Source organism: Achromobacter sp. GQ309, assembly GCF_059759315.1.
In genome coordinates this window covers 1-55,653 of the sequence record NZ_JCAXDP010000007.1, presented here as the reverse complement: position 1 = coordinate 55,653, position 55,653 = coordinate 1, and the positions used below count along the sequence as shown (strand labels likewise).

The following is a 55,653-nucleotide window of genomic DNA, read 5'->3' as shown; positions in this document are numbered from 1 at the left end:
GCGGATGCGTTGTTCGGACTTGGCGCTGGCCGGCGGGCGGCGCATCGGGACGGCTGGGCTTTTTTCCATGCAGGCTACAGGCGAAAAAGGGGCGGGCGGCCTGTCTGGCTGTCCGCGCGAGGGCCTATTATTGAGCGACGGTCAACTTCGTGGCAAGGCGGGGGGCAACCCGCCGCCGCGGGTCTTTCATGGCAACAACCATAACGATCAAGAGACAACCATGCTGCACAGAGCAGATTCCTACGCGCAAGTCGTGTCCGCATTCCAGTGGCAGGTGCCCGCGGCCTACAACATCGGCGTCGACGTGTGCGACAAATGGGCCGACGGCAGCGGCCGGCTGGCCCTGATCTATGAAAAGAGCGACGGGGCGCAGACGCGCTATACGTTCGATCAGATCAAGGCGCAGTCCAACCAGTTCGCCAACAGCCTGGCTCGCTATGGCATCCGGCGCGGCGACCGCGTCGCCATCTACCTGCCGCAGGCGCCCGAAACCGCCATCGCCCACGTCGCCGCTTACAAGATGGGCGCGGTGGCGGTGCCGCTGTTCACGCTGTTTGGCGTGGACGCCATCCAGTTCCGGCTGGCCAACAGCGGGGCGTCGGCCCTCGTCACGGACGTGGAAGGCTGCCGCAAGCTGCTGGAAATCCGCGACAGCCTGCCCGACCTGAAAGTGATTTATTGCATCGATGGGGACGCGGGGGCCGCGGGGGTTACGGTAGGCGCGCTGCCGTTCCACCAAAGCCTGGCGCTCGAATCCGACGCCTTCGACCCGGTCGCGACCGCCGCCGACGACCCGGCGGTCATCATCTACACCTCCGGCACCACCGGCAAGCCCAAGGGCGCGCTGCATGCGCACCGCGTGCTGCTCGGCCACCTGCCGGGCGTGGAGATGTCGCACGAGTTCTTTCCCGAGAACGCCGTGCTGATGTGGACGCCCGCTGACTGGGCCTGGATCGGCGGGCTGCTGGACGTGCTGCTGCCGTCGTGGCACCACGGTGTGCCGGTGCTGGCGCGGCGGTTCGAAAAATTCGATGGCGCCTCGGCGCTGGAACTGATGGCGCGCCACGGCGTGACGCACACCTTCCTGCCGCCGACCGCGCTGAAGATGATGCGCGGCTGCGACTGGCCGGACCACGCCGGGCCGCGCGCGCTGCGCTCGGTGGCCAGCGGCGGCGAATCGCTTGGGGCCGAACTCATCGACTGGGGCCGCCGCGTGCTGGGCGTGACCATCAACGAGTTCTACGGCCAGACCGAATGCAACATGATCGTGTCCTCGTGCTCGTCGCTGTTCGACCCCTGCATCGGCGCCATCGGCCGCGCCGCGCCCGGGCATCGGGTCGCTATTGTGGATGACAGGGGGGCCGAAGTGGCCGATGGACAGGAGGGCAACATCGGCGTACTGCGCCCGGATCCCGTCATGTTCCTGGGGTACTGGAAAAACCCGGAGGCCACGGCGGAAAAATTTGCCGGCGATTACCTCCTGACCGGCGACATCGGCGTGCGCGATTCGGAAGGTTTCATCCGCTTTGTGGGCCGCAACGACGACGTCATCACCAGCGCCGGCTACCGGATCGGCCCGGGACCCATCGAAGACTGCCTCATCGGTCACCCGGCGGTGCGCATGGCGGCGGTGGTGGGCATGCCGGATGCTGAGCGTACGGAAATCGTGGTGGCGTTCGTGGTGCTGAACGAGGGTGTGGTGGGCGACGAAGCGCTGGTCAAGGCGCTGCAGGCGCATGTCCGCACCCGGCTGGCCGCCCACGAATATCCGCGCGCGATCCGCTTTGTAACCAGTTTGCCCACGACCGCGACCGGCAAGATCATTCGCAGGGACTTGCGTGCCGGATACCCCGCATAAGCGGACTCACCCGGTGACAATCTCGCCCATGTGGATGGGTTGACTGGCTGCCCGGCGCTGCAAGTATGATTGCGCAAACTGGATACGGCCCCTCTCAATTGGGGCCGTATCACCTTTAGCCAAAGTATGGAGATAGCCCCAATGAATAAGCCTTTGGACGGGGGATTGGCAGCCTTGAACGTGCCCGCGTACGTCAAGCATCGCGGACTGATCGACTGGGTCGCCAGTTTCGTCGCGCTGGCCAAGCCTGATCGCGTGGTGTGGTGCGATGGCTCGCAGGAAGAGTACGACCGCCTGTGCGAGCAGATGGTCCAGGCCGGCACCATGCGCCGGCTCAACCCCGCCAAGCGCCCCAATTCCTATCTCGCGTGGTCCGACCCGTCCGACGTGGCCCGGGTTGAAGACCGCACCTTCATCTGTTCCGACCGCGCCGAAGACGCCGGCCCCACCAACAACTGGGCCGATCCCGCTGAAATGCGCGACACGCTCAACGGTCTGTTCGACGGCGCCATGCGCGGCCGCACGCTGTACGTGGTGCCGTTCTCGATGGGCCCGCTAGGTTCGGACATCGCCCACATCGGCGTCGAACTGTCCGACAGCCCGTACGTGGCCGTGAACATGCGCATCATGACGCGCATGGGCAAGCAGGTCTATGACGTGCTGGGCACCGACGGCGACTTCGTGCCGTGCCTGCACTCGGTCGGCAAGCCGCTGGCCGATGGCGAAGCCGACGTGGCCTGGCCGTGCAACCCCACCAAGTACATCGTCCACTTCCCCAAGACCCGCGAAATCTGGAGCTACGGCTCGGGCTACGGCGGCAACGCGCTGCTGGGCAAGAAGTGCTTCGCGCTGCGCATCGCGTCCACCATGGGCCGCGACCAGGGCTGGCTGGCCGAACACATGCTGATCCTGGGCGTCACCTCGCCCAAGGGCCGCAAGTACCACGTCGCCGCCGCCTTCCCGTCGGCCTGCGGCAAGACCAACTTTGCCATGCTGATCCCGCCTCAAGGCATGGACGGCTGGAAGGTCACCACCATCGGCGACGACATCGCCTGGATCAAGCCCGGCCCCGACGGCCGACTGCACGCCATCAACCCCGAAGCCGGCTATTTCGGCGTGGCTCCGGGCACCAGCGAGCAGACCAACTTCAACGCCATGGCCACGCTCAAGGCCAACGTCATCTTCACCAACGTCGCGCTGACCGACGACGGCGACGTCTGGTGGGAGGGCATGACCAGCACGCCGCCGGCGCACTTGGTGGACTGGCAGGGCAAGGACTGGACGCCTGAAATCGCGCGCGAAACCGGCCGCAAGGCCGCGCACCCGAACGCGCGCTTCACCGCGCCGGCCGCGCAGTGCCCGTCCATCGATCCCGAATGGGAAAACCCCAAGGGCGTGGTCATCGACGCCTTCATCTTCGGCGGCCGCCGCTCCACCACCGTGCCGCTCGTCACCGAAGCGCGCAACTGGGTCGAAGGCGTCTACATGGCCGCCACGATGGGCTCGGAAACCACCGCCGCGGCCGCCGGCCAGCAAGGCGTGGTGCGCCGCGACCCGTTCGCCATGCTGCCGTTCTGCGGCTACAACATGAGCGACTACTTCGGCCACTGGTTGAAGCTGGGCAAGCAGCTCGAAGCCGCCGGCGCGACCCTGCCGCGCATCTACTGCGTGAACTGGTTCCGCAAGGGTCCGGACGGCAAGTTCGTCTGGCCCGGCTTTGGCGACAACATGCGCGTGCTGCGCTGGATGCTGGGCCGCATCGACGGTCAATCCAAGGGCGTGGATCAGGTGTTTGGCGTGTCCCCCAGCTACCAGGACATCGACTGGACCGGCCTGGAATTCAGCCCGGACAAGTTCGAGCAGGTCATGTCGGTCGACGAGAACGCCTGGCGCGAGGAATTGGCGCTGCACCATGAGCTTTTCGGTCAGCTGTCGCAAGGCCTGCCCGACGAACTGCGCACCACCAAGACCGAGATCGAGGGCCGTCTGGCGGCTTGATGCTGCTGGGGTCTGCCGGTTGATCGAACCCGCCTGCATTGACGCAGGCGGGTTTTTTATTGCCGCCGGCTTGAGTGCGCAGGCGCGTCCGGCGTTCAGGTTGTTCAGGCCGGGGCTTACACCGTCTTGCTCGCCGCGATGCCGTCCAGCGCCTTGGCCACGTCGTCCGGCAACTGCAGCGACGCCGCGGCCAGGTTTTCCTTCAGATGTTTCTGCGAAGACGTGCCGGGTATCAACAGGATGTTCGGCGAGCGGCGCAGCAGCCAAGCCAGCGCGGTCTGCATCGGTGTCGCGCCGATCCGCGCAGCCGCGTCGTTCAGGATGGACGACTGCAACGGGCTGAACCCGCCCAGCGGAAAGAACGGCACGTAGGCGATCCCTTCGCGGGCCAGGTCGTCGATCAGGGCATCGTCGGCCCGATGGGCGACGTTGTACTGGTTCTGCACGCAGACGATGTCGCAGATGCCGCGGCCCTCTTTCACCTGCGTGGCCGTCACGTTGCTCAACCCGATGTGGCGGATCAGCCCTTGCTGCTGCAGGCCGGCCAGCACGGACAGCGGCTCTTCGATGGACCCTTCCGCCGGGCCATGGACGTCGAACATGGCGCGCAGGTTGACCACGTCCAGCACGTCGCGGCCCAGGTTGCGCAGGTTGTCGTGCACCGCCCGGGTCAACTGCTCGGCAGAGAACGCGGGATTCCACGAGGCATCGTCGCCGCGCACTGCGCCCACCTTCGTCACGATCACCAGATCGTCGGAATAGGGGGCCAGCGCTTCCCGGATCAATTGGTTGGTGATGTGCGGGCCGTAGAAATCGCTGGTGTCGATGTGGTTCACGCCGGCGGCAACCGCGTCGCGCAGCACGGCAAGCGCGGCATCACGGTCCTTCGGCGGACCAAAGACGCCCGGGCCGGCGAGCTGCATGGCGCCATAGCCAAGCCGATAGACCTGGCGTGCGCCGAGGGTGTAGGTGCCGCTGTCTGCGAGTTGGGTCATGTTGGGTTCCTTGTTTCAGTGAAGGAGTGGGGATGGGCAAACGATAGAGCTTTCGCCACTGGCTGATAAGCCAATACAATCCGCACGGCTTGTACGGAAAAATGCACAATGGCGACTGACCTCGATCACCTCCATGCCTTCGTCGCCGTCGCGCGCGCGCGAGGATTTCGCGAAGCGGCCCGGACGGCGGGCACCAGCGCGTCGCGCCTGAGCGACACCGTGCGCCGCCTGGAGGCGCAGCTTGGCGTGCGGCTTTTCAACCGAACGACGCGCTCCGTGGCGTTGACCCAGGCCGGCCAGGAACTGCTGGCCCGGCTGGCGCCCGCGCTGACCGAGGTCGAGGCGGCGCTGGACGCCGTCAACGGGTTCCGCGACAAGCCGGCGGGCACGCTGCGGCTCAACGTGCCGCTAAGCGCGGCCAAGCTGGTGCTGCCGTCCATCGTCCCCGACTTTCTGGCGGCCTATCCCGATATCCGACTGGAGGTCGTTGCCGAGGAAAGCTTTGTCGACGTGCTGGCTGCCGGATGCGACGCAGGCATCCGCTACGACGACCGGCTGGAGCAGGACATGATCGCCGTGCCGATCGGCCCGCGCGTGCAGCGCTTTGCAGCCGGCGCCTCGCCCGACTACCTGAACCGGCGCGGGCGGCCCGCGCATCCCGAAGACCTGATGCAGCACGCCTGCCTGCGCGGCCGCTTTCCCAGCGGGGCGATGCCGGCGTGGGATTTCGAGCGGGGCGGAGAGACCGTGCGTATCGATGCATCCGGACCGTTGGTCGTGCAGATTGGGAGCGCGGTCGATCTCGCTGTCGACGTCGCCATCGCGGGGGCGGGCGTCATGTATCTGTTCGAAGACTGGCTGCGGCCGCACTTTGAAAGCGGGGCGCTGGAGCCCGTGCTGGAGCCGTGGTGGCCGCAGTTTTCGGGTCCATTTCTGTACTACTCGGGCCGCCGCCTGGTGCCATCGCCGCTGAAGGCGCTGATCGACTTCATCAAGGGGCGGCCGTTTCCTTGAGCGGCGCGCACCGCCTCGCCGCCCCGCGCCCTTTGATGCACAATCGCCTGATGCACCTGGATCCCGAAGACCTCGCCAAGATCACGTCCCTGACGCTCGCCCATTACGAAGAGAACGCTGATTCCTTCCAGGCCGGCACGCGGGACCACGACGTCAGCCAGAACATCGCCGCCTTGCTGCGGCACATCGACGGTGAACCGCCGTTCGACATCCTCGATCTGGGTTGCGGGCCGGGGCGCGACCTGAAGACTTTCCTCGCGATGGGACACCGGCCCGTGGGCCTGGACGGCACGCCGCGTTTCGTGGAAATGGCGCGTGCGGCAAGCGGGTGCGAGGTCTGGGAGCAGGATTTCCTGCGGCTCCAACTGCCTGCGGCGCGCTTTGACGGCATCTTCGCCAACGCCGTGCTTTTTCATGTGCCGGGGCAGGAACTGCCGCGCGTGCTTAAGGAACTGCGGGCAACGCTGCGGCCAGGCGGCGTGTTGTTCAGTTCCAATCCCCGGGGCGGCAACCAGGAAGGCTGGAATCGCGGGCGCTACGGGGCGTACCACGATCTCGACGGCTGGCGCGCACTGATGGAGGCCGCCGGATTCGACGAGCTTGAGCACTACTACCGGCCCGACGGACTGCCGCGCGAGCAGCAGCCGTGGCTGGCCAGTGTGTGGCGCCGGCGGGATTAGCGGGGCGGAACTGAAAGGCGTCGATGAGCGGCGATCCCGTGGCCAGGCAATCGGGGGCAGACGGCAGAGCGGCCGCCTCCCTCGCGTCGCTTCATTCAGGTGGCCGGTTCAAAACTCGCTCGTAGTGACTCAGGTCAGCGTCCGAAAAGCAGCAGAAGATAACCTCTTGAATTGACGAATCCCTCGACAGGCTTACACGGACGGTATCGACCGCAATCTGCGCCGCCAAATCAATGGGATAGCCATAGATGCCGGTACTGATGCTGGGAAACGCAATCGAAGCTACGCCTTTTTCCTCCGCCAGCGCAATGCAGCGTTGATAGCATCTTGCCAGGAGTGCCGGCTCCCCGTTATTCCCCCCGCGCCAAACCGGGCCCACCGTGTGAATGATGAAGCGCGCGGGCAGCCGATATCCGCCGGTCACCTTCGCATCGCCCGTCTTGCATCCGCCAAGCAGCCGGCACTCGTGCACCAGATCCGGACCCGCGGCACGATGAATCGCGCCATCCACGCCGCCGCCGCCCAGCAATGAGGAATTGGCGGCGTTGACGATCGCGTCCACGTGAAGCTTGGTGATGTCTGAGCGGATGGCCCGCAGTGTGGTGGGCATGTGAATTCTCCTCGTGACGGGATGCAGCGGCATTATCCCCGCGTCATTCAACTGGTCAACCGCCGGCTCATCTGCCGCATCGACGTGTCGGACGGCCACTTTATCGCCAGTTCCGAGCGTGTCTGACGGCTGCTTTATCGCCGATTCCGAGCGTGTTTGATGGCTACTTTATCGCCATTTCCAGGCGCCCTCGGCCGAACTCCTGGGATCAATACCGGCCGACTACAATGAGCGCCGCCCACGCAGGTCGCTGGGTGTCCATCGCTGACCACCGCCCAGTGGCGCCGGCGCAGGAAATCCGCTTTCCCTCTCGACGTCCCTCCCATGGTTGCCTCCACGCTCGTTGGCATGCTGTGCGCACACCTGCTGTGCTTTTCCGGCATGTTCCTGCTTATCAGCCGTCGCCTGCCAGAAAACAGGATGGGGATGGACGTCTTCGCCGTCGGCAATCTGCTGCTCGCGGCGGCCTACATCCTGCAACTGGTCGAAGGCGGTCCCGCCTGGAGCGTGATGAGCGTCGTCAATCACTGCCTGACGCTGGCTGCGCCAATCGCGTACCTGCTTGGCGCCATGCGATTCTTTGGGCGTCAGGTGCGCTTGTGGTTGCCGTTGGCGGTGTTTTGCCTGGTGTATGGGTTACTGCAGTGGCTGGTGCAATCGCAAATCGGACCGGAAGCGCGCTACGCCATGCTGGCCGCGTCAGCGACGCTTCTCTTCTTCGCAATGACCGTCACGGTGCTGTGCGGCACGCGCACCTTCGCCAAGGATTTGCGCGCAGAGATGTTCTTCTTCGCGTGCCTGATCGGCGGAATCTGCGTGCTGAATGCGTTGAAGTTCCTGAAGATCACCGAAGGCGGCCTGGACGCGCTGCACATGGACAGCCGGTTTCAGATGATTTTCTACATCTATATGTCGACGCTTGCCACCATCGTGCCGCCTTCCATTGTCTGGCTGGTGTTGCGCCGGCTGACGGATAGTTTGCGCAATATGGCGGCGCGCGATCCGATGACGGATCTGCTTAATCGAAGGGGATTGTCAGACGCACTGACCCAGTATTTCAACGGCCGGAATGCGGTCCCCGCCTATTTGCTGATGGTGGACGTCGACCATTTCAAACGGATCAATGACAGCTACGGCCATCAAGCGGGCGATGAGGTGATCTGCCATGTGGCGGGGCTGCTTCGTGCCGGTGTACGGCGAGGAGATCTGACCGGCCGCACCGGCGGAGAGGAGTTCGTCGCCGTGCTTCTTGAATCGGAAGTGGCGGATGTGATGGTTCTTGCGGAGCGGCTGCGCGCCAGCATCGAAAGCCAGCCAATCCACGTCACCGGCCGCGATGGGCCGCTGCGCTGCACGGTCACGATTGGCGTGTCAGCGCGCTTTCATGGAGCGGATGGTTTGGAGGAGGCGCTCCGAGAGGCGGATGGGGCGCTTTATCGGGGGAAGGCTGGGGGGCGGAATCGGGTGGAAGTGGGCGGTGGTGACGGCGAAAGGGCGATTGCCGGAGTCACGCTGCCTCCCACAATGCCGCTGTCAGACCCAGCAACAGCAGTATCGCCGACGAGATAAACCATCGCACGGTTTTCCGGTATTCATCCTCGGCTTCATCTTCCAAACGCAAGGCGCGGCAAAGCGCAATTATCTGCAGCAGGATCGCGACCAATAAGAACACGCCCGGCAGCACGGATAGCACGCTCCAATCGCCCGGCGCGTCGAAGCCCCAGAAACGCAGGAAACCCAGCGAAAAGCCCAGCAATACGGTGATGGCCGTAATCAATCCAGCCCGAAAGCCCTGGGGCAGGTCGCGTGACCTGTGGCTGCGGGGCCGTACCAAATCCTCGTCTGGCGTTTCCGGTGTCATCATCGAGATACTCCGCACTGAGTACGCTACGGCCCACCCGCTACCGGTTCATGTGGGGGCGAAAGCGGAACTCCTGCCTTCGCGCGGGGCGAGGTTGAACGGATTATGGCTGATAACGCAGTGCACAGGGGCTGTTGACCTCGCCGTGTCGCAGCCCTGTGCCTTGCTTGCAGTTGCCCACGCTCGCCAGCCACCCCGGCCACGGCCGCCAACATCATCCTTCGCACTGAACATCAACGGCAAGGATCTCTTCTCTGCGGTCTAGGGCGAGGGGAAGCTGAGCGACTCCAGCATTCTTCGCCCGACGCGCTCAGCCGGCCGGTACAAGCCTTCTCGAACCGCCATAAAGCGCCAGCTTCCCAACCCAGCAGCCCAGCACCAGCAGCGCTGCATACACCACGAGCATCACGACCGCCACCAAGTTGGAATCCGCTGCGCGTATCAATTGGTCCCATGTCATCGCCCGAATCGCGAGAAAGCCCAGGCCAACCCCCAGCACCTGTGCCAGCCAGAAGGCGAGCGTGCCCAGGGCGACAGCTCGCCCTTGACGCGCAGCGCCGATCGGGCGCGGCAGGATTCTCAGGCAGACGACCGTGCAAAGCACCAGAAGCAGGGCGGGCAGGATCAGGAAACCCAGCGCGTATTGCAGCCGGCCGACGGTGAGCGATTGCGCGTTCAGGTAGCTGCCCATGGCGATGCACACGCTCAGTTGCCAGCCCAGGATCATCAAACCGGCACTCCAGGCCGCGTGGCGTTGTTCATACGCCGGACCACCGGCTTGGTCCGCAGGCTGCACGGTTCGCGCGGCGATGCGCACGGCGAGATATGCGCCCAGGACTTCCAAGGCAACGGCCAGGGCACCGAGGAACAGGCCTAGCGTCAAGAATTTGTTGGCCGTGCCAGCGTGTTGCGCGGCGTACAGGACCAGCACGCTTTGCAGATAGATCATGAGGGCCGACACGGCCAGCGAGAACACCAGCGTCAAGATGATGACGATGCCGAAAAGCTTTCCCGGCGCGTTCACGGCGTGCGTACTTTGTTGCCGCAGCCAGCGATGCGTGGTGCTCCATACGGTCAAACCGACAAAGATGGACGAGGCCGCGATGTTTGCCAGAAATGGCACCAGGTACTGCGGAAGGCTGAACGTCTCGCGCAGTTGCGCGGATTCGGGCAATCCGATCAACGTGTGGCCTTGCAGCAGCGCGGCGTAGGCCACGCGCACGATGACGACTGTCAATGCCAGACGCAAAGCAAGAGAGCAGGGGGAACGGGCGGGAGCGGTCATCGACGTTGTGCGGAAGTAGCCGGAGACAGCGGCGGAAGAATTAGGGATCGACCATAGCACGGCGCTGCCGCAGAACGTCATACCGCGCCGCGACGCGCCGCCTCATGATCTGCATGGTCCCCAAACGCGACCGCGCCCGCATGCCGGTAACTGGCATGCGGGCGCGGGGTCACTGGCGGAGCGTTCGCCTCAATGCATCTGCCCGTACTTCCCAGCGTTGAAGTCCTGGATCGCCTCGACGATTTCCGCTTGCGAGTTCATCACAAAGGGCCCGTAGCCAACGACCGGCTCATCGATCGGCTCGCCGCTCAGGATCAGGAACACGGCGTCGTTATTCGCTTCGACCGTGATGTCCTCCCCCTCTTGCGAGAACAGCGCCAACTGCGCATCCCGCGCAACGGCTTCGCCGTTCACCAGGACCGTACCGCGCAGCATGACGAGCATGCTGTTGCGGCCCGCCGGAATCGGGAAGGTCGCCGTCTTACCCGCCGCCAGCTTCACATCCCAGACGTCCATCGGCGTAAACGTCCGCGCCGGACCCGTCTGGCCTCCGTAGCTGCCCGCGATCACGCGCAGCGAACCCGCGTCATCCGGCAGCGCCACGACCGGGATGTCCGCATTGAGAATGCCCTGATAGCCGGCCGGCGCCTTCTTGTCCTTGGCGGGCAGGTTGACCCAGAGCTGCACCATCTCCAGTTTTCCGCCCGTGCGGGTGAAGGCGTGGGAATGGAATTCCTCGTGCAGGATGCCGGAAGCCGCCGTCATCCACTGGACGTCGCCGGGGCCGATGACGCCGCCGTTGCCGGTGGAGTCGCGGTGTTCGACTTCGCCGCTGTAGACGATGGTCACGGTTTCGAAGCCGCGATGCGGGTGCTGGCCGACGCCGCGGGGCTGGCTGGCAGGGCCGAATTCGGCGGGGCCGGCGTAGTCCAGCAGCAGGAACGGGCTGGTGTCGCGGCCCTTGTCGTTGTACGAGAACATGGAGCGCACCGGAAATCCGTCGCCCACCCAGTGGGGACGGGGGCTGGCGTGCACGCCGAGGATCTTCTTCATGGTGAGGTTTCCTGTTGCGCGGCCCCTTCGGGGCCGTTCGTCATAGGCAAGAAGATAAGGGCGGAATGCCGATATCGGTAGTGCCCGTGGCTGATAAGCACTGTTCCATGCGGCGAACGATCATCACGGGGCGGCAGGGCACGCCCGCGCCGGGCGGGTATCCTTCCGGGCATGGACAAGATCAGGGACGAAACCGCGGCGGCGCGGTTTGAGACGGTGGTGACGGGATTTGCCCCGGTCGTGGGGGAGGGTGCGCGCGTGCTGGTGCTGGGCTCCATGCCCGGCGTGGCCTCGCTGCGGCAGGTGCAGTACTACGCGCATCCGCGCAATGCGTTCTGGCCCCTGGCAGCGCGGATCTTCGGGTTTGATTCGGGCCTGGCCTACGACGAGCGCTTGCGTGCGTTGCAGGCTAACGGCGTGGCGCTGTGGGATGTGTTGCGGGCCTGCGAGCGGCCGGGCAGTCTGGATGCCGACATCCGGGGCGATACGTTGGTGCCGAACGATTTCCAGGCATTCCTGACCCGCCATCCGTCCATCGTGCGCATCTGCTTCAACGGCGCGAAGGCCGCGGCAATGTTCCGGCGGCATGTGCTGCCGACGTTGCAGGCGCCCGGGCTCGACATTTACGAGCTGCCCTCGACCAGTCCCGCCCATGCGGCGGCCAGTTTCGAACAGAAACTGACGGCGTGGGCGCCGGCATTGAAACTCCCGACGCGCTGAATCAGCAAGCCACGGTCAGGCGGCATAACCCCGACTATTCGCTGCGCAGCCCTTCCGCAAGCCGCGCCTGCGCAACCCCCACCGCCGCCTCAACTCCGTCCCCCAATTGACAGATATCAAGGCTCTATATAACTACAGGTGATAAGTTAATTTCCGTAACACTTAAACGTTTCGGAGTTTAACGATGCGCACCCCCCACAGCCCCCCGGAAACGCCGCTCCCGGGCAAACGCGGTTTCCTGAAAGGGCTCCTAGGCCTGGGCGCCGCCGCCTCGGTCATTCCCATCCACGCCGAGGCCGCGCCGGGTCTCAATGGCCAACCGCCGCGCCGGCCTGGCATGGCCGGCAAGCGCTACGGCATGGTCGTCGACATGCGCAAGTGCATCGGCTGCCAGTCCTGTACGGTGAGCTGTTCGCTGGAAAACGTACCGCCCATCGGACAGTTCCGCACCACCGTCCTGCAGTACGAAGTCACGCCCGATACCGGCGGCCCCTGTTCGATGGTCATGCTGCCGCGCCTGTGCAACCACTGCGACAAGCCGCCCTGTGTGCCGGTCTGTCCGGTGCAGGCCACGTTTCAGCGCGAGGACGGCATCGTGCTGGTCGATAACGCGCGCTGCGTGGGTTGCGGCTATTGCGTGCAGGCCTGTCCCTATGACGCCCGCTTCATCAATCACGAGACCCAGACTGCGGACAAATGCACGTTCTGCGAGCACCGGCTGGAAGCCGGACTGCTGCCGGCATGCGTGGAAAGCTGTGTGGGCGGCGCGCGCGTGATCGGGGACATGAACGATCCGGACAGCGCGATATCCCGGCTGCTGGCCGAACACAAGGCCGACATCAAGGTGCTCAAGCCCGAGATGAAGACCGATCCCCACGTCTTTTACATCGGCCTGCCCGATGCGTTCGTGCACCAGGTCGACGGCCAGGCCGGCGTGCGCCTGGCGGGTGGTCACTGACACGGAAGGGGAGACTCTCATGCGAATTTCTGAATTGCTCACGCCGGTATACGACGCTGCCTGGTTGCCCTGGGCCGTGCAGTATTTCTTTCTGATCGGCATCAGCGCGACCACCGCGCTGACCGCCGCCTTTGCGACGTTCGGGCGGGCGGATTCCGCCCCGCGCCGCTTGCTGCCGGCGGCGGTGACGGTGCTGCTGGTCAGCGCCATCGCCGCGCCGGTGTCGTTGCTGGCCGACCTGCATCAGCCCGGCCGTTTCTGGCACTTCTATGCGGACATCACGCCGTGGTCGTGGATGTGGCTGGGGGCGTTGCTGCTGCCGGTCTTTGTGACGCTGGCGCTGCTGTTCTGCGCGGCGTGGTGGTGGGGGCGGATCGGGTGGCTGCGGGGGGTGGCGGCGGCGCTGGCGCTGTCGGCGCTGTCCATCCTGGTCTACACCGGGGCCGAGGTGATGGTGCTGCGCTCGCGGCCGTTGTGGCACACCGTGTTTCTGCCCGTGAACTTTGCGCTGACGGCCTGGCTGGGCGCGCTGGGCGCGATGTTCCTGGTGGGCCGCTGGCTGCCCGGCGGACTGCGCGCGTTGCCGGTGGAGATGCTGCGCCGGCTCAGCGTGACCGCGGTCGTGCTGATGGCGCTGGGCGCGGGGGCGTGGGTGCTGCTGGGCCTGCTGGGGCTGGATCCGTCCTTCGACGCTGCACTGCGGCTGTTTGCGGACTTTCCGATCTGGCGACTGAGCCTGGCGGGCGCCGTGATTACGGCCTTCTGCATCGTCGCACTGTTGCAACGGCCGGCGCGCACGCTGGCGTCGCCGCTGCCGTCCGCCGCGCTGGCGCTGACGATGCTGGGCGCGGCGTGGATTTTCCGCTGGGTGGTTTTCATGAGCGTGCAGGGCGTGCCCAAGTACGGCGCAGGACTCTACCTGTACGACATGCCGTGGGGCAGCGACGGGCTGCTCGGCATGGTGGGCGTGTTGGGGCTGTGCGTGGCGCTGATCACCGCCGTCACCTGGGCCCTGGACATCTTCCCCGCGCGCGCACGCGCCGTGGCCGCCTGAGCGCGCGCCGACACGACAGCACATGGAAAAGAAAGCAATGGACAAGCAACACGAAGGCGGCAAGCAACACGAAAGCGACAAGCGCCGCGAAGACGACACCCGCCGCAGCGCGGACGATGGCCCGGACCAGCCGCGCGACGAGGCACGGCGCAAGCTGATGATGCGCGGCGGCATGGTGGCCGGCGGCATGGCAGCGTTTGCGGCGGGCTATGGCGACACGGTCGTCAAGGCGGTGAAGGGCCTGGCGCAGGGCACCGCGGGCGTGCCGACGACGCACGCCGTGCGTGGCAATTCGCTGACGCCGGAGTTCCGCATCGATCCGCTGACCGGTGCGCTGAGCGCCCAGCCGGGCCAGATTGTCAGCCCGTCGAGCTGCCTGGGCTGCTGGACGCAATGCGGTGTGCGGCTGCGCGTGGATACCGCTGAGAACCGCATCCTGCGCGTGGCCGGCAACCCGTACCACCCGCTGGCCACGACGCGGCCTGCCGCGATGGACACGCCCGTGCGCGATGTCTATGCGCAACTGGGCGGCGACAGCGGGCTGGAAGGGCGCGCCACCTCGTGTGCGCGCGGTTCGGCCATGCTGGAACAGATGGACAGCCCGTACCGCGTGTTGCAGCCGATGAAGCGAGTGGGCAAGCGCGGCGACGGCAAATGGCAGACGATCAGCTTCGAGCACCTGGTGCAGGAAGTCTGTGAAGGCGGCGACCTGTTCGGCGAAGGCCACGTGGACGGCCTGCGCGCGATCTACGACCGCGAGACGCCGCTGGACCCGGCCAATCCGGAGTACGGCGCAAAGGTCAACCAGTTCCTCTTTACCGACGCATCCAACGAAGGGCGCACGCCGCTGATCCAGCGCTTCGCCGGCCAGTCGTTTGGCACGGTCAACTTCAGCAATCACGGCTCGTACTGCGGGCAGAGCTTCCGGGTGGGCGCGGGCGCGGCGCTGGGCGATCTGAAGGGCATGCCGCACGGCAAGCCGGACTGGGACAACGCGCGCTTTGGTCTGTTCATCGGCGCGGCGCCCGCGCAGGCCGGTAACCCCTTCCAGCGCCAGGCCCGCCAACTGGCCGAGGCGCGGGTGCGGCCTGGCGAATCGGCTTTCAACTATGTGGTCGTGTCGCCCGTGCTGCCTGCCTCGTCCAGCCTGTCGGCGGGATCGGGCAATGAATGGGTGCCGGTCAATCCGGCCAGCGATCTGGCGCTGGCGATGGGCCTGATCCGCTGGATTCTGGACAACGAACGTTTCGACGCGCGCATGCTGTCGCAACCCGGCCCGAACGCCATGAAGGCGGCGGGCGAGGCGGCGTGGACCAACGCGACGCATCTGGTGGTGGCCGAACCTGACCATCCTCGCCTGGGCGCGTTTCTGCGTGGCGCCGACATGGGCTGGGCGCGCCCGGCCGATGCGGACGAGAAATGGGAGGACGTGTATGTCGTGCGTCTGGCCGACGGCACGCTGGCGCCGCACACGACGGCGTCATCGGCCGAACTGTTTGTGGACGACACCATCGCCGCGCCCGGCATGGCAGGTAGCCCGGAGGCGCTGCGGGTGCGGACCTCGCTGTCCCTGCTGCGCGAGGAGTCGCGCCGCAAGACCCTGGACGAGTACGCCGCGCTTTGCGGGGTGCCGGCGGCCAAGATCGCGTCGCTGGCCGAACGCTTCACCAGCCACGGCAAGCGCGCCGTGGCCGATGCGCACGGCGGTACGATGAGCGGGTCGGGCTTCTACACCGCCTACGCCATCGCCATGCTGAACACGCTGGTAGGCAACCTGAACGTCGAGGGCGGACTGGTGCTGGATGCCGGGCCATTTCCGCCTTACGGCGCGGGGCCGCGCTACAACATCGCCGGCTTTGCCAACAAGGCCTCGCCCAAAGGCGTGTCGCTGTCGCGAAACCGCTTTCCGTACGAGAAGTCCAGCGAGTTCAAGCGCAAGAAGGCCGCGGGCCAGCCGGCGTACCCGGCGGCGGCGCCCTGGTATCCGGCTACCGGCGGACTCAGTTCGGAGATGCTGGCGTCGGCGCTGGCGGGCTATCCGTATCGCGCCAAGGTCTGGTTCAACCACATGAGCAACCCGGTGTACGGCATTGCCGGGTTCCGCCACGTGGCGCTGGAAAAGCTGAAGGACCCGCGCGTCCTGCCGCTGGCGGTGTCGATCAACCCGTTCATCAACGAGACCAACGCGCTGGCCGACTACATCGTGCCGGACACCGTCACGTACGAAAGCTGGGGCGTGTCGGCGCCGTGGGCCGACGTGGTGGCCAAGGCCTCGACCGTGCGCTGGCCTGCGGTGCAGCCGCGCGTGTCGCGCACCGCCACGAACGAGCCGGTGTGCCTGGAGACCTTCCTGATCGCGTGCGCCAAGCGCCTGGGCATGCCGGGGTTTGGCGAGGGCGCCATCTCGGACAAGGACGGCGGCAAGTACGCGCTGGACACGCCCGAGGATTTCTTCCTGCGCGGCATGGCCAACATCGCGTTTGCGGCGGGACGTCCCGTGCCGGAGGCCAGCGACGACGACATGGCGCTGACCGGCGTCGACCGCTACCGCGACCTGTTGCAGACCAAGCTCAAGCCGGGCGAATGGCGGCAGGTTGCGATGCTGATGAGCCGTGGCGGGCGCTTCGACCGGATGGAAGACGCGTGGACGCAAGCCGGCGAACAGCCGCGCCGCACGCGCGTGGCCTACGCCAAGCCGCTGCATGTCTGGAGCGAGGAATTGGCGGGGTTCCGCCACGCGATGACGGGCGAGCGCTATAGCGGCTGTCCCACCTGGTACCCGACGCGCCTGGCAGACGGGCGCGATATGCGGGATGAATACCCGCGTGAGGACTGGCCCTTCCTGCTGAGCTCGTTCAAGTCCAACCTGATGAGCTCGCTGTCGATCGGCGTGAACCGTCTGCGGCAGGTGCGCCCCCACAATCCCGTGTCGATCAGCCGGCAGGACGGCGAACGGCTGGGCATCCGCAACGGCGATACGGTCCGCATCGTGACGCCGGGCGGGGCGGTGACGGGGTTGGCCCTGCTGCGCGATGGGGTTCAGCCGGGCGCGGTGGGCATCGAGCACGGTTATGGGCATACCGAGCTGGGCGCGCGCGCGCATGTCGTCGACGGCAAGCCGATGCCGCACGATCCGGCGCTGGCGGCCGGGGTCAATCTGAACGATCTGGGCTTTGGGGACGCGACGCGCGGCCAGCACGCCAACGTCTGGATCGATTGGGTATCGGGCGCGGCGGTGCGGCAGGGCTTGCCGGCGCGGATCGAGCGGGTTTGAACGGGTGTGAGCCGAAAGCGCTGACGGCGGAAGCGGTCAGCGCACGACGGTGTCAGCCACCAGTTCCAGCCCGTCGGCGCGCGGCCCTACGTCCGTCAGCACGCCGCTCAGGTCGCCGGCCTGGGCGGCAGCATTGCCCGAGCGGCTGACGCGGATCTCCACGCGAACCTTGCCGGCTTTGGACAGCGTGGCATCCGGCGACATGGACGTGCTGTCGTCCAGCACGAACGCCCGCGGCAGGTCCGCAACCTGCATCTTCAGGATGGCGACCGGCATGCGGGATCCCTCCATGGGGCGCGCCAGGATGAAGACGGTGTCGTTTGGCGCGACCTGGCCGCGCAGCGTGTCGGCGATGCGGGCCTGACCGGTGAGGCGGGCGGGCGCGGAGGGCGTGGCGGCCGGAGCGGCGGGCGTTGCGGAAGCAGCCGGCGTCGACCCCGCCACCGCAGGCGATGCGGACGAGTTACCCGACGCAGCCGCCACCGACGCTCCCCCAGCCCCACCCGTCGCCATGGCGCGCGCCTGCGCGATATTCGTCTGGATCTGCCGTGCCGCCTCCGACTCTGCCGGCAGCAGCTTTTGCAACCGTTCCCAGTGCGTCAGCGCCTCGGCGGCGTCGCCGCGGCGCAGCGCCATCATGCCGGCCAGCGCCAACGCCTTGGGCTGATCCGGCTCGGCCTGCAGCGCCTGCGCGACGGCCGCGATGGAGTCTTCGTCGGGCTGGCCCTGCCGCGCCGACAGCAGCGCGTCGGCCAGATCGGCCAGCACCACGGGCTGGCCGGGCACCAGCCGCAGCACCTCCCGATACGCGGCAATGGCGTCGTTGTAGCGGCCCAGCGTTTCGTAGGATCGGCCCAGCATGTACCAGCCATCGGCATCATCGGGCGAGGCGCGCAGGCGCTGGGCCAGCGCGTTGATCGCCAGCGCCATGTCGTTGTCCGCCTCCTGCGCATGGGGTTCAGGCGTTTGCGCCATGGCGATCGTGGCCGCCGCGCGCGGATTGCCCAACTGCCCGTACAACAGCACGGCGGCCACCGGGACGGCCACCGTCAGCACGCACGCCGCGGCAATGCTGGCGGGCTGTCCGCCCAGCCGTGCGCGGGGATCACGGCGCATTGCCAGGTCCTGCAGCAGATCGCGTTGCAGCTCTTCGTCGGCGCGGGCGTGCGCTTGCGGGCTGAGCGCGCCGTTAGCCAGATCGCGCCGCAGTTGCTCCCGCTGCGCCAGATAGAAGGCGCGCACGCTGGCGTCCGACGCGGTCTCCGCGGCCGGCGTGCGGCGCAGCAGCGGCGGCACGAGGCAAAGCAGGGTGGCCAGCAGCAGGGCCAGGACGATGAGCCAGAGCGTGGTCATGAGCCGGAATCCAGGAAGCGAGCGGCGCGGGCGCGTTCGTCCGCGGTCAGCGGCGCGCGCGTGCCGGCGCGCCGTTTCAGCGTGCGCACCAGCACCAGGAAGCCCACGGCCAGCAGCGCGAAGGGGCCCACCCACAGCAGCCAGGTAATCGGCTTGAAGGGCGGGTCGTAGCGCACGAAGTCGCCGTAGCGGTCTTCAAAGAAGCGCATGATTTCCGTGTCGGTCTTGCCTTCGGCAAGTTGGCCGCGGATGAGCTTGCGCATGTCCAGGGCGAGGGGCGCGTTGGATTCGGCCAGGGTCTGGTTCTGGCAGACGAGGCAGCGCAGGCCGTGCGCGAGCTTGTCGGCGCGCTGTTCCTGTTCGGGTGACAGCACGGGTGAGGGAGCCGGCGCGGCGCGAAGGGGCGTCGGGGTCAGGAATGTGACCAGCAGGCCGGTCACCAGGACGGCCTGCATGGCGACCTGCATGGCGACCGTCAGCAGCTTGCGGGGCAGCCGATGCCACGGCGTCAACGGACGGCGTTGCTCACGCCGGGCCCTCATTGCAGCGCCTCGATGACCGGCTGCAAGCGGGTACGCCATAGCTCCGGCGTGATCAGCCCCAAATGCTTGTACCGGATGCGGCCGTCGCCGTCGATCACGAACGTCTCGGGCACGCCATACACGCCGTATTCGATGCCAACGCGCCCGTCGACGTCGCTGGCCGACGCCAGGTAGGGATTGCCGTTGCGCGCCAGCCACTGCCGCGCCTCGTCGGGTTTGTCCTTGTAGTTCAGCCCATACAGCGCGATGCCATGGCGCTGCGCGGCCTCGCGCAATACGGGCAGCTCGTCTTTGCACGGCCCGCACCAAGACGCCCACACATTCAGCAGCCAGACCTTGCCCCGCTGCGATTCCACGTCCAGTGTCTTGCCGGGTTCCAGCAGATCCGGCAGACCGATGGCGGGCGCGGGCTTGTCGATCATGGCCGACGGCACCGCGCGCGGATCGCGCGACAGTCCCTTCGCCAGGAACACGGCCATGGCCAGGAATACGGCAAGCGGCAGCAGATAGCGCAGCATCAATAGCCCTCCCGCGCCGCGCCCGCGGTCTCGGGCAGGGCGGCGTGCGCGTCCTTGCGCGCCTGCGCCTCGCGCGCGCGGCGGTAACGTCCGTCGCCCGCGGCCAGCAGCCCGCCCAGCGCCATCAGGATGCAGCCGGTCCAGATCCACGTCATGAAGGGCTTGACCTGGATGCGCACGGTCCAGGCGTTATCGGCCACGGGTTCGCCCAACGCCACAAACAGGTCGCGGGTAAAGCCGCTGTCGATGTCAGCCTGGCTGAGCGCCATGTCCTGCACGGTGTAGTGGCGCTTTTCCGGATACAGCGTGACCACAGGTTTGCCATCGCGCACCACTTGGAAAACGGCGCGCTGCGCGGTGTAGTTGGGGCCGGTGGCCGGGCCGATGCCGGCAAACGTGAACTGGTAGCCGCCGGCTTCCTGCGTCGTGCCCACGTCGACACGCAGCTCGCGTTTGACCTCGTAGCCGTTGGCCAGCGTGACGCCCGCGATGAAGACGCCAATGCCCGCGTGCGCCAACAGCATCCCGTACCACGAGCGCGGCTGGCGGGTCAGCCGCCGCAGCAACTCGCCATCGCCGTCCGTCAGGCGTTGCCACGCGTGCGCTCCGGCGCTGGCGACCGACCAGGCGGCCAGCCACAGGCCCAGCACGATCATCGGGGAACCAAAGCGCGAAGCGCCGGGCATCGCCAGCGGCACGAGCACCGCCGTCAGCACGCTGACCGCAAAGGCCACGCGCAGGCGCTTGCCCAGGTCGGGAAGCTCTGCCTGCTTCCAGCGGGCGACCGGCCCTACGCCCATCAGGAAAATCGCAGGCGTCATCAGCGGTACAAACACGGCTTCGAAGTAGGGCGGGCCGATGGAGATCTTGCCCCACTCCAGCACGTCCAACACGACCGGATACAACGTGCCCAGCAGCACGGAGCCCGCCGCGACCGTCAGCACGACGTTGTTGGACAGCAGCAGCGATTCGCGCGACAGCAGCGAAAAGCCGCCGCCCAGCCCGACCGTGGGGGCCCGCCAGGCGTACAGGGCAAGCGAACCGCCCACGATCACCGTCATGAAGGCAAGGATGTACAAGCCGCGGCCGGGATCCACGGCGAAGGCGTGGACGGAGGTCAGCACGCCCGAGCGGACCAGGAACGTGCCCAGGATGCTGAGCGAAAAGGTGCAGATGGCCAGCAGCACCGTCCAGCTGCGGAAGGCGCCGCGCCGCTCGGTGACGATCAGCGAATGAATCAGCGCGGTGCCTGCCAGCCACGGCATGAAGGAGGCGTTCTCGACCGGATCCCAGAACCACCAGCCGCCCCAGCCCAGCACGTAGTACGCCCATGCGCTGCCCAGCAGGATGCCGATGGTCAGGAACGTCCACGCGGCCAGCGTCCACGGCCGCACCCAGCGCGCCCACATCGCGTCCAGCTCGCCCGACAGCAGCGCCCCGATGGCAAAGGCGAACGCCACCGAAAAGCCGACGTAACCCATGTACAGCATGGGCGGATGCACGATCATGCCGGGGTCCTGCAACAGCGGGTTCAGGTCGCGGCCGGCCATCGCGGCCGGAATCAGGCGCTCGAACGGATTGGACAGGAACAGCATGAACAGCAGCAGGCCGACGCTGATCCAGCCCATCACCGCCAGCACGCGGCCCACGAAATCCAAGGGCAGCCGCTTGCTGCACAGCGCCACGGCCAGCGTCCACGCCGTCAGCAGCAGCTGCCACAGCAGCAGCGACCCTTCATGCCCGCCCCAGACCGCCGCGAAGCGGTAGCCGGCCGGCAGGTCGGCGTGGGAATTCGCGGCCACGTACAGGACCGAAAAGTCGTTGTGCACGAAGGCCCACGCCAGACAGGCGAAGGCGAGCGTCGTCAGGCCGAACTGCCCGAGGGCCGCAGGCCGCGCCACGCGCAGTCCCGCTTGCCAGCCGGTGGCAGCGCCGATGAGCGGCAGGATGCCCTGCGCCAGCGCCACCAGCAGCGCAAGGATGAGGGCGAAAAGGCCGATTTCCGGGATCATTTTGCCTCCGCCTGCAGGGTGGAGGCGGCTCGTTGCTCCGCCTTCTTGATCGCGTCGGCGGCTTCGGGCGGCATGTAGTTTTCGTCGTGCTTGGCCAGCACTTCGGTGGCGCGGAACACGCCGTCCGCTCCCATCTTGCCGGCCACCACCACGCCCTTGCCCTCGCGGAACAGGTCTGGCAGCAAGCCCTGATAGGTGACGGGCACGGCGTGGGCGGTGTCGGTCACGGCAAAGCGCAGCGTCAGGCCGTCGGCCTCCCGTTGCAGCGAGCCTTGTTCGACCAGGCCCCCGACGCGATAGCTGCCGCTGGCGGGCGCCTCGTGCGCGATGACCTGCGTCGGGCTGAAGAAGAACACCAGATTCGATTGCAGGGCGTTGAGCACCAGCGCGGTGGCCAGGCCCAGGAGGGTAAGGCCGCCCACGATGGCGAACGCGCGGCGTTTGCGCGGGCTCATCGGCGCGTCCTTCCTGCGTCACGGGCGGGGCTGCCAACCGCCTCCTGCCGCCGGCCGCTTCGACGCGCGCGCCGCCACAGCGCCAGCACTTCCCACGCCATCACCGCGAACGTGACGCCGTAGGCGCCCAGGATGTACGGCCCATGGCCTTGTAGCGAAAATAGGGTGTCCCAGCTCATGGCGCCTCCGTCCGGGCGCCGCTTGCCGATGCGCCCGGCTGTCCGGCGCCCATCTGTCCGGCGATCTTCTGAATGGCGCCCGGCTCGCGCGCTGCAATGATCCCGCGCACGCGCGCCAGCGCGACCGCTGCGCTGTACAGCCAGAACGCCGCCACCATCAGCAGCATTGCGGTCACCATGATGCGCGCCATGCTCGGGGCGGTTGTCAGGTTGATCGACGCGCCCTGATGCAGCGTGCTCCACCATTGCACCGAGAAATAGATGATCGGCACGTTGACCACGCCCGCCAGCAGCAGGATCGCGCCGCCCCGGTCCGCGCGCTGCGTATCGTCGGTGGCGGCCTGCAGCGCCATGAAGCCCAGGTACAGGAACAGCAGGATCAGCTCGGACGTGAGCCGCGCGTCCCAGACCCACCACGTGCCCCACGTCGGCTTGCCCCACAGCGCGCCCGTCCACAGCGTCAGGAACGTGAAGATCGCGCCGGTGGGCGCCAGCGCGCGCATCATCATGAACGACAGGCGGGTGTTGAAGATCAGACCCAGCGCGGCATAGCCCGCCATCACCAGGTACAGGAACATCGACATCCAGGCCGCGGCCACGTGGATGAACAGGATGCGATAGACCTCGCCCTGCTGGCTGTCGACAGGCGCGACCACCAGGCCGGTATACAGCCCGGCCGCCGCCAGCAGCGCGGCGCCCACGGCGAAAAATGGAATCATGCGCCCGGCCAGCGGGTAGAACAGCGCCGGCGACGCGTAGCGCATCCAGCTGGATCGCGCGGGGGCGGCGCGAGGGGAGTCGAAGGTGGAGGGATTGTGCATGGATACCTCAGTCCAGCGCCACGCGCAGCGCCGCCGACGCGCTCCAGGGGCAAAGCAGGATCGCCAGGCACAGGCCGGCGCCCAGCAGCGAAAGCTGTGGCCCCGCGCCCAGGCCGGCATGCGTGGCCGACACGGCGCCCGCGCCGAAGATCAGCACCGGCACGTACAGCGGCAGCACCACCAGCGGCAGCAGCGCGCCGCCGCGCAGGCCCAGCGTCAGCGCCGCGCCCAGGCCGCCCACCAGCGCCAGCGTCGGCGTGCCCAGCAGCAGGGACAGCACCAGGATGCCGATGGCGTGTGGCGACAGGCCAAACTGCAACGCCAGCACCGGGCTGGCGAGAATCAGCGGTACGCAGGTGCTGAACCAGTGCGCGCCCAGCTTCACGCCCACCAGCAGCGGCAGCGGATGCGGCGACACCAGCAGCTGCTCCAGCGCGCCGTTGTCGTAATCCTGCGCGAAGGGACGATGCAGACTCAGCAAAATGCCGAGCAGGGCGCAGACCCACAAGACCCCCGGCCCGATCGCCAGCAGCAGCACGGGATCGGGACCCACCGCCAGCGGAAACAGCGAACCCGTGACGATGAAGAACAGCGTCGCGCCCAGCGTGTCCGCCGGTCGACGCCAGGCCAGCCGGACTTCACGCAATGCCAACTGAGACAGCGTTGCCAGCATCCGCGTAGTCATCCATGTTCAGGGTTTGGGTGTGATGGGCAGGCGTGCCGGGGGCGCGGTGCGAGGCGACGACGGCGGCGCCGCCTGCGGCCAGATGCGCGCCAAGCGCCTGGGCCAGTTGCTCGAGGCTGGCCGCGTCCAGGCCGGCGTCGGGTTCGTCCAGCAGCCACAGCGGCTTGGCGCCCAGCACCACGGCGGCCAGCGCCAGCCGGCGGCCCTGGCCCTGCGACAGGCGCGCGGCGGGCGTGTGCAGGCAGGCGCCCAGGCGCCAGTCGTCAAGGCAGGCGGCGATCGCGTCGTCGCGCCGCGGCGTGCCGGCCACATGCAGGCTGCACCGCAGGTTTTCCAGCGCGGTCAGGTCGCCCGACAGGCCGTTGCCGTGCCCCAGATACGCGGTGCGCGCAAAGTGCGCCGACGGATCACGGCGGATGTCGCCGTCCGGGTCGAAGATGCCGCCGTCCAACGGACGCAGCAGGCCGGCCAGCATGCGCAAGAGGCTGGTCTTGCCGCTGCCGTTGGCGCCTTGCACGTTCAATAGCTGCCCGGCGTGCAGATCAAAATCCAGCGCGCCGGGGCCGCCGCGCCGGCTGACCAGTCCGCGCGCGCTCAGCACCGGCAGCGGCGCGTCAGCGGGCTGCATTGGCCACCTCGTTGGACGCCCTGGCCGGCGGCGTCGCTTCGGAGGTCTGGCCAGGCGGAATGTGCGGCAGCGTGTGAGCGATGCCCTTGTGGCAGTCGATGCAGGTTTTGGACCGGTCCGCGAGATAGGTCGAGTGCATGTTCTGCGCCCGCACGCTCTGGCGGGTGAAGTCCATGTATTCGTAGTTGTGGCAGTTGCGGCATTCCAGCGAGTCGTTCGCCTTGAAGCGCGCCCATTCGTGCTGCGCCAGTTCCAATCGCTTGTCCACGAACTTCTCGCGCGTGTCGATGGTGCCGAAGATCTTGCCCCAGACCTCCTTGGACGCCTGCATCTTGCGGGCGATCTTGTCGGTCCAGTTGTGCGGCACGTGGCAGTCCGAGCACAGTGCCCGCACACCTGAGCGGTTGGTGAAGTGGATCGTGCCCTTCAGTTCCGAGTACACGTTGTCGCGCATTTCATGGCAGCCGGTGCAGAACTTCTCGGTGTTCGTCAGTTCCATGGCGGTGTTGAACGCGCCCCAGAACAGGATGCCGCCGATGAACCCGCCCACCGTCAGAAAGCCCAGGCTGAAGTGCACGCTGGGCCGGCGGATGATGTTCCAGTAACGCTTGATGAGCTTGACCATGACGGGCTCCTGTCCCTTACTTCTTGTCGGGCGCCGGAGCAGAGAGGCGCTTGAGGATCACGTCGATGTCCTGGAAATTGTTCGGGACCAGCGGCTTGGCCTCCGTTTGCGGCACGTGGCATTGCAGACAGAAGTACCGGCGGGGGGACACTTCGGCCAGCACGTTGCTGTCGCGGTCCATGTAGTGCGTCACGCTCAGCGGCACCGCCTGCGTCTGCTCGGTGTTCACGCGGGCGTGACAGGCCAGGCAGCGGTTGAAGTTCTTGTCGATCTGGTAGCCGTCGATCTTGTGCGGAATGGTGGGCGGCTGCATCGAGTACGTGCGCATGCGCCGCACGTCGCGGTTTTCCACCGGGGGCATCAGCGGCGGCGTGGCCGACTCGGTCAGCGGCGTCGGGCCCCGCATGGGATCGATCATCGGATCGGTCGGCGCGGCCCAGGCGTTGGCGCCGATCAGAAAGACCAGGGCGATCGAAGTGGCGCGAATGTTCATGAGCGTCTCCGTCGGGCCGTCAAGCCTTGGTGATCTTGACCGCGCACTTCTTGAAGTCGGTCTGGAACGAGATCGGATCGGTGGCGTCGAGCGTGACCTTGTTGATCAGTTGGCCGGCATCGAACCAAGGCACGAACACCAGGCCGCGCGGCGGCTTGTTGCGTCCGCGCGTTTCCAGCCGGGTCTGCATCTTGCCGCGCCGCGACGCAATCTCCACCAGTACGCCGCGCCGCAGGCCCATGGCCTGCGCGTCGTCCGGGTGCATGAAGCACACCGCATCGGGAAAGGCGCGGTACAGCTCGGGCACACGCCGCGTCATCGACCCCGAATGCCAATGCTCCAGCACGCGGCCGGTCGACAGCCAGAAGGGGTATTCCTCGTCCGGCACCTCGGGGGGAGGCTCATAGGGCAGGGCATAGATGTTGGCCTTGCCGTCGGGGTTGCCATAGAAGTTGAAGCCGGAGCCCACCTTCACGTAGGGATCCGCCTTCTCGCGATAGCGCCAGCGCGTCTCGACTCCGTCCACCACGGGCCAGCGCAGGCCGCGCACTTGGTGATAGGTGTCAAACGGCGCCAGGTCGTGGCCATGACCGCGGCCGAATTCCGCATATTCCTCGAACAGGCCCTTCTGCACGTAGAAGCCGAACGCCTTGGCCTCATCGTTGGCGTATTCCGGATCCAGTTCCGTGTTCGGAAACTTGTTGACCTTGCCGTTTTCGTACAGCACCTGAAAGAGCGTCTTGCCCCGCAGCTCGGGCTTCTTGGCCAGCAGGTCCGCCGGCCAGACTTCGTCCGTGGTGAAGCGCTTGGAAAACTCCATCAACTGCCACAGGTCCGACCGCGCGCCGCTGGGCGCGTTGACCAACTGGTGCCAGAACTGCGTGCGGCGCTCGGCGTTGCCGTAGGCGCCTTCCTTTTCCACCCACATGGCGGTGGGCAGCACCAGGTCGGCCGAGATCGTGGTCACGGTCGGGTAGGCGTCGGACACCACGATAAAGTTCGCCGGATTGCGGTAGCCGGGATAGCCCTCGTTCAACATGTTGGCCGCGGCCTGCATGTTGTTGTTGACCATCACCCAGTAAGCGTTGATGGTGCCGTCCTTCAGCATGCGATTCTGCAAGACCGCGTGCGCGCCCACCTTTTCAGGGATGGTGCCGTCCGGCAGCCCCCAGACCTCCTCGGCGCGCGCCCGGTGCTTCGGATTGGTCACGACCAGGTCCGCGGGCAGGCGATGCGAGAACGTGCCTACTTCGCGCGCGGTGCCGCAGGCGGACGGCTGGCCCGTCAACGAGAACGGGCTGTTGCCCGGTGTGGAAATCTTGCCCGTCAGCAGATGGATGTTGTAGACCAGATTGTTCGCCCACACGCCGCGCGTGTGCTGGTTGAACCCCATGGTCCAGAACGACATGACGCGGATCTTCGGATCAGCGTACAGCTCGGCCAGCGCTTCCAGATTCCGCTTGGGCACGCCGGTCAGCTTGGCGGTGTAGTCCAGGTCGTACTTGGAGACGAACTTCGCGTATTCGTCGTAAGTGATCGGGCGCGAGCCGCCGGCGTTGTTGGCGTTCTTGGCGGCCTTTTGGAGCGGATGCTCGGGACGCAGGCCGTAGCCGATGTCGGTGTTGCCTTCCAGGAACCGGGTGTGTTCGTCGATGAATTCCCGGTTGACGCGCTTGGTCTTGATGATGTGGTTGGCGATGTAGTTCAGGATCGCCAAGTCGGTTTGCGGCGTGAAGGTCAGCGAGATGTCGGCCAGTTCATACGACCGGTTCTCGAACGTGGACAGCACCACCACCTTGGTATTGGGCTTGCTCAACCGCCTGTCGGTCACCCGCGTCCACAGGATGGGGTGCATTTCCGCCATGTTCGCGCCCCACAGCACGAAGGCGTCGGCGTTCTCGATGTCGTCATAGCAGCCCATGGGCTCGTCGGCGCCAAAGGTGCGGATGAAGCCCACCGCCGCCGACGCCATGCAGTGGCGCGCGTTCGGATCGAGGTTGTTGGTCCGGAACCCCGCCTTCATCAGCTTGAGCGCGGCGTAGCCTTCCCAGATGGTCCACTGGCCCGAGCCGAACATGCCGACGGCTTCCGGGCCCTTGTCCTTGAGCACGCGCTTGAACTGTTCGGCCATGACGTCGAACGCCTGGTCCCACGACACCGGCGCCAGCTCGCCATCCTTGGCGTACTTGCCGTCCTTCATGCGCAGCAGCGGCGTCGTGAGCCGGTCGTTGCCGTACATGATCTTGGACAGGAAATAGCCCTTGACGCAGTTCAGGCCGCGGTTGACCTCGGCGTTGAAGTCGCCGTGCGTCGCCACGACCTGGTTGTCCTTCACCGCGACGTTCACGCCGCAGCCGGTCCCGCAGAACCTACAGGGCGCCTTGGACCACTTCAGCTTGGCCGCTTCCGATTCCGTCACGATGTTCTGCGTGTAGCCCACGATAGGGATGCCGGCTACCGTGGCGGCAGCGGCGGCGGCAGATTGCTTGATGAACTCTCTACGAGCCATGGACATCGTCAATCTCCTCATTCATCGCGGCAAGCGTGTCGGAATGCTGATAGACCAGCGCCGACGCCAGCACGCCGTCCAGCCGCTGGATCTGCGCTATCTGCGCAAGCATGTCTTCGGTAGAGGGGGCTTCCAGGGTGACGACCAGCTTGCCGGTCTCGGAAGCGCCGTGGATTTCCGCGCCGCCGATCGCGAGGATCGCGCCGCGCACGTCCGCCAGCCGGCGCGGGGCGGCATGCACCACCATGCTGGCGATGTGCAGCTCGGGCGCCGCGCTACAGGGCGCGGAGGCGGGCTGATGGGGGGGAATGGGGGGGCGGAGGCTTTGCATCAGCTTCCCGGGGGGCCTGCGAACATCTGGTAGATCCAGACCGCAAAACCGTACCCGGCCACGATGATCACTGCCAACACCGGGGCCATGACTGCCGTCAGGAATAGGAAACTTCGCAGTTCCTGGGCTTTTGTGTAGCCATCGGATTCGTCTTGCACACACCACCTCGCAGCAGAAACTTGTGGGGGTATTGCGTTAAACGTACAGATGCGAAAGTTTGTAGCAGATGCGCTTGCGCGGCGTCAATGTTGCAACACAGCGAAATAATGTCGGAGAGATTACAGAGCGGGGGAAAGGGGGCGCGTGCGATCACCGGCAGGGGGCGATCGAAAGCGGGGTATCCGGCGGCCCCAGTCGACTGTGCGGATAAGCTGACAACGGTTAAATCCGCAGCCAGTTGACCGGCAGCCGGAATAACCGGTTGCGGATTAGCCGGCTGCGATTTGCTTGCACCGCGTCAATCGTTAGCGCATCAACCGATCGCGCCGTAGATACGCCGCGCGTCCGCCGCCGTCGCCAGAGGCCGGCCCAGCGCCCGCGCGCCTTGCGCGGCCTGTGCGACCAGCGCCGCGTTGTCCGGCGCCACCGACCCGTCGCGCAGCTTCAGATTGTTTTCAAACCCGACTCGCATATGGCCGCCAAAGGCCGCCGCGGTCGTAACGCAGGCGTTTTCCTCGGGGCCGAAGGCGCAGATCGCCCAGGGCAACGAATGGTCGTAAGCGGCCAGGAACGGCAGCAGGTCGTAAGCCGACGACGTCTGTCCCGCGCTGTAGCGGCCCAGCACGAACAGCACCGACCATGCGCCCGGCGGCACCAGGCCGCGCGCGCGCAGCGACAGCCAGCGGCGCACGTCGGCGTCGTCGTACAGGATGATCTGCGTCATGACGCGTCGGTCGGCCAGCCACGCCAGGAAGGCGGCCAGCTCCGCTTCCGGAATGCCGGGCACGGCGATTTCGCGCAGGCCGATGGAGACGGCTTCGGGCTGCAATTCGCGCACCATCGCGATCTGTTCGGCGGCCTGATAGACGCCCGCCGCCTCGCTCGTCACCTGCACCAGCAGTTCGTCGCCGACGGCGCGCTGCACCGCCGCGAGCGCGTCGCGATAGGCCTGCGCATCCAGCAGATGGCTGCCGTCGGGCTTTCGGACGTGCATGTGCATCATCGCGGCGCCGGCGTCCAGGCATGCCCGGGCCTCGGCGGCCAGCGCGTCTGCGGTCAGCGGCACGGCGGGGTGGTCGGCAGCCTTCTTGTACGCGCCGTTGGGCGCGACGGTGATGATGACGGGCGAGTCGGCCAACGCGGCGCGGGGGAGGGCCGGAGCCGTGGCTGACGCAGAGGTGGCCATGGAAGCGGGTGCGCAAGCAGGCACGGAGTGGGTTGCAGGCGAATTCAAGGCTTGATCTCCGGCAGTTCGGGAGCGATCAGGTCCAGGCCGGCGCGCAGCAGCCGGTCGTAGCGGGCGCGCTCTGCGGCAATGGTCTCGGGCGTCCAGGCATAAAAACCTTCGCCTGCCTTCATGCCATGCCGGCCGTCGGCGGCGCGTTCGGTCAGGCAGCGCGCCGGATGGTCGGCGTTGCAGAATGTCGGATACATCGTCGCGCCGGCCGCCGCGTGCACGTCGATGCCCGCGTGATCGCGCTGCATCACGGGACCCGCCGCCAGGAACCGGAACCCAAATCCAAACCGCACGGCGGCGTCCACGTCCTCGGGCGACGCGATGCCGCGGTCGATAAGGTCGAAGGCTTCGCGCGACAGCGCGTGCTGCAGGCGGTTCGCCAGAAAGCCCGGCAGATCCTGCTTCACCTTGACCGGCACGCTGCCGCAGCGCCGCATGAAGTCGATCAGCGAATCCGCGCAGGCCTCGTCGCTGGCTTCGCCCAGCACCACTTCCACGAGCGGCACGAGGTGCGCCGGCATGAAGAAGTGCAGGCCCAGCATGCGGCCGCGCGTGTCCAGCCCCTGGCTGATCGCGCTGATCGGGAAGCTGGAACTGTTGCTGGCCAGGATGGCCTCGGGCCGCGTGCGCCGCGCCAAGTCCGCAAAGAGCGCCTGCTTGATGTCCAGGCGCTCGGGAATGCACTCGATCACCAGATCCACCGTGGACCAGTCCACCTCGTCCAGCGACGGCGCGGTGGCCAGCAGCGCGGCGTTTGACTCGCGCCCGATGGTCTTCAGGTTTTCCGCCACGCGCGCCGGCAGACCGGCCGCGCGCTCGGCATTCGATTCGATCACCGTCGTGCGGCACGCCGCGCGCGTCAACACGACGGCGACATCCGCACCCATCGTGCCGCCGCCCACCACTACCGCATGCGCCGCGCCCGGATTGGGCAGCGCGTTCGTGTCTTTCTGCATGCTGTTCTCCTGATTCTGAAATCACGCTTTGGCGCGAGTGTAGAGAAGGGCGGTTGATTGATGAATCAGAATTTTTGAATAGAATGATCGGTCAATCAGATCAATAGGCCGGGGACAAAACATGCAGATCAACCTGTCGATGCGGGATATCGACACCACGCTGGTGCTGGGCCGAACGCTCAACTTCCGCCAGGCCGCGGGGCAGCTGCATCTGTCGCAATCCGCGCTGTCCACCCAGATCCAGCGCATCGAGGACGCGCTCGGCGTGCGCCTGTTCGACCGCACCACGCGCACGGTTCGGCTGACGGCGGCGGGCGAGGTCTTCTTGCAACAGGCAGCGACCCTGCAGGCGGCATTCCGCGACGCCATCGCCGCGGTCGGCAGCATCTCCAGCGCGGAACAGGGGCAGGTGTCGGTGGCGGCGTTGCCATCGCTGGCAGCACGGCTGCTGCCGCGCGTGCTGATGACGTACCGCCAGGCGCACCCAAATGTGGCGCTCAAGGTTCGCGACACGCTCTCCGGTCCTGCCTTCGACCTGGTGCGCGCGGGCGAGGTGGACTTTGCGCTGACCGCCGCCGACCCGCAGCACGCCGACCTGCACTACGTGCCGCTGATGTCCGACAGCTTCATCTTGCTGATTCCGGAGGCACATCCGTTGGCGCGGGCCAAAGGGCCGCTGCGCTGGGCCGATACGGCTGGGGCGGAACATGTGTCGATGGTGCATCCGAGCAGCGTGCGCCAATACACGGAATGGGCCTTTCTGCAGAACCGCATCCGCTTCGCACCCGCATTCGAGGCCGAGCACCTGACCACCATCGTGGCGATGGTCGAATGCGGGTTTGGCGTTGCGGCGTTGCCGGAGATCGCCGCAGGCGCGGTGGCGCAGACCGGCATCGTGCAGCGGCGGCTGACGGCGCCGGTGGCCGAGCGCTCGATCGGGTTGGTGACGGCGCGCAACCGGAGTTTGTCGCCCGCTGCGGTGGCGCTGGTGCAGACGCTGCGGGAATATGTGGCGGCGCAGCCGCGGCAATAAAAAAGCCGGCCTCATGGCTGAGGCCGGCTCTGCGGCATGAAGGCGATTCGCGGCGTCGGCCGTGAACCGCGGCAGGCCCGTTGGATCAGAAGTCGATCTGCGCCGACAACAAGAACGTACGCGGCGCAGCAACCGTCGCGTACGAGCCGCTGGCCAGCCAGAAGTCCTTATTGAACAGATTCTCGATGTTCGCGCGGAACACCACGGAGCGGCCCAGGATCTCGGTGTTGTACCGCGCGCCGATGTCGTAGCGCGTCCACGAGGGCAGGGTCAGCGTGTTGGCCGCGTTGAAGTACATCGACGACGTGTGGATCACGCGGGCGTTCAGGCTCAGGCCGCGGACCCACGGCGTGTCCCAGTCCACCCCCAGGTTGAAGGTGTTCTTCGGCACGCCGTTGGCGTCGTTGCCGTCGTTCACGCCGCCTGCGGTCTGCTTGAGCGTGGCGTCGTAGAACGTGGCGCTGGCCATCATGCGCAGGCCCGGCATGGCTTCGCCGAAGGCGGCCAGTTCCAGGCCGCGGTTGCGCTGTTCGCCGTCGAAACTGTAGATGCGCGTGTCGGGATCGGTCATCGAGTTCGGGCGCGTGATCTGGAACACCGAGGCGCTGGTGATGATCTTGCCCCAGTCGACCTTCACGCCCGCTTCATACTGCTTGGACTTGTACGGTGCGAAGACCTGGCCGGCGTTGGCGGCGGTGGCGGGCGCGATGCCGCCGCGCGTCAGGCCGGACGTGAAGTTGCCGTACAGCGAGACGTTGGAGATCGGCTTGAACACGATGCCCGCGACCGGCGAGATCGCGCTTTCGTCGTACGACCCGGTGCGCGCGCCAGTGGCGGTCGAGTAGTTGTCGAGCACGACGCGCTGGTTGCGCATGCCGCCGGTGATCAGCAGGGTGTCGCCGGCGAAGGACAGCGTGTCGGTCAGCGTGTAGCTGGTCAGCTCGGTCTTCGATGCCTTTTGCGGCGCGCCGCGGTCTGCGGTGACGGGCGGTAGCGGGGCGGGACGGAAGATGCTGGACGGCACGCCAGGACCGGAGGAGGTGACGTAGGCGTTGCCGGACTCCTGGTCCAGGCGCGTGGCCGACAGATTCACGGTGTGGCCGATGCCCCAGGTGTCGAAGCGGGCGCGCAGGCCGATGTCGCCCGTCCACGTGCGCGAGTACGAATCGTAATAGGCGTTGGACACCGTGAAATTGCCCTGCGCGTCTGCGGGACCCGACGGGAAGGTCTGCTCGGCAGTGCCGTAGCGGTAGCCGGTGGCGCCGTAGACCATCAGGTGGTCATTGATGTCGTACTCGAGGCGGGTGGCCACGGTCGAATCGTTCAGCGTGAGCTCGGTGCCGGGGTAGAAATTGCGGTGGCCCGAGGGCGGCGAGGGCAGCGATGTCACGTTCGACTGAAAGCCGATCTGCGGACGGAAGTTGTCGATGTTCTCGTGCTGGGTGTAGGCGTCCAGCGACCAGCGCAGTTTGGTGCCGCGGTAGTCCAGCGCCAGCGCGCCCACGCCTTGTTCCTGCCTGCCGTCGTCGATGTTGGTGTCGCCGTTGCTGTAGACGCCGTTGACGCGGATGCCCCATTCGTTGTTCTCGCCAAAGCGCCGGCCCATGTCGAGCTGGCCGCCCAGTTGCGATTTGCTCTGGTAGGTGGTGGTCAGGCGAGTCAGGGGCTCGTCGCCGGCGCGCTTGGTGACGATGTTGATGCCGCCGCCGATGCTGCCGTTGGGGCCGATGCCGTTCATCAGCGTGCCGGGGCCTTTCAGGACTTCGACGCGCTCCATCATGGCGGCGGGCATGCGGCTGGCGGATGCCAGGCCGTAAAGGCCGTTCAGGCCGACGTCGCCGGCAGCCACGGAGTAGCCGCGGATCTGGAATTCGTCGGAAAAACCGCCGCTGGAGGTGGTGGTGCGCACCGAGGATTCGCTGATGACGATGTCGGCCAGCGTGCGCGCCTGCTGGTTCTCGATCATCTGCGCGGTGTAGTTGGTGGTGCTGAACGGCACGTCCATGACGTCGCCCGTGCCCAGCACGCCCAGGCCTCCGCCGCGCGCCACCTGACCGCCCGCGAAGGGCGCGGGCAGGTGGGGGTCGGCGGCGGAAGCGGTCACCGTCACGGCGGGCAGGTTGGTGGTGGCGATGCCCGCGTTGGCGGGGCGGTCCAGGACGTAGCTGCCGTTCGACTGCGGCAGCACGCGGATGCCGGTGCCGGCCAGCAGGGCGTCCAGACCGCCCCGCACGCCGTAGGTGCCGCGCAGCCCGTTGCTTTGCAGGCCGGCCGTCACTTCGGGCCGGAACGACAGCACGATGCCGGCTTCGCGTCCGTAGCGGCCCAGCGCGTCCTCAAGCGTTCCCGCGGGGATGTCGAAGCTGCGGGTGGCGGCGGCCTGTGCGTGGGCGGCGGTGGGGATGGCCAGCGCGGGCGCCGCGAGCAGCGTGGCGGTGGCGATGCGGCCCGCCAGGCGCGCCGTGGCCGCGCGTCGCAGGAAACGGGAGGACTGGCGCTTGGGCGCCCGGACGTGATTCATGAACTGGCCTTTCAGAGAGGTGAGGTTGCTGTGTGCTCACCTGCCTTGACCCGCCAGATCGCAAAACGGATCAACTATTTTGTAACGGCGGTGCGGGACGTGCCGGGCCGGGGCCGGCGATGAGGTGCAGCCGCCGTCCGCGCCAGAGCCGCGACTCGGTTTCGACGCGGATATCCAGCGTGGCGCTGAGCGCGGCCAGCACCTTGTCCACGTTGCTGACAGGAAACGAGCCGGACAGCCGCAGGTCCGAGACGGCGGGGGCGCAGCTGATCGTGTCGCGGCTATAGCGGCCCAGCTCGGCGACGAAGTCTGCCAGGCGCATGCCGCGGGCCACGATGAAGCCGTCCTTCCAGGCGATCTGGTTTTCCTCTGCGGTGGCGGGCTGCGCGATGCCACGTGCCGAGTAGTTGGCGCGCAATCCCGCCTGCAACGTCAAGCCGTGCTCGGCATCGTCGCGCGGCCGGATCTGGACCGCGCCCTGGAAAACGCTGACTTCCGTTGAGCCATCCAGCAGCCGCACGGCGTATTCGGTGCCGAGCGCGCGCGCGGTGCCGTGGGCGGTTTCAACGCAGAACGGCCGGTTCGGCGTGCCCGATTCGTGGGCCGTCGCGATCAGGATCTCGCCCGCGATGAGCATCACGCGCCGGCGGTCGGCGGTGTAGTGCACGTCGATGGCGCTGTCCGTGTTCAATACCAGGCGGGTGCCGTCCGGCAGCGTCACGTTGCGGCGTTCGCCGATGGCGGTTCGATGGTCCGACGTCCAGGTGCGCCACGGCGTGATCTGCCCCACGCCCCACGCCGCGCCGCTCGCGATGGCCAGCGCGCTCATGGTTTTCAAGGCGCGGCGGCGCTGGGCGGAAGCAGGTGCGGCCAGCGCTGCCTTCGCGATGGCCGCGTTGGCGGGTCCAGCCAGCGGCCGCAGCGTGCCCTGCACGGATTCGATGCGCAGCCACGCGCGCTCGTGGTCCGGGTGCGCAGCGCGCCAGGAGGCCCATTCGCGCACCGTTTCCGGCGCGACGGGTTCGTCTTGCAGTTCCACCAGCCATTCCAGCGCGCGCTGCGCGACGGCGGGCGGCAGGGTGGCGGCGTCGCGCGTGTTTCCGTACCAGGACGAGGCGGACATGCGCCGGCTCATCCCGTGAAGGAAAGATCGGCAAAGCAGCAGCGCTGCAAGGCCTTGACGAGGTAGCGCTTGACGGTGGGGATCGAGATTCCCAACGCGTCGGCCACCTGGGCGTGGGTGTGACCTTCAAGCTGCGACAACAGAAAGGCCTGCCGCACGAGGGCGGGCAGGCCGTCCAGCAGGCGGTCCAGCTCCAGCAAGGTTTCCAGCACGATGGCCCGGTCTTCAGGCGACCAGTGCACCGCTTGCGGCGCCTGGGCCAGCGCGTCCAGGTACGCGCGTTCGAGCTTTTCGCGGCGCCAATGGTTGGACACCAGATGCTGCGCCACGGTGGTCAGAAACGCGCGCGGTTCCGTGAGCGTGGCGGGAATGCGTTCGCTGCTCAGGAGGCGGATGAAGGTGTCGTGCGCCAAGTCTTCAGCCTGATCTGCGTTGCCCAGGCGGCGTCGCAACCAGCCCCTCAGCCAGGAGTGGTGGTCGCTATAAAGTGTTTCGATGGAGGAGGGGAAGGCGCATCCCGGCGTACTCAAGATCCAACCTTTTGGTCTAGCCGCCGGCGCCTCGCAGTGGGAGGCGGGACAACTGCACATGCGAATTTCTGGAAATAGTAATTGTTATTATTACCGATTCCAGGCACGGCTTGTCAAATTGTTGCCGAGCGCGCACGGCCGGGCGTTGCCCGGAAACGTCAGACGTAAGTGGCGAGGCGGGGCGGTTGGATGTGAGCGTTCGGACGGCGAGCCGTTACACGCGAACGGTCAGACCGGCGCGGAAGGCGCCAGATAAGCGCCCTGCGTCTGCGCATATGCCTGTTGCGACGCCAGATAGGCATCACGCGACGGGATCAGGTGATCACGGCACACCGCCATCAGCGCGTCGCGGTCTCCGTCGCGCAGCGCCTGGATCATCGTCCAGTGTTCCTGGCGCGCGCGTTCGCGGTGCCCGGCCGTCACCAGCGAGCCGAAGCGGATCGGGTGGGTGCGGCGCGCGTATTCCTCGATGGCCTGTCCCAGCACCGCGTTGTCCAAGAGCCCCACGAATTCTCGATGAAAGCGCTGGTTGCTGCGGAACACGCGGCGCGCGTCGCCAGCGGCGACGGCGGCATCGTGTTCGCGCTGCACCGCCACCAGCGCGGCCAGCCGCGCCTCGGACACGGGCAGCGGCATCTGGCGGGCGGCGTGCACTTCCAGCACTTCACGCAAGGCATACAGCTCCAACACCTCGCGCACGGAAAACGCGCGCACCACCGCGCCGATGTTGCGCTTTTTCTCGACCACGCCCAGCAGTTCCAGGTCGACCAGCACCTGGCGCACCGCGTGCCGCTTCATGCCGAATCGCGCCATCAGCTCGTCCTCGGTCAGGCGTTCGCGCGGATGCAGCCGGCCGAAGACGATGTCTTCTTCCAGCGTGGCCACCGCTGCCTGGACGGCGTCGGGGGCGGGTTCCTGCAAGGCGGCGGGCGTGATGGCGTTCATGGCAAAAGGGCGGGATTACTTCTTGGGGACCGTGTCGTTCGTGACACCGGCGCGCAGGAAGTCGAAGTCGACGCCCTGATCGGCCTGCGTCACGGACTGCAGGAACAGCTTGCGGTAGCCGCGGTCGGCGGTGGGGCGCGTGATGGGATTGGCGGCGGTGCGGCGCGCAAGCTCGGCGTCATCGACCAGCAGCGCGATCTCGCGCCGGGCCACCGACAAACGGATGCGGTCGCCGTTCTGCACATACGCCAGCGGGCCGCCGATGGCGGATTCGGGCGTGACGTGCAGCACGATGGTGCCGGCCGCGGTGCCGCTCATGCGGCCGTCCGAGATCCGGACCATGTCCTTGACGCCCGCGCGCGCCAGTTTCTTGGGAATGGGCATGTAGCCGGCTTCGGGCATGCCGGGCGCGCCGGTGGGGCCGATGCGCTTGAGCACCAGGATGTCGTCGGCGGTCACGTCCAGCGCGTCGTCGTCGATGCGGCGCGCCATGTCTTCGGCGTCCTCGAACACGACGGCGCGGCCTTCGTGCTCCATCAGCTTGGGGTTGGCTGCAGATTGCTTGATGATGGCGCCGCCGGGCGCGAGGTTGCCGCGCAGCACCGCCAAGCCGCCCACCGGATAGATGGGGGCGGCGGCCGTGCGGATGACGTCCTGCTTGAAGGGCGGCGGGGCGTCGTCCAGTTCTTCGCCGAGCGTGCGGCCGGACACGGTGAGGACGTCCAGATGCAGGAACGGGCGCAGCTCGCGCAGCAGCGCGGGCATGCCGCCCGCGTCGTGGAAGTCTTCCATGTAGTGCTGGCCCGACGGCTTCAGGTCGACCAGCACGGGCGTCTCGCGGCTGATGCGATCCAGGCCGGCCAGGTCGATGTCGATGCCCAGGCGGCCGGCGATGGCGGTCAGGTGGACGATGCCGTTGGTCGACCCGCCGATGGCGAGCAGCACGCGCAGCGCGTTTTCGATGGACTTGCCGTTCAGGATGCGGTCCGGGGTCAGGCGCGAGGCCGCCATGGCGACGGCCGTGGCGCCGGTGTGTTCAGCCACGCGGACGCGGTCGGCGGTGACGGCCGGGGCGGACGCGCCGCCCGACACCATCATGCCCAGCGCCTCGGTAATGCAGGCCATGGTGCTGGCCGTGCCCATGACGGAACAGGTGCCGACACTGGCAACCAACTGGTTGTTCACGTCGGCGATCTCGACGGCGTCGATCTCTTCGGCGCGGTAGCGGCCCCAGTAGCGGCGGCAGTCGGTGCAGGCGCCCACGCGTTCGCCGCGGTGCGAGCCGGTCAGCATCGACCCGGTGACGAGCTGGATGGCGGGCACGCCGGCTGAGGCGGCGCCCATCAATTGTGCGGGCACGGTCTTGTCGCAGCCGCCGATCAACACGACGGCGTCCATCGGCTGCGCGCGGATCATTTCCTCGGTGTCCATGGACATGAGGTTGCGCAGGTACATGCTGGTGGGCTGCGAGAAGCTCTCGTGCACCGAGATGGTGGGGAAGTCCATGGGCAGGCCGCCGGCCAGCATGACGCCGCGCTTGACGGCCTCGATGAGTTGCGGCGCGTTGCCGTGGCAGGGGTTGTAGCTGCTGCCGGTGTTGACGATACCGATGATGGGACGCGCCAGCGCATCGTCCGACAGGCCGGCGCCCTTGATGAAGGCCTTGCGCAGGAACAGCGAAAAGCCAATGTCGCCGTAGTTGGTCAGCCCGCGGGCGACGCCGCGCGCGGTGGCGCTGTCGCTGTCAAAAGGGCCCTTGCCGGGCTTGCCGCCCTTGGTGTCGTCCGTCATTTTCAGTCCCGATAATATTATTGATAATCCTGCGGCGACATCATATCCAGCCCGTCGCCGGGCCTGCAAGCGGTTTATGGCGGTAGCTTAATTGATCTGTTTTAGAGATCAGTCGATAGAAAAATACCGATTCTTCAATCAAGGGTGGCCCCCTACACTGGCGCCGTTGACGAACCGGGCGTCCGTTCATTCCTATACCCATCCCGGCTGGAGAGACCACATGTCAGACCTGCGTCTGCGGCCGCGCCGCGCCGTGATGTTTTCCCTGCTGGCGCTGTGCGCCGGCGTTTCCGCCCCGGCGTTGTCGGCCGACGCCTATCCCGACAAGCCGATCCGCATGATCGTGCCTTACCCGCCCGGCGGCGCCACCGACGTGATCGGCCGTGTGCTCGCCCAGGAACTGACGGGCGCGCTGGGTCAGACCGTGGTGGTGGAAAACCGCGCGGGCGCCGCCGGCAACATCGGCGCGGACCAGGTAGCCAAGGCGCAACCCGACGGCTACACGCTGCTGATGGGCGCGCTGACCAGCCACTCCATCAACGCCGCGCTCTATCGCGGCCGCGTCACGTACGACGTGGAAAAGAGCTTCGCGCCCGTCGCCATCGTGGGCACGGTGCCCCTGGTGTTCGTGGTGAACCCGTCGGTGCCGGCCAAGACGCTGCCCGAGTTCATCGCGCTGGCCAAGTCCAAGCCCGGCTACGTGACCATGGCATCCGCCGGCAACGGCTCGCCCCAGCATCTGGCCGGCGAAATGTTCAAGCGCACCGCCGGCGCGGACATCCTGCACGTGCCCTACAAGGGCAGCGGCCCGGCCATGACCGACCTGATGGGCGGCCAGGTGCTCAGCATGATCGAAACGGTGCCTGCCGCGCAGGGCAACATCAAGGCGGGCAAGCTGCGCGCGCTGGCGGTAACCTCGCCGCAACGCGTCGATGCGCTGCCCGACGTGCCTACCGCCGCCGAAGCCGGCCTGAAGGACTTCGAGGTCAGCTCGATGTTCGGCATCGTGGCCCCGGCCAACACGCCTGCGCCGGTCATCGACCGCCTGAATGCCGAGCTCAAGAAGATCCTGGCCAAGCCCGAGGTCAAGGCGTCGCTCTTGAACCAGGGCGCGATTGCGACGTGGACGTCGCCTGCTGACGCCAGCGCGCGTGTGTCGGCTGAAGTCGCACGCTGGACCAAGGTGATCGACGAGGCGGGCGTGAAGGGCGAGTAAGCCCCTTCTGACGGCGCGCCGCGCCTCATTGCTCCCTACGCCGGAAATTCGCCACGAATTTCCGGCGTTCTCGTTTTTGCGGCGTCTGAAAGGAACCGAAATAATCGCTTCCGCCGCCTTGTGCGCTGCGCTGGGAAAGACGCTGTATTTCAGAGAATTGCACTGACGCTGCGAACGGCTATGCAATAAACCGCAATAAAGCGGTTTTGGGGCCCGACAAGGTGGTTGACCCCAAATTCAGTAGCCCGTAATGTGTTTCGCGGGCCTTAGGACGGCGGGGGGATACCAATGACTGAGAACCAGGACGAAAAGTCGATCCTGCACACGCATTTCGGTACGCATAGCCCATATTGGCGGTTGTCCGCCGATAGCGATGCGATTGAACTCGCCGCAGTCAAGGGCGCAACCAATATCGCCATGGCCTTGCGCCCGGATCAGGCCGAGGCCGTGCGCGGCCTGACGGGCATCACGTCCAGCGTGCGGATCGACATCATGTTGTATGGCGATCTGCTGCACCTGCACCTGGTTGGCCGCAAGATCAATCCCAACGAATGGGCTGGCACCGCATCGGCCCACACCGATACTGAATCCGTCGCCAAGGACCTCGTCGAAGGTCTGTCGTTCGCCGAAACGGTAGTGTCCGAAGCCAATTCGGTCATCGTGATCGTCGACCAGAACGGCCGCGTGCAGCGCTTCAACAAGCTCAGCGAGGAATACACCGGCAAGCGCGAACAGGACATCGTGGGCCGCAGCGTCTTCGACATGTTCATGACGCGCGAGGAAGCCATTGCCTCGCGCCGCAATATCGCCGAGTTCTACAAACGCGGCCAGTCGTACGAGGTCGAGCGCACGATCAACACCGTCAAGGGGCCGCGCCTTTTCCTGTTCCGCAACAAGTTCGTCACCAGCGGCAGCGGCGAAAAGCGGGTCTACCTGATCTGCTCGGGCACCGACATCACCGAAGAACGCCAGGCGCAGGAGCGCCTGCGGGTGCTGGCCAACACCGACATGCTGACCAACCTGCCCAACCGCCACGCGATCACGTCGCGGCTGAAGGCGGCGCTGGCGGCGGGCCGCGAAGGGCGGGGCGGCGTGTTGTTCCTGGACCTGGACAACTTCAAGCGCATCAACGACCACTACGGCCACGGTTTCGGCGACCGGCTGCTGAAAGCGGTGTCGGTCGCCATCTCGAACTGCTTGTCCGATGGCCAGACGCTGGCCCGCCTGGGCGGCGACGAGTTCATCGTCCTGCAGGAAGAGGCGCAGGCCTGGCAACTGGAGGCCACCGCGCAGCGCATCATCGAGCGGCTGCGCGAACCGTTCCGCCAGGGCCTCATCGAGGTCTACACCAGCTGCTCCATCGGCATCGCGATGTACCCCGATCACGGCGCCGACCTGGACAGCGTGGTGCGCAGCGCGGATATCGCCATGTACGTGGCCAAGGAAGCGGGCCGCCATACGTATCGCGTGTTCCAGCCCGACATGGACCGCCGCAACGCGGACTATGTGTGGCTGGACACGAACCTTCGCAAGGCACTGGCCGAGAACCACCTGATGCTGTACTACCAGCCCAAGCTGGTCGGCCGCACGGGCGAGGTCGACGGCGTGGAAGCGCTGGTGCGCTGGCGTTCGCCGGAACGCGGCATGGTGGGTCCGGACACCTTCATTCCCTACGCCGAGGAATCGGGGCTCATCTCGCCGCTGGGCGTCTGGGTGATGCGCGAAGCAGCCCGGCAGGCAGCGGCATGGAAGCGCGAGGGCCTGAACCTGCGCATCGCGATCAACATGTCGGCCCGCCAGCTGGACGACAAGGGCGTGGTCAGCGAATTCATGCGCGCCATCAACGATGCGAATCTCAACCCCTGCCTGGTCGACATCGAGCTCACGGAAAGCTGCCTGATCGACGATGAAGACGCCGCCATCGAACTTATCAAGCAGTTCCGGCAACTGGGTGCGCGTGTGCATCTGGACGATTTCGGCACGGGTTATTCGTCGCTGTCGCAGCTGGCGCGGATCCCGCTGGACGCAATCAAGCTTGACGCCAGCTTCGTGCGGGGCGTCAACGAAAATCCGGTCTCGCAGGCGCTCGCGCGCGCCATCGTTGCCGTGGCGCGCACGCTCGAGCTCCAGGTCATTGCCGAAGGCGTGGAAACCCAGGAAGAAACCGTCTTCCTGGACACCCTGGGCGTGGACGCCAAGCAGGGCTACCTGTACGCCAAGCCCATGCCCGCGGCGGAGCTCACCGCCTGGCTGGCGCAGCGCCGCCGGCTGCATCTCATTGCATGACGCAACCGGCGGCGCGCCGCCGGATCAGTGCATGGTGGCCACTTCGGTGGCCTCCGAATTGCTCGCCGTGCGGCGGTTCTGCGCCATCACCAGCCGCTCCATGTAGGCGCGGTCCTTCGGATCGATGGAGAAGGCGGCTTCGACCCAATCCTCGGTAATGTCCATCAGCTCGGCGCGCGGCAGAGCCAGCACGCGCTGGCGCGCGCGCAGCATGGCGCGCATGCCATTGAGCTTGGGCCGCATCACGTCGATGAAGGTGCGCGTGGCCTTGAAGGCCTCGCCCGGCTCGAACAGCACGTCCACCAGGCCGCGGCCGTGGTACCACTCGGCCGTGTGCGATTCGCCGGTGCTGATCAGCTCCTCGGCCAGCTTCATGCCCGAGCGGCGCGCGACCAGCGAATAGCCGCCCATGCCGGGGAAAAGGTTGAACGCCATCTCAGGGAAGCCCATGCGCGCATTGTTTTGCGCGAGCACGAAGTGGTGGGCCAGCGCGGCCTCGAAGCCGCCGCCCAGCGCGGTGCCCTCGATCATGGCCAGCGAGATGGCGCCGGTGTCAAAACCGCGCGTGGCGGCGTGCACGCAATCAACGCATGCACGGGCATAGGCCCGCAGCGCCTCGCGCTTGCCGGTGCGGATGGCCTCGGCAAAAAAGTTCAGATCGCCGCCGACGTTGTAGATCTGCGGCACCAGCGAGCCCGTGACCCAGAAGTCGATGGGCAGGCCGGAGTCCTTGGCGGCGCGCGCCAGGGTCATGATCTCGTCGATGAGTTCATGGTTAAAGCACGGGCGCGGTTGCGCGCGCAGCATCATCCACATGACACGGCGACCTTCCTCGTAATACGCGGAGATCTGCTTCAGATTGCCTGCGGCGGTAAAGGGGTGGCAGTCCGGATGAATGAGTTGATTCATTGCTTTCGTCCAATCGATCAAGGTGAGTCGGAGTACTGCCGGGTCAGGCTAAACCACGGCTTACGGACTCCGTCTCATGCAAACCTCGTCCAACTGGCCAGACTTTTCCGTAAATCAAAGTCCGGAGCGCGCAAACTGAAAATTTCAAAACCGCTTAAATTGCCTCGGCCCATCGGGCGAGGCGCGCATGGGTAATACGGATGAGGACATCAGCAAATATGCGGCATTCAGCGCCGTGAAAGAAAAGCCCGGCCGAAGGGCCGGGCTCGTGCGTTGGGATGAGTGCGCGCGTTCAAGGGGCGCTGGCGCGCGCGAGAAATTTTCAGGCCACGCCACCATTCGCACGCACGATCTGCCCGTTCACCCACCCACTGTCGGGTCCCGCCAGGAACGAGACGATGCCCGCGATGTCTTCCGGTTGGCCCAGGCGTTCCAGCGGCGGCATCTTGGCGTAGTGCTCGATCAATTCGGGGCTCTTGCCCTTGAAGAACAGCTCGGTGGCGACAGGGCCGGGGGCGACGGCGTTCACCCTGATCTGGCGTCCGCGCAGTTCCTTGGCGAAGACCTGCGTCAGGCTTTCGACGGCGGCCTTGCTGGCGATGTAGACCGAGTAGCCGGGCAGGTTGAGCGCGACGGTGGTGCTGGACACGTTGACGATGCTGCCGCCATCGGCCAGACGTGCGGCGGCCTCGCGCAGCGTGTTGAAGGTGCCGCGGGTGTTGATGTCGAAGGTCCGGTCGTACAGGTCGTCGCTGGTTTCAGCGAGCGGCTGCACCTGCAGCACGCCCGCGCTGTTGACCAGCACGTCGATCCGGCCGAATTCGGTCTGGATGGCATCGAACATCGCGCGCACGTCATCGGGCTTGGCAACATCGGCGCGCACGGCCAAGGCGCGTCCGCCGGCTTGGCGGACTTCGCCGGCCAGGGCGTCGGCTTCTGCCGCGCTCGAGGCGTAATTGATGGCGACGGCAAAGCCGTCGTCTGCCAGGCGGCGCACGATGGCCGCGCCGATGCCGCGCGATCCGCCGGTGACCAGGGCAACGCGCTGGGAAGCTTGGTCGATCATGGGTTTCTCCTTGGATGAGTGGGTGAGACGTATGATCGACTATTCCGATCCAAAGATAATTACGCCTGCTTTGCTAAGATAATTTCATTTGCTTTAACAATAGGCGGGGCAGGGGCATGGATCGTTTCCAGGAAATGCAGGTGTTCGTGCGCATCGCCGAACGAGGCAGTTTCACCAAGGCGTCGGACGACCTGCGCATCCCGCGCGCCACGGTCACCAACCTGATCAAGCGCATGGAGGCCCGATTGGGCGCGCGGTTGCTTGACCGCACCACGCGGCAGGTCCGGCTGACGCACGACGGGGAGGCCCACTACCAGCGCTGCGTGCGGCTTCTGGCCGACCTGGAGGAGGCCGACGGCGCTTTCCTGGACACGGCGCCCAAGGGGCTGTTGCGGGTGAACGCGCAGGGCACGCTGGCCCGGTTCTTCGTGATGCCCGGCCTGCCGGATTTCCTGCAACGCTATCCCGACATCGCCCTGCATCTGGGCGAAGACGACCGGCTGGTGGATCTGGTGCGCGAAGGCGTCGACTGCGTGCTGCGCGCGGGCGTGCCGCAGGACTCGACGCTGGCGGGGCGGACGATCGCCCAGATGCCGCAGGTGACGGTCGCCAGCCCCGCCTATCTGTCGCGCCACGGCGTGCCGGACAGCGTGCAGGCGCTGGAACATCACATAGCCGTGGATTACGTGTCCAGCGTGACGGGCCGCGCCGTGCCGCTGGATTTTCGGGTGGACGGGCGCATCGTCCAGGTGCGCCCGCGTGCGGTCGTCAGCGTGAGCGGGGCCGAACTCTACACCAGTGCGGCGCTCGCGGGCCTGGGATTGGTGCAGGTCCCGCGCTACCGCGTGGAGCGCGAGCTGGCGGCGGGGCACCTGAAGATCGTGCTGCCCCACGCGCCGCCCGCGCCCATGCCGGTTTCCGTGCTGACGCCGCAGAACCGGCAGGTGCCGGCGCGGGTGCGCGTGTTCACGCAGTGGCTGGCGGGCGTATTCGCCGCCGCCTTTGATCAGACGATGCCGGTCAGGTAGAACACGCCGATCACCAGGAACACCGACAGCGTCGATATCAGCGTGATGGCGAAGATGTCGCCATAGGATTGGCGGTGCGTGAGACCCGTGACGGCCAGCAGCGTGATGACCGCGCCGTTATGCGGCAGCGTGTCCATGCCGCCGCTCGCCATCGCGGCGACCCGGTGCAGCACCTCCATCGGGATACCTGCCGCCAGCGCGCCGTCGATGAAGGTTTGGGACATTGCGGCCAGCGCGATGCTCATGCCGCCCGAGGCCGAGCCCGTGATGCCGGCCAGCGTCGTTACCGCGACCGCTTCGCCCACCAGCGGATCGGGAATGGCTTTCAAGGCCTGCGCGACCAGCAGAAAGCCCGGCAGCGCGGCAATGACGCCGCCAAACCCGTATTCGGCCGCGGTGTTCATCGACGCCAGCAGCGCGCCCGACACGGCACTCTTGCTGCCTTCGGCAAAGTGCGACTTGATGGCGCGGAACGAGAACAGCAGGATGGTGACGATGCCTGCGATCAGCGCGCCCATCACGGCCCACAGCGCCACCTGCTCCTCGGCGTTGACGGGCAGGGGCTTGGCCAGGCCGGGCAGGTCGACTTCGGAACCGGCCGGATACCAGCCCGGGATCCAGCGCGTCAGCAGGAAGTTCATGACGCCAACCACCACCAGCGGCAACAGCGCGATCAGCGGATGATGATTGCGCTCACCGGTGGGCGCCGCGGGTTCGTTGCGCAGGTCCGTGCCGTAGGTCTCGCCAGCCGCGGCCGCGCGCTTGCGGCGCCATTCCAGGTAGGCGATGCCGGCGGTCAGCGTGAACGCGGCGCCGATGAGACCGAGCCAGGGCGCGGCCCAGGTCGTGGTCTCGAAGAACGTGGTGGGGATGATGTTCTGGATCTGCGGCGTGCCGGGCAGTGCCGTCATGGTGAAGGTGAAGGCGCCCAGCGCGATCGCGCCCGGCATCAGGCGCTTGGGGATGCCGCCCTGGCGGAACATCTCGGCGGCAAACGGGTAGACCGCGAACACCACCACGAATAGCGATACGCCGCCGTACGTCAGCACCGCACACACCAGCACGATGGCCACGATGGCGCGCTCGGCGCCGATCAGCCGCAGCACCGCCTGTACGATGGCGCGTGAAAAGCCCGACAGTTCGATGAGCTTGCCGAACACGGCGCCCAAGAGGAACACGGGGAAATAAAGCTTGGCAAAACCGGCCATGCGCTCCATGAAGATGCCCGAGAACACGGGCGCCAGCGCTGAAGCGTCTGTCAGAAGCACCGCGCCCATGGCTGCGATGGGCGCGCACAGGATGACGCTATAACCTCGATACGCCGCCAGCATCAGAAACGCCAGCGCCGCCACCACGATGAACAATCCGGTCATTCGGTACTCCAGGAATGAAGAGACAAGGGGTGTGGGGCTACACCTTAACGTATCGGGCGTTTAGCGCGCTGCCATCAGATCTGCTGCCTTGTGCGCCAGCTCCGCCACCCCGAAGCTCGTGGCCAGCGCGTGGGCATCAAGGTCAGCCAGGGACACCCAGCGCGCATCTCGGGCATCGTCCCCCGCTACCGGCTCACCGGACACCCAGCGGCACAGCACGGCGATCAGGATGAAGTGGCGGCGCAGGGCGCCGGTGTCGTCGCGGTCGAAGACGTCGACGGCGTCAAAGACGTGCAGCGGCTCGGCAGTGACGCCGGTCTCTTCCAGTAATTCGCGCGCGGCCGCGTCAGCCAGCCGTTCGCCCGCGTCGATCTTGCCGCCCGGAAACGCCCAGCGATCCTGATCGGGCGGGTTGGCGCGGCGCACCAGCAGCACGTGGCCGTCGCGCACGACGGCGGCGATGGTGGCGGCGATAGGACGCGGGGCGGGGGTGGTCATGCGGATCTCCAGCGGCAGTCAGGCGTCCGGCAAGGATACGCCCCGTCCGTTCATACCTCTTCGATGCGTCGCTTGGGCGCGAACGGCGTGCCCAGGTCGAGCAGCGCATAGATGCGTTCGGTGATGCGCTGGCGCCGCGTCGGCTTGCCCATGCGCCACCGCACGTCGAGCCAGAGGAGCGGCAGAGCGAAGCACAGCCACACCAGCAGGAACATGCCCAGGATGAACAACGCGAGTTCCGGAAAGTCGCCCTGCAACGCCTCGGGATCCATGAACCAAGTCAGGCCAATGAGGAACAGCCAGACCGCAAGCATCAACCCGCCGATGGCCTTGAGCAGCGGCGCGCGCTGATTCATGCCGACGCCGACCGGCGTGTCCCTGCCGGGAAAGGCGCGGAATCGCAGATGACACATATAGGTGCGCCCGTCCTCAAGGTTGCGCAGGGCATACACCGCGTGCGGCTCGTCTGGCGCCGGTTGGGCATTGACGGCCATCTCGACGTAGTCGTTCTGCGCCAGGAACGGCTGCCAGCTTCCCAGTGATTCATCGACCGTCATCAGGAACTGGCGGCCCTGAACCGAAAAGCGATAGTGGCCGTAAGTCGGGCCCTTATGCACATGCCGCGTTTCATGCGTGATGCCGTCCAGCTGCCCGCGGATCAAGAGGAGAGGCGGATCGCCCTCCTGCGTCAGCGCAGCCGGTTCCTGCTGAAGCGGTGAGGGGGCTGGCGCAGCGTTCATGGCCGCTGGGCGCTTCGCGGGATCGAACAGAGCCTCGCTGGCAAGGATGCGCGGCCGCTCGCGGCGGTTGTGCCAGAGGGCGTGCAAGGCGCTCGCGGAAAGCACCAGCGCCATCAGTGCGATCACCAGCGCGAACACCATCATGAACATGCGCGGGAGCGTCGAGATCCCGGCCAGCCACGCCGCGCCCAGGGCGGCCACGCCCACGGCGCTGCAGATGGCGGCCTCGCGTCCGCTGCGCCGTTGGGCGGTCTGATAGGTGAGCGGCGCAATGGGTTCGCCTTGCGCGGGCACGGCCCAGCAAAAGCGGTTCAGGCCATGCTCGGCTTCCAGCACGCCAATGCGCACGGCAGTGCCTTTATTGTGAAAGGCGCGCAGCAGGGCGATGTGCGAGGGGTCCAGCGCGGAACCCCAGATCGTCTCCGCACCGACCCGCAGGAAGACATCGTTTCGCCGCACCGGCGTTGCGACCCAGATGTGGTCGATGGTTCCTTCGATGATGCGGGCTGCGCGTTGCGGCATGTCGGAGCGGCGAAAGGCAAAGCGGCAAGGATAACGCGCCGGGCGTACTCGGCGGCGGGCGTAGTCGGCGGCGGGCGTCCCCGCGGCGGGCGTCTCCCGCGGCGGGCGCTTCACGCCGCCGATGCCATCCTCTGCAGCTCCCGCCGAGGACGCCCCGCTGTCCTACTTCTTGACCAGCGGGCAGGTCGACCGGGACAGCGGCATGAAGGCCTGGTCGCCCGGCAGCGTGGCCACCAGCTTGTAGTAGTCCCACGGCCGCTTGGATTCCGACGGCTTCTTGACCTCGAACAGGTACATGTCGTGCACCATGCGGCCGTCTTCGCGGATGCGGCCGTTGGTGGCGAAGAAGTCGTTGATGGGCGTGGCCTTCATCTGCTTCATCACCGCCGTGGGTTCGTCCGTGCCCGCCGCCTGCACCGCTTTCAGATAGTGCATGACCGACGAATACGTGCCCGCCTGGCTCATGTTGGGCATCTTCTTGAGCTTGTCGTAATAGCGCTGCGACCACGCGCGGGTCTGGTCGTTCATGTCCCAGTAGAAGGCTTCGGTCAGCGTCAGGCCGGCGGCCGCGTCCAGGCCGATGGCGTGGATGTCGTTGATGTAGAGCAGCAGGCCCGCCATCTTCTGCCCGCCCTTGGTCAGCCCGAACTCGCTGGCCGCCTTGATGGCGTTGACGGTGTCGCCGCCCGCGTTGGCCAGGCCCACGATCTGCGCCTTGCTGGCCTGCGCCTGCAGCAGATAAGAGGCGAAGTCGCTGGAGCCGAGCGGGTGGCGCGAGGCGCCCAGCACCGTGCCGCCATTGGCCTTCACGACGTCGGTGGCCGACGCCTGCAGCGTGTGGCCGAACGCGTAGTCCGCCGTCAGGAAGTACCAGCTCTTGCCGCCTTGCTCCACGGTGGCGCGTGCGGTGGTGTTGGCGAGCGACCACGTGTCGTAGGTGTAGTGGACGGAATAGGGAGAGCACAGGTCGTTGGTGATGCGCTCGGTGCCCGGCCCGCTGAAGACCACGATCTTTTTCTTTTCACGCGCCACTTCCAGCACGGCCAGCGCGGGCGCGGAGCCGGCGACGTCCATGATGGCGTCGACCTTCTGGACGTCGTACCACTCGCGCGCCTTGGCGGCGGCGATGTCGGCCTTGTTCTGGTGGTCCACCACCAGCAGGTCCACCTTCTTGCCCAGCACGGTGCCGCCGAAGTCGGCAATCGCCATCTCGGCGGCGGTGGCGCTGCCCTTGCCGGTCACGTCGGCATAGACGCCGCTCATGTCCAGGATCAGGCCAAGCCGCACCACGTCGTCGGAGACGGCGGGGGCGGGCGTCTGCGCCTGTGCGCTGGCGGCGGCAAGCGCGGCCGCGGCAATGGCGGTCGTGGCGAACAAGCGAACAATCGTGCTGCGGCACTGCATTGAAATCCGGGTCCTGTCGGCATGTCTCATGGTTGTCTCCCTGTATGCCGGATTCTTTTCGGATATGGCGGGCGCGTATGTAGGTTTTGTTTGCTGCTGCACCCAGTGTGTTCGGACGGCGGCGGTCGTTGATGGGGGGCGGTGTTCTCCTGAGGCAGATTGGGTGAAGCGCTCAGCGGCTGGTGAGCAGGTCGAACTCCATCCGCACCTTGCGGAATGGAAACTCCAGCCGCGCGAAATACACCACGCGGCCGTCGATGCAGGCATAGCGGCGCAGCTCGGCCACCGGGGAAGACACGGGTATCTGCAGCGACTCGGCAGACTCCTGGCCCGCTTCGATCACGTTCAGGACCTGGCGGGCTTCAGAGATGCGCGCGCCGTAAAACTGGTCCAGCACCGGGGCGACGGTGCTTTTCTGAATGCGGGCGCGGTGCTTACGGAAGAGGCCGCTGTCCAGAAAGACCTCGCTGTAGCAGAAGGGGCCGGCATCCGTCGTATGAATGCGCCGCAGGTACTGGAAGCTGCCGCTGCGGTCGGCGCCACACGGCATGCCCAGCGTGTCGGGCAGCGGCGAGTCGGCGCTGGACTCCACCAGCGACACCGTGCCGAGCTGGTTGCTCAGTTCGACCGTTTCGGCCCAGGTCTTGGGAATGAGCAGCGTGGGCGTTTCGGGCAGTTCGGCGTTGACGAAGGTGCCGGAGCCGCGCGAGCGCCGGATCAGGCCGTCTTCTTCCAGCAGGCCGAACGCCTGGCGGATGGTCGCGCGCGAGATGCCGTAGGTCTCCATCAGCGATTCCAGCGGCGGGATCTGCTGTCCGGGCCGCCACGTCCGGTTCTGGATGTGGCTGCGGAACAGCGCGGCGGCCTGCAGGTAAAGCGGCTGGGGACTGCGCGAAAAAAGCTTACGGGCGGGCATGGCGGGATGAAGGGCTATGAAGCGGAAGCCGAGAGCATAGCGTCCGCCATCTCGCGCAGCCGGTGCTTCTGGATCTTGACCGAGTTGGCGCTCTCCACTGACGGGAATGCGTCCAGCACGGTAAAGCCCGCCGGCGCCTTGAAACCCGCCATGGCCGCCTTGCACGCCGCGGTCCAACCGGCCGGGTCGGCCTGCGCGCCTTCCTGCAGCAGCACGAAGGCGTACGGCACGATCTTGCCGTTGCACGTTGCGCCCACCACCTGGCAGGCCCGCACGCCCGGCAGGGTCTCGACGACCTGTTCGATCTCCACGGGGTTGACCAGGAAGCCGGACAGCCGCAGCGAGTCGCCCATCCGGGTCTGGAACACGAACTGGCGGTCGGTCAGCGTGTAGCCCAGGTCGCCGGTCTTGAAGTAGCCGTCATCCGTTACGGCCGCGCGGGTCGCGTCCGGGTTGTCCAGGTAGCCCTGCATCAGGCTGGGCGACAGGATTTCGATTTCGCCGGACTGGCCGTGCGGCAGCACCCGGCCGGACTCGGGATCGCGGGCGCGCACACGGGCGTTGGGGTAGATGAGCGTGCCGCCGGGCTGGTGGCGGGCCGACACGTCGCCGTCGGCGGGGTCGCGGGGCTGGCCCGCCACCAGCGCAATCAGTTCGCTGGAACCGTACAGGCCCGTGAGCGGCACGCCAGCCGCGCGGGCCAGGTCCAGCATGTTGTCCAGCGCGGGGGTGAAGCTGGCGAAGCCGAATAGCTGCACGGACGCAAACGCGCCGGGCGCGGCGGCCTGCATCATGCCGACCAGCGCCTCGTTGTTGGCGTAGGTGTGGGTGACGGCGTGGCGGGCGATGGCCTGCGCGGATTGGGCCGCGTCGAACACAGGGGCGCAGACGACGGGCACGCCGCGCGCCAGGCCGCCGGCCAATGTCGCAAAACCGAATGCGCCGCAGAACGGCGCGCTGGCCAGCACGCAGGTCCGGTCGTCGTAGCCGAACGCCCGCGCCACCATCGCACCGTGGCGCAACAAGGTCTTTTGATCGTGCAGCACGAACTTGGGTTTGGACGTGGTGCCGGATGTGGTGAAGCACAACACGCCGGCATTGGCTTGCGCGACGGGGGCGGGATCGGCGCAGGCCAGCAGCGCGTCGTACCGGTGCACCGGTTTGCCGTGAAGCGATGCCGGAGGAAGTTCGTCGGGCCCAGCCAGCGCGACCGCGCCCTGCAACTGATCCACATCCACGGGCGCGACGCCATCCAGGATGCCCTGGAAGTCGATGCCTTTGAAGTCGGGCCAATACACCAGCCAGTCGGCGCGGCCGCGGCCCAGGATGTCGGCCACTTCGACCGAGCGGAAGCGCGTGTTGACGGCCAGCACCAGCGCGCCCAGATGGGCGCACGCAAGAAAGGATTCGACCCAGGCCGCGCAGTTGGGCAGCCAGACGGCGACGCGGTGCCCGGGCTGCACGCCGATGCGGGCCAGGCCCGCCGCCAGCGCGAGGCCGCGCGTGCGCAGGTCCCCGAAACTGAGCGGTTGATCACGATCGATGAGCGCAACGGCATCGGGTTGCCGGGCGGCCAGCGCGTCCAGATGGTCGGAGAAGGTCGAGTACGGCAGGGGCATGGCTTACACCGTGGCAATGGGCGTCACGGGAGAACCCACGGCGCCCGGCATGCGCAAGGGCGGGGCGGTCAACAGGAACCGGCTGCGGCCGTTCGTATGGAGCCAGTCGGCCAGGTCCTTCAGATACCACAGCTCGGCCAGCGGTACGCCCAGCTTGAAGAGGCAATGGTGGTGCAGCGGCAGGATGGAATGGCCGGGGCCGGATGTGCGCGCTGGATACGATTCGACCGCGTAGTTGTCGGCGCAGATGGCGGCGATGCCGGAATGCGTAATCCAGTCCAGCAGCGCGGGGTCGGCGCCGTCCAGCACCGCGCCCGTCTGCTCCAATTTGTGCGGATCGGGGTGGCCATTCATGGCCACGACGGCTTCCGCGAAACCGGTGCGCAGCACCAGCATGTCGCCGGGCTCGGGCTGGGCGTCCTGCTCGCGCATGGCGGCTTGAAGCTGCGCATGGCCGACGATCGTGCGGCCCGGGCCAAAGGCACGCGCCAAGTCCACCAGCACGCCGCGGCCCTGCATGCCTTTTTCGGCATAGCGGCTGACGCTGAGCTTGCGCGCATACGAGCCGCCCGGCGGGCAGCAGGCGGCTGCCGAGTTGTCGGGATCGGCGCCGCCAAACACGTCCACGCCGGCGGCGTAACCGTTGTAATAGACGCGGCGCGCCTGGCCGTCGCCCTGGATGTCGAACATGGCGCCCACGTGGCACAGGCCGTCCCACTGCGTCGAATACTGCATCGACAGCGTGACCTGATCGTCCGACAGCACGTCGATGGCTTCGGGCTGTACCTGCGACATCGCAAAGTTCAGATAGGGCGTGCCTTCGCGGAAGGTGGGCTTGAGGGCGGGCGCGTGGCGGCGCGGATTGAGCACGTTGCCGCCGGGCAGATCCAGCGGCAGCGACAGGCAGAAGACCTTGCCGGCACGGACTTCGCGCACCGCCTGCAGCACCTTTTCTTCGGTCAGCAGGTTCAGGCGGCCCAGTTCGTCATCCGGGCCGAAGTCGCCCCAGGTGGAACCTTCGGGGCGTTGCGTCCAGCGTTTCATCTGCTTGTCTCCTGTCGGTTTTTCATGTTCTTATGAATATAGTACGTATTTACGTACTTTAAAAAGAAATCCGCAATCAGCGGGTTCGATAGGAGACGAGACCATGACGCAATTGCAGCATCCGCGCGCTGGATGGCGCATCGCCCTTGCCGCGCTGGCCGTTCTGGCGCTGCCTGCGGTCCACGCCGCGGGCTATCCCGAGCACCCTGTGACCGTCGTCGTACCGTATCCGCCGGGCGGCGGCGCGGACCTCTTTGGCCGCGCCATCGCCAACGCATTGCAGCCGGGCCTGAAGCAGACGGTGCTGGTCGAGAACAAGCCGGGCGCGGGCGGCAATATCGGCATGGCTTACGTCGCCCGGGCGAAGGCGGACGGCTACACGCTGGGGCTGGGCACGATCGGCACGCAGACGATCAACCAGTTTCTCTACAGCAACATGCCGTTCGATCCCGAGCGCGACTTGGTGCCGATCGCGCTGGTGTCCACGACGCCGAACGTGATCGCGGTCAGCGCGAAGTCGCCCTACAAGACGGTGGCGGACGTGATCAAGGCGGCCAAGCAGTCAACGGACAAGAAGCTGACCTATGCGTCACCTGGCATCGGTTCGTCGGTGCACCTGACGGGGGCGTACTTCGAGGCCATGGCCGGGGTGACGATGCTGCACGTGCCGTTCAAGGGCACGTCAGCGTCGCTGCCGGCGGTGGCGGGCGGGCAGGTGGATCTGCTGTTCGACAACCTGCCGGGCGCGCTGGCGCAGATCAAGGACGGGAATCTGGTGCGCGGGGTGGCGGTGACTTCTGCGGCGCGTGATCCGTCGGTGCCAGACTTGCCGACGGTTGCCGAGTCCGGATTGCCTGGGTTTGACGTGACGGCGTGGTTTGCGTTGTACGCGCCGCGCAATACCCCCGCGCCGGTGGTTGAACAACTGATTGCTGCCGCCCGCAGCGGCTTGGCGACGCCGGCCATCGCCGCCAACTTCGCCACGATGGGCGCGAAGCCGGGCACGCTGTTCGGCAAGGATCTGGCCGCGTTCGAATCCGCCGAACGCAAGAAGTGGGGCGGACTCATCAAGGATCAGGGAATCAAGGCGCAATGAATTCACCCATCGCTCTCGTGACCGGCGCAAGCCGGGGAATCGGCCGCGCCATCGTGGCGCGTCTGATTGAAGACGGCTTTCAGGTCGTCAATTTCAGCCGTACGTCGCCCGAGACACTGTTGCCGGGCGAGACGTTCCGGTCGGTGGACCTGTGCGACGCGGCGGCGACTATCGCTGCGGGCCGTGAGTTGGCGGCACAGGAACCGGTGCTGCATCTGGTCAACAACGCGGGGATGATCCAGGTTGCGAACATCGAGGACATTACGCAGGAGGAACTGGCGCGGACGATGGCGTTGAATTTGACTGCGCCGATTCTGCTGATGCAGGCGCTATTGCCGGGGATGCGGCAGGCGAAGTACGGGCGTGTCGTGAATATCGGCAGCCGGGCGGCGCTGGGCAAGGGCGGGCGGTCGGTGTATGGCGCGTCGAAGGCGGGGCTGGCGGGGATGACGCGGACCTGGGCTTTGGAGCTGGCGGGCGATGGCATTACGGTGAACACCGTGGCGCCTGGGCCGGTTGCTACCGAGCTGTTCAACCAGTCCAATCCGCCGGGTGCGCCGAAGACGCTGGCGCTGGAGGCGGCGATTCCCGTGGGGCGGGTTGGGCGGCCGGATGAGGTGGCGCATACCGTGGCTATGTTTCTGGACCCGCGGGCGGGGTTTGTGACTGGGCAGGTGCTTTATGTTTGCGGGGGGATGTCGGTGGGGTTGGGGGGGTAGGTTGAGTGCTGTTGCTGGCCATCGTAGGTGTTCTTTAGACGCCCGGCGCGGCGTGGGCCTGGGGCGGGCGGGGCTCCGATTGCGGTCCGGAGCCTTCGCTCCGGACTGCCCCTTCGTCAACCTCGTACGCCTTCGGCTCCCTACGGTTTCCCTCGGGCGCATCTAAACGCCCCGCCCGCCCCAGGCCCACGCCGCACCGGGCTCGAGTTGCTTGATCTTCGAGGGTGCTGGGGCGAGTTGGGTTCTTTAGGTTCTTGCACGCATTTGTGTGGAAGAGAAGCGTCTTGCGCTGCCCGCCCCCGGGCGGCCGCGCGGGCGGCCTTCGTGGGCTTACGCGCTGTCTTGCGTCGTGGCGATGACGCTTCGCGTGTGGCTGCTTTCGCTTCTGCGTCAGACGCCGGCAGCGGCGGA

General features: G+C 66.8%; 52 protein-coding genes (1 of these 52 only partly in view). 16 read left to right on the top strand and 36 right to left on the bottom strand.

The window, feature by feature from the left end; genetic code table 11:
• Window positions 1–69: the 5' portion of a TetR/AcrR family transcriptional regulator gene (locus AC6CIE_RS21390; protein ID WP_239213923.1), read on the bottom strand. The gene continues 663 nt to the left of window position 1, outside the view; 69 of the gene's 732 nt are visible here — the first part of the coding sequence; its start codon is at window positions 67–69; its stop codon lies beyond the left edge, outside the window.
• 151 nt (window positions 70–220) lie between these two features.
• Here AC6CIE_RS21390 and AC6CIE_RS21385 point away from each other — a divergent pair, with 151 nt between their 5' ends.
• Together AC6CIE_RS21385 and AC6CIE_RS21380 are read left to right on the top strand one after the other, a co-directional pair.
• On the top strand, window positions 221–1,858 hold the full coding sequence (locus AC6CIE_RS21385; RefSeq protein ID WP_498093858.1) for an acyl-CoA synthetase: 1,638 nt from the start codon (window positions 221–223) through the stop codon (window positions 1,856–1,858).
• 141 nt (window positions 1,859–1,999) lie between these two features.
• The gene (locus tag AC6CIE_RS21380; protein ID WP_498093856.1) at window positions 2,000–3,856 is read left to right on the top strand and encodes a phosphoenolpyruvate carboxykinase (GTP); all 1,857 of its coding nucleotides are present in this window, start codon (window positions 2,000–2,002) and stop codon (window positions 3,854–3,856) included.
• A gap of 116 nt (window positions 3,857–3,972) precedes the next feature.
• Here AC6CIE_RS21380 and AC6CIE_RS21375 read toward each other — a convergent pair whose 3' ends face one another.
• Window positions 3,973–4,851, bottom strand: coding sequence for an aldo/keto reductase family oxidoreductase (locus tag AC6CIE_RS21375; protein ID WP_291386939.1), 879 nt, complete (start codon window positions 4,849–4,851; stop codon window positions 3,973–3,975).
• Between the two features lie 108 nt (window positions 4,852–4,959).
• On the opposite strand from AC6CIE_RS21375, the gene AC6CIE_RS21370 reads away from it, so the two are divergent.
• On the top strand, window positions 4,960–5,865 hold the full coding sequence (locus AC6CIE_RS21370) for a LysR family transcriptional regulator (RefSeq protein ID WP_498093853.1): 906 nt from the start codon (window positions 4,960–4,962) through the stop codon (window positions 5,863–5,865).
• A gap of 50 nt (window positions 5,866–5,915) precedes the next feature.
• Entirely contained in the window at window positions 5,916–6,545 is a 630-nt protein-coding gene (locus AC6CIE_RS21365) for a class I SAM-dependent DNA methyltransferase (protein ID WP_498094165.1), read from the top strand.
• Window positions 6,546–6,636: 91 nt separating this feature from the next.
• On the opposite strand, the gene AC6CIE_RS21360 is transcribed toward AC6CIE_RS21365, so the two are convergent.
• Window positions 6,637–7,155 (bottom strand): O-acetyl-ADP-ribose deacetylase, encoded by a 519-nt coding sequence (locus AC6CIE_RS21360; RefSeq protein WP_498093851.1) that lies wholly within the window; start codon window positions 7,153–7,155, stop codon window positions 6,637–6,639.
• Here AC6CIE_RS21360 and AC6CIE_RS21355 point away from each other — a divergent pair, their 5' ends adjacent.
• The gene (locus AC6CIE_RS21355) at window positions 7,156–7,281 is read left to right on the top strand and encodes a hypothetical protein (RefSeq protein WP_495601854.1); all 126 of its coding nucleotides are present in this window, start codon (window positions 7,156–7,158) and stop codon (window positions 7,279–7,281) included. It abuts the gene before it with no gap.
• 198 nt (window positions 7,282–7,479) lie between these two features.
• Complete coding sequence (locus tag AC6CIE_RS21350) at window positions 7,480–8,724, top strand: sensor domain-containing diguanylate cyclase (protein ID WP_498093848.1); 1,245 nt, start codon at window positions 7,480–7,482, stop codon at window positions 8,722–8,724.
• Here the strand turns inward: AC6CIE_RS21350 and AC6CIE_RS21345 are convergent.
• The 3 genes from AC6CIE_RS21345 to AC6CIE_RS21335 all read right to left on the bottom strand — a co-directional run bounded on the left by AC6CIE_RS21345 (window position 8,663) and on the right by AC6CIE_RS21335 (window position 11,354).
• A complete protein-coding gene (locus AC6CIE_RS21345; RefSeq protein ID WP_218343427.1) occupies window positions 8,663–9,019 on the bottom strand; it encodes a hypothetical protein in 357 nt (118 codons plus the stop codon). The genes AC6CIE_RS21350 and AC6CIE_RS21345 overlap by 62 nt on opposite strands.
• A gap of 307 nt (window positions 9,020–9,326) precedes the next feature.
• Window positions 9,327–10,382, bottom strand: a complete 1,056-nt coding sequence (locus AC6CIE_RS21340) for a hypothetical protein (protein ID WP_498093846.1) — start codon at window positions 10,380–10,382, stop codon at window positions 9,327–9,329.
• A 108-nt stretch (window positions 10,383–10,490) separates the two neighbouring features.
• Complete coding sequence (locus tag AC6CIE_RS21335) at window positions 10,491–11,354, bottom strand: pirin family protein (protein WP_218343428.1); 864 nt, start codon at window positions 11,352–11,354, stop codon at window positions 10,491–10,493.
• A 171-nt stretch (window positions 11,355–11,525) separates the two neighbouring features.
• Here AC6CIE_RS21335 and AC6CIE_RS21330 point away from each other — a divergent pair, with 171 nt between their 5' ends.
• From AC6CIE_RS21330 to AC6CIE_RS21315, 4 genes are all read left to right on the top strand, one after another.
• On the top strand, window positions 11,526–12,074 hold the full coding sequence (locus AC6CIE_RS21330; protein WP_498093844.1) for a DNA-deoxyinosine glycosylase: 549 nt from the start codon (window positions 11,526–11,528) through the stop codon (window positions 12,072–12,074).
• A gap of 184 nt (window positions 12,075–12,258) precedes the next feature.
• The gene (gene dsrO, locus AC6CIE_RS21325; RefSeq protein ID WP_498093842.1) at window positions 12,259–13,032 is read left to right on the top strand and encodes a sulfate reduction electron transfer complex DsrMKJOP subunit DsrO; all 774 of its coding nucleotides are present in this window, start codon (window positions 12,259–12,261) and stop codon (window positions 13,030–13,032) included.
• A gap of 19 nt (window positions 13,033–13,051) precedes the next feature.
• Window positions 13,052–14,086, top strand: coding sequence for an NrfD/PsrC family molybdoenzyme membrane anchor subunit (gene nrfD, locus AC6CIE_RS21320; RefSeq protein WP_498093840.1), 1,035 nt, complete (start codon window positions 13,052–13,054; stop codon window positions 14,084–14,086).
• A 157-nt stretch (window positions 14,087–14,243) separates the two neighbouring features.
• Complete coding sequence (locus AC6CIE_RS21315) at window positions 14,244–17,360, top strand: tetrathionate reductase subunit A (RefSeq protein ID WP_498094163.1); 3,117 nt, start codon at window positions 14,244–14,246, stop codon at window positions 17,358–17,360.
• A 36-nt stretch (window positions 17,361–17,396) separates the two neighbouring features.
• On the opposite strand, the gene ccmI is transcribed toward AC6CIE_RS21315, so the two are convergent.
• The 16 genes from ccmI to AC6CIE_RS21235 all read right to left on the bottom strand — a co-directional run bounded on the left by ccmI (window position 17,397) and on the right by AC6CIE_RS21235 (window position 30,863).
• The gene (gene ccmI, locus AC6CIE_RS21310; RefSeq protein WP_498093838.1) at window positions 17,397–18,713 is read right to left on the bottom strand and encodes a c-type cytochrome biogenesis protein CcmI; all 1,317 of its coding nucleotides are present in this window, start codon (window positions 18,711–18,713) and stop codon (window positions 17,397–17,399) included.
• The gene (locus tag AC6CIE_RS21305; RefSeq protein ID WP_279973505.1) at window positions 18,710–19,168 is read right to left on the bottom strand and encodes a cytochrome c-type biogenesis protein; all 459 of its coding nucleotides are present in this window, start codon (window positions 19,166–19,168) and stop codon (window positions 18,710–18,712) included. The genes ccmI and AC6CIE_RS21305 overlap by 4 nt, the downstream gene beginning before the upstream one ends.
• Before the next feature lie 83 nt (window positions 19,169–19,251).
• Window positions 19,252–19,773, bottom strand: coding sequence for a DsbE family thiol:disulfide interchange protein (locus tag AC6CIE_RS21300; RefSeq protein ID WP_175124117.1), 522 nt, complete (start codon window positions 19,771–19,773; stop codon window positions 19,252–19,254).
• Window positions 19,773–21,785: a heme lyase CcmF/NrfE family subunit gene (locus AC6CIE_RS21295; protein ID WP_498093836.1), complete on the bottom strand. Its 2,013-nt coding sequence runs from the start codon at window positions 21,783–21,785 to the stop codon at window positions 19,773–19,775. The genes AC6CIE_RS21300 and AC6CIE_RS21295 overlap by 1 nt, the downstream gene beginning before the upstream one ends.
• Window positions 21,782–22,240, bottom strand: coding sequence for a cytochrome c maturation protein CcmE (ccmE, locus tag AC6CIE_RS21290; RefSeq protein WP_498093834.1), 459 nt, complete (start codon window positions 22,238–22,240; stop codon window positions 21,782–21,784). The genes AC6CIE_RS21295 and ccmE overlap by 4 nt, the downstream gene beginning before the upstream one ends.
• On the bottom strand, window positions 22,237–22,419 hold the full coding sequence (gene ccmD / locus AC6CIE_RS21285) for a heme exporter protein CcmD (RefSeq protein ID WP_367351877.1): 183 nt from the start codon (window positions 22,417–22,419) through the stop codon (window positions 22,237–22,239). The genes ccmE and ccmD overlap by 4 nt, the downstream gene beginning before the upstream one ends.
• Window positions 22,416–23,240 (bottom strand): heme ABC transporter permease CcmC, encoded by an 825-nt coding sequence (gene ccmC, locus AC6CIE_RS21280; RefSeq protein WP_367351878.1) that lies wholly within the window; start codon window positions 23,238–23,240, stop codon window positions 22,416–22,418. Before ccmC ends, ccmD begins: the two co-directional genes overlap by 4 nt.
• Before the next feature lie 7 nt (window positions 23,241–23,247).
• On the bottom strand, window positions 23,248–23,913 hold the full coding sequence (gene ccmB, locus AC6CIE_RS21275) for a heme exporter protein CcmB (protein WP_105238346.1): 666 nt from the start codon (window positions 23,911–23,913) through the stop codon (window positions 23,248–23,250).
• Window positions 23,879–24,553: a heme ABC exporter ATP-binding protein CcmA gene (gene ccmA / locus AC6CIE_RS21270; RefSeq protein ID WP_498093832.1), complete on the bottom strand. Its 675-nt coding sequence runs from the start codon at window positions 24,551–24,553 to the stop codon at window positions 23,879–23,881. Before ccmA ends, ccmB begins: the two co-directional genes overlap by 35 nt.
• Entirely contained in the window at window positions 24,540–25,178 is a 639-nt protein-coding gene (locus AC6CIE_RS21265) for a cytochrome c3 family protein (protein ID WP_056569895.1), read from the bottom strand. The genes ccmA and AC6CIE_RS21265 overlap by 14 nt, the downstream gene beginning before the upstream one ends.
• Before the next feature lie 16 nt (window positions 25,179–25,194).
• Complete coding sequence (locus AC6CIE_RS21260) at window positions 25,195–25,671, bottom strand: nitrate reductase cytochrome c-type subunit (protein WP_056569896.1); 477 nt, start codon at window positions 25,669–25,671, stop codon at window positions 25,195–25,197.
• Window positions 25,672–25,690: 19 nt separating this feature from the next.
• Complete coding sequence (napA, locus tag AC6CIE_RS21255; protein ID WP_175138464.1) at window positions 25,691–28,186, bottom strand: periplasmic nitrate reductase subunit alpha; 2,496 nt, start codon at window positions 28,184–28,186, stop codon at window positions 25,691–25,693.
• The gene (locus tag AC6CIE_RS21250) at window positions 28,170–28,511 is read right to left on the bottom strand and encodes a chaperone NapD (RefSeq protein ID WP_175185103.1); all 342 of its coding nucleotides are present in this window, start codon (window positions 28,509–28,511) and stop codon (window positions 28,170–28,172) included. The genes napA and AC6CIE_RS21250 overlap by 17 nt, the downstream gene beginning before the upstream one ends.
• Window positions 28,511–28,669 carry a periplasmic nitrate reductase, NapE protein gene (gene napE, locus AC6CIE_RS21245; protein WP_056569899.1) on the bottom strand — a complete coding sequence of 53 codons (159 nt, stop codon included), beginning with the start codon at window positions 28,667–28,669 and terminating at the stop codon, window positions 28,511–28,513. Before napE ends, AC6CIE_RS21250 begins: the two co-directional genes overlap by 1 nt.
• Before the next feature lie 314 nt (window positions 28,670–28,983).
• A complete protein-coding gene (locus AC6CIE_RS21240) occupies window positions 28,984–29,856 on the bottom strand; it encodes a 3-keto-5-aminohexanoate cleavage protein (protein WP_495601829.1) in 873 nt (290 codons plus the stop codon).
• A 44-nt stretch (window positions 29,857–29,900) separates the two neighbouring features.
• Window positions 29,901–30,863: a 3-hydroxyacyl-CoA dehydrogenase family protein gene (locus AC6CIE_RS21235; RefSeq protein ID WP_498093830.1), complete on the bottom strand. Its 963-nt coding sequence runs from the start codon at window positions 30,861–30,863 to the stop codon at window positions 29,901–29,903.
• A gap of 121 nt (window positions 30,864–30,984) precedes the next feature.
• Between AC6CIE_RS21235 and AC6CIE_RS21230 the strand changes: the two genes are divergently transcribed.
• Window positions 30,985–31,896, top strand: coding sequence for a LysR family transcriptional regulator (locus AC6CIE_RS21230; RefSeq protein WP_286890155.1), 912 nt, complete (start codon window positions 30,985–30,987; stop codon window positions 31,894–31,896).
• Between the two features lie 85 nt (window positions 31,897–31,981).
• On the opposite strand, the gene AC6CIE_RS21225 is transcribed toward AC6CIE_RS21230, so the two are convergent.
• The 5 genes from AC6CIE_RS21225 to AC6CIE_RS21205 form a co-directional block, all read right to left on the bottom strand.
• Complete coding sequence (locus tag AC6CIE_RS21225; protein ID WP_498093828.1) at window positions 31,982–34,417, bottom strand: TonB-dependent siderophore receptor; 2,436 nt, start codon at window positions 34,415–34,417, stop codon at window positions 31,982–31,984.
• A 70-nt stretch (window positions 34,418–34,487) separates the two neighbouring features.
• Entirely contained in the window at window positions 34,488–35,540 is a 1,053-nt protein-coding gene (locus AC6CIE_RS21220; protein ID WP_498093826.1) for a FecR family protein, read from the bottom strand.
• Between the two features lie 8 nt (window positions 35,541–35,548).
• Window positions 35,549–36,070, bottom strand: coding sequence for a sigma-70 family RNA polymerase sigma factor (locus AC6CIE_RS21215; protein ID WP_175124130.1), 522 nt, complete (start codon window positions 36,068–36,070; stop codon window positions 35,549–35,551).
• 228 nt (window positions 36,071–36,298) lie between these two features.
• Window positions 36,299–37,015, bottom strand: a complete 717-nt coding sequence (locus tag AC6CIE_RS21210) for a GntR family transcriptional regulator (protein WP_498093824.1) — start codon at window positions 37,013–37,015, stop codon at window positions 36,299–36,301.
• Between the two features lie 15 nt (window positions 37,016–37,030).
• On the bottom strand, window positions 37,031–38,806 hold the full coding sequence (locus tag AC6CIE_RS21205; RefSeq protein ID WP_175124132.1) for an IlvD/Edd family dehydratase: 1,776 nt from the start codon (window positions 38,804–38,806) through the stop codon (window positions 37,031–37,033).
• Between the two features lie 220 nt (window positions 38,807–39,026).
• On the opposite strand from AC6CIE_RS21205, the gene AC6CIE_RS21200 reads away from it, so the two are divergent.
• Both AC6CIE_RS21200 and pdeR read left to right on the top strand, forming a co-directional pair.
• Entirely contained in the window at window positions 39,027–40,022 is a 996-nt protein-coding gene (locus tag AC6CIE_RS21200) for a Bug family tripartite tricarboxylate transporter substrate binding protein (RefSeq protein ID WP_498093822.1), read from the top strand.
• A gap of 288 nt (window positions 40,023–40,310) precedes the next feature.
• Complete coding sequence (pdeR, locus tag AC6CIE_RS21195) at window positions 40,311–42,308, top strand: cyclic di-GMP phosphodiesterase (RefSeq protein ID WP_175124134.1); 1,998 nt, start codon at window positions 40,311–40,313, stop codon at window positions 42,306–42,308.
• Between the two features lie 24 nt (window positions 42,309–42,332).
• On the opposite strand, the gene AC6CIE_RS21190 is transcribed toward pdeR, so the two are convergent.
• Both AC6CIE_RS21190 and AC6CIE_RS21185 read right to left on the bottom strand, forming a co-directional pair.
• Window positions 42,333–43,217 carry a crotonase/enoyl-CoA hydratase family protein gene (locus tag AC6CIE_RS21190; RefSeq protein ID WP_175124135.1) on the bottom strand — a complete coding sequence of 295 codons (885 nt, stop codon included), beginning with the start codon at window positions 43,215–43,217 and terminating at the stop codon, window positions 42,333–42,335.
• 322 nt (window positions 43,218–43,539) lie between these two features.
• Window positions 43,540–44,283, bottom strand: a complete 744-nt coding sequence (locus AC6CIE_RS21185; protein ID WP_498093820.1) for an SDR family oxidoreductase — start codon at window positions 44,281–44,283, stop codon at window positions 43,540–43,542.
• Window positions 44,284–44,399: 116 nt separating this feature from the next.
• On the opposite strand from AC6CIE_RS21185, the gene AC6CIE_RS21180 reads away from it, so the two are divergent.
• A complete protein-coding gene (locus AC6CIE_RS21180; RefSeq protein ID WP_239214344.1) occupies window positions 44,400–45,311 on the top strand; it encodes a LysR family transcriptional regulator in 912 nt (303 codons plus the stop codon).
• On the opposite strand, the gene AC6CIE_RS21175 is transcribed toward AC6CIE_RS21180, so the two are convergent.
• The 7 genes from AC6CIE_RS21175 to AC6CIE_RS21145 all read right to left on the bottom strand — a co-directional run bounded on the left by AC6CIE_RS21175 (window position 45,290) and on the right by AC6CIE_RS21145 (window position 53,427).
• A complete protein-coding gene (locus AC6CIE_RS21175) occupies window positions 45,290–46,684 on the bottom strand; it encodes a GntP family permease (RefSeq protein WP_175124139.1) in 1,395 nt (464 codons plus the stop codon). The genes AC6CIE_RS21180 and AC6CIE_RS21175 overlap by 22 nt on opposite strands.
• A gap of 60 nt (window positions 46,685–46,744) precedes the next feature.
• Window positions 46,745–47,182: an NUDIX hydrolase gene (locus tag AC6CIE_RS21170; protein ID WP_286890173.1), complete on the bottom strand. Its 438-nt coding sequence runs from the start codon at window positions 47,180–47,182 to the stop codon at window positions 46,745–46,747.
• Window positions 47,183–47,232: 50 nt separating this feature from the next.
• Entirely contained in the window at window positions 47,233–48,444 is a 1,212-nt protein-coding gene (locus AC6CIE_RS21165; protein ID WP_498093816.1) for a hypothetical protein, read from the bottom strand.
• 162 nt (window positions 48,445–48,606) lie between these two features.
• Window positions 48,607–49,848, bottom strand: coding sequence for an ABC transporter substrate-binding protein (locus AC6CIE_RS21160; protein WP_498094161.1), 1,242 nt, complete (start codon window positions 49,846–49,848; stop codon window positions 48,607–48,609).
• A 172-nt stretch (window positions 49,849–50,020) separates the two neighbouring features.
• Window positions 50,021–50,764 (bottom strand): GntR family transcriptional regulator, encoded by a 744-nt coding sequence (locus AC6CIE_RS21155; RefSeq protein WP_105238367.1) that lies wholly within the window; start codon window positions 50,762–50,764, stop codon window positions 50,021–50,023.
• 14 nt (window positions 50,765–50,778) lie between these two features.
• Complete coding sequence (locus tag AC6CIE_RS21150) at window positions 50,779–52,383, bottom strand: AMP-binding protein (protein WP_498093814.1); 1,605 nt, start codon at window positions 52,381–52,383, stop codon at window positions 50,779–50,781.
• Between the two features lie 3 nt (window positions 52,384–52,386).
• Window positions 52,387–53,427 (bottom strand): cyclase family protein, encoded by a 1,041-nt coding sequence (locus AC6CIE_RS21145; RefSeq protein WP_498093812.1) that lies wholly within the window; start codon window positions 53,425–53,427, stop codon window positions 52,387–52,389.
• A 103-nt stretch (window positions 53,428–53,530) separates the two neighbouring features.
• Here AC6CIE_RS21145 and AC6CIE_RS21140 point away from each other — a divergent pair, with 103 nt between their 5' ends.
• Together AC6CIE_RS21140 and AC6CIE_RS21135 are read left to right on the top strand one after the other, a co-directional pair.
• The gene (locus tag AC6CIE_RS21140; protein ID WP_175124144.1) at window positions 53,531–54,523 is read left to right on the top strand and encodes a Bug family tripartite tricarboxylate transporter substrate binding protein; all 993 of its coding nucleotides are present in this window, start codon (window positions 53,531–53,533) and stop codon (window positions 54,521–54,523) included.
• Window positions 54,520–55,242, top strand: coding sequence for an SDR family oxidoreductase (locus AC6CIE_RS21135; protein ID WP_218343454.1), 723 nt, complete (start codon window positions 54,520–54,522; stop codon window positions 55,240–55,242). Before AC6CIE_RS21140 ends, AC6CIE_RS21135 begins: the two co-directional genes overlap by 4 nt.
• Window positions 55,243–55,653: the final 411 nt, after the last annotated feature.

Bases quoted from the DNA above. Each gene is read 5' to 3' on its own strand.
- AC6CIE_RS21385 (WP_498093858.1), top strand. From the start codon at position 221: ATGCTGCACAGAGCAGATTCCTACGCGCAAGTCGTGTCCGCATTCCAG.
- AC6CIE_RS21380 (WP_498093856.1), top strand. From the start codon at position 2,000: ATGAATAAGCCTTTGGACGGGGGATTGGCAGCCTTGAACGTGCCCGCG.
- AC6CIE_RS21375 (WP_291386939.1), bottom strand. From the start codon at position 4,851: ATGACCCAACTCGCAGACAGCGGCACCTACACCCTCGGCGCACGCCAG.
- AC6CIE_RS21370 (WP_498093853.1), top strand. From the start codon at position 4,960: ATGGCGACTGACCTCGATCACCTCCATGCCTTCGTCGCCGTCGCGCGC.
- AC6CIE_RS21365 (WP_498094165.1), top strand. From the start codon at position 5,916: ATGCACCTGGATCCCGAAGACCTCGCCAAGATCACGTCCCTGACGCTC.
- AC6CIE_RS21360 (WP_498093851.1), bottom strand. From the start codon at position 7,155: ATGCCCACCACACTGCGGGCCATCCGCTCAGACATCACCAAGCTTCAC.
- AC6CIE_RS21350 (WP_498093848.1), top strand. From the start codon at position 7,480: ATGGTTGCCTCCACGCTCGTTGGCATGCTGTGCGCACACCTGCTGTGC.
- AC6CIE_RS21345 (WP_218343427.1), bottom strand. From the start codon at position 9,019: ATGATGACACCGGAAACGCCAGACGAGGATTTGGTACGGCCCCGCAGC.
- AC6CIE_RS21340 (WP_498093846.1), bottom strand. From the start codon at position 10,382: ATGACGTTCTGCGGCAGCGCCGTGCTATGGTCGATCCCTAATTCTTCC.
- AC6CIE_RS21335 (WP_218343428.1), bottom strand. From the start codon at position 11,354: ATGAAGAAGATCCTCGGCGTGCACGCCAGCCCCCGTCCCCACTGGGTG.
- AC6CIE_RS21330 (WP_498093844.1), top strand. From the start codon at position 11,526: ATGGACAAGATCAGGGACGAAACCGCGGCGGCGCGGTTTGAGACGGTG.
- dsrO (WP_498093842.1), top strand. From the start codon at position 12,259: ATGCGCACCCCCCACAGCCCCCCGGAAACGCCGCTCCCGGGCAAACGC.
- nrfD (WP_498093840.1), top strand. From the start codon at position 13,052: ATGCGAATTTCTGAATTGCTCACGCCGGTATACGACGCTGCCTGGTTG.
- AC6CIE_RS21315 (WP_498094163.1), top strand. From the start codon at position 14,244: ATGATGCGCGGCGGCATGGTGGCCGGCGGCATGGCAGCGTTTGCGGCG.
- ccmI (WP_498093838.1), bottom strand. From the start codon at position 18,713: ATGACCACGCTCTGGCTCATCGTCCTGGCCCTGCTGCTGGCCACCCTG.
- AC6CIE_RS21305 (WP_279973505.1), bottom strand. From the start codon at position 19,168: ATGCAGGCCGTCCTGGTGACCGGCCTGCTGGTCACATTCCTGACCCCG.
- AC6CIE_RS21300 (WP_175124117.1), bottom strand. From the start codon at position 19,773: ATGCTGCGCTATCTGCTGCCGCTTGCCGTATTCCTGGCCATGGCCGTG.
- AC6CIE_RS21295 (WP_498093836.1), bottom strand. From the start codon at position 21,785: ATGATCCCGGAAATCGGCCTTTTCGCCCTCATCCTTGCGCTGCTGGTG.
- ccmE (WP_498093834.1), bottom strand. From the start codon at position 22,240: ATGAGCCCGCGCAAACGCCGCGCGTTCGCCATCGTGGGCGGCCTTACC.
- ccmD (WP_367351877.1), bottom strand. From the start codon at position 22,419: ATGAGCTGGGACACCCTATTTTCGCTACAAGGCCATGGGCCGTACATC.
- ccmC (WP_367351878.1), bottom strand. From the start codon at position 23,240: ATGCACAATCCCTCCACCTTCGACTCCCCTCGCGCCGCCCCCGCGCGA.
- ccmB (WP_105238346.1), bottom strand. From the start codon at position 23,913: ATGCTGGCAACGCTGTCTCAGTTGGCATTGCGTGAAGTCCGGCTGGCC.
- ccmA (WP_498093832.1), bottom strand. From the start codon at position 24,553: ATGCAGCCCGCTGACGCGCCGCTGCCGGTGCTGAGCGCGCGCGGACTG.
- AC6CIE_RS21265 (WP_056569895.1), bottom strand. From the start codon at position 25,178: ATGGTCAAGCTCATCAAGCGTTACTGGAACATCATCCGCCGGCCCAGC.
- AC6CIE_RS21260 (WP_056569896.1), bottom strand. From the start codon at position 25,671: ATGAACATTCGCGCCACTTCGATCGCCCTGGTCTTTCTGATCGGCGCC.
- napA (WP_175138464.1), bottom strand. From the start codon at position 28,186: ATGTCCATGGCTCGTAGAGAGTTCATCAAGCAATCTGCCGCCGCCGCT.
- AC6CIE_RS21250 (WP_175185103.1), bottom strand. From the start codon at position 28,511: ATGCAAAGCCTCCGCCCCCCCATTCCCCCCCATCAGCCCGCCTCCGCG.
- AC6CIE_RS21240 (WP_495601829.1), bottom strand. From the start codon at position 29,856: ATGGCCACCTCTGCGTCAGCCACGGCTCCGGCCCTCCCCCGCGCCGCG.
- AC6CIE_RS21235 (WP_498093830.1), bottom strand. From the start codon at position 30,863: ATGCAGAAAGACACGAACGCGCTGCCCAATCCGGGCGCGGCGCATGCG.
- AC6CIE_RS21230 (WP_286890155.1), top strand. From the start codon at position 30,985: ATGCAGATCAACCTGTCGATGCGGGATATCGACACCACGCTGGTGCTG.
- AC6CIE_RS21225 (WP_498093828.1), bottom strand. From the start codon at position 34,417: ATGAATCACGTCCGGGCGCCCAAGCGCCAGTCCTCCCGTTTCCTGCGA.
- AC6CIE_RS21220 (WP_498093826.1), bottom strand. From the start codon at position 35,540: ATGTCCGCCTCGTCCTGGTACGGAAACACGCGCGACGCCGCCACCCTG.
- AC6CIE_RS21210 (WP_498093824.1), bottom strand. From the start codon at position 37,015: ATGAACGCCATCACGCCCGCCGCCTTGCAGGAACCCGCCCCCGACGCC.
- AC6CIE_RS21205 (WP_175124132.1), bottom strand. From the start codon at position 38,806: ATGACGGACGACACCAAGGGCGGCAAGCCCGGCAAGGGCCCTTTTGAC.
- AC6CIE_RS21200 (WP_498093822.1), top strand. From the start codon at position 39,027: ATGTCAGACCTGCGTCTGCGGCCGCGCCGCGCCGTGATGTTTTCCCTG.
- pdeR (WP_175124134.1), top strand. From the start codon at position 40,311: ATGACTGAGAACCAGGACGAAAAGTCGATCCTGCACACGCATTTCGGT.
- AC6CIE_RS21190 (WP_175124135.1), bottom strand. From the start codon at position 43,217: ATGAATCAACTCATTCATCCGGACTGCCACCCCTTTACCGCCGCAGGC.
- AC6CIE_RS21185 (WP_498093820.1), bottom strand. From the start codon at position 44,283: ATGATCGACCAAGCTTCCCAGCGCGTTGCCCTGGTCACCGGCGGATCG.
- AC6CIE_RS21180 (WP_239214344.1), top strand. From the start codon at position 44,400: ATGGATCGTTTCCAGGAAATGCAGGTGTTCGTGCGCATCGCCGAACGA.
- AC6CIE_RS21175 (WP_175124139.1), bottom strand. From the start codon at position 46,684: ATGACCGGATTGTTCATCGTGGTGGCGGCGCTGGCGTTTCTGATGCTG.
- AC6CIE_RS21170 (WP_286890173.1), bottom strand. From the start codon at position 47,182: ATGACCACCCCCGCCCCGCGTCCTATCGCCGCCACCATCGCCGCCGTC.
- AC6CIE_RS21165 (WP_498093816.1), bottom strand. From the start codon at position 48,444: ATGCCGCAACGCGCAGCCCGCATCATCGAAGGAACCATCGACCACATC.
- AC6CIE_RS21160 (WP_498094161.1), bottom strand. From the start codon at position 49,848: ATGCAGTGCCGCAGCACGATTGTTCGCTTGTTCGCCACGACCGCCATT.
- AC6CIE_RS21155 (WP_105238367.1), bottom strand. From the start codon at position 50,764: ATGCCCGCCCGTAAGCTTTTTTCGCGCAGTCCCCAGCCGCTTTACCTG.
- AC6CIE_RS21150 (WP_498093814.1), bottom strand. From the start codon at position 52,383: ATGCCCCTGCCGTACTCGACCTTCTCCGACCATCTGGACGCGCTGGCC.
- AC6CIE_RS21145 (WP_498093812.1), bottom strand. From the start codon at position 53,427: ATGAAACGCTGGACGCAACGCCCCGAAGGTTCCACCTGGGGCGACTTC.
- AC6CIE_RS21140 (WP_175124144.1), top strand. From the start codon at position 53,531: ATGACGCAATTGCAGCATCCGCGCGCTGGATGGCGCATCGCCCTTGCC.
- AC6CIE_RS21135 (WP_218343454.1), top strand. From the start codon at position 54,520: ATGAATTCACCCATCGCTCTCGTGACCGGCGCAAGCCGGGGAATCGGC.